The 57,671-nt window shown below is 64.1% G+C and carries 57 protein-coding genes and 1 pseudogene (2 of these 58 cut by a window edge); 30 read left to right on the top strand and 28 right to left on the bottom strand.

From position 1 onward, the window contains the following. The 3 genes in view from AOT87_RS26875 to pdhA are tightly spaced (at most 16 nt apart) and all read right to left on the bottom strand, a layout consistent with a single transcriptional unit that may run on beyond the window. Positions 1-10, bottom strand: the start of a protein-coding gene (locus AOT87_RS26875; protein WP_057968862.1) for a dihydrolipoamide acetyltransferase family protein. It extends 1,235 nt beyond the left edge of the window; the window shows 10 of its 1,245 coding nt (coding positions 1-10); the start codon lies at positions 8-10; the stop codon falls past the left edge of the window. A 16-nt stretch (positions 11-26) separates the two neighbouring features. After that, positions 27-989, bottom strand: coding sequence for an alpha-ketoacid dehydrogenase subunit beta (locus AOT87_RS26880; protein ID WP_196326598.1), 963 nt, complete (start codon positions 987-989; stop codon positions 27-29). Positions 990-1,000: 11 nt separating this feature from the next. After that, the gene (pdhA, locus tag AOT87_RS26885; protein ID WP_057968864.1) at positions 1,001-2,080 is read right to left on the bottom strand and encodes a pyruvate dehydrogenase (acetyl-transferring) E1 component subunit alpha; all 1,080 of its coding nucleotides are present in this window, start codon (positions 2,078-2,080) and stop codon (positions 1,001-1,003) included. A gap of 163 nt (positions 2,081-2,243) precedes the next feature. Between pdhA and AOT87_RS26890 the strand changes: the two genes are divergently transcribed. Then, positions 2,244-2,717, top strand: coding sequence for an Lrp/AsnC family transcriptional regulator (locus tag AOT87_RS26890; protein WP_030097660.1), 474 nt, complete (start codon positions 2,244-2,246; stop codon positions 2,715-2,717). Between the two features lie 4 nt (positions 2,718-2,721). Here AOT87_RS26890 and AOT87_RS26895 read toward each other — a convergent pair whose 3' ends face one another. Next, on the bottom strand, positions 2,722-4,062 hold the full coding sequence (locus AOT87_RS26895; protein WP_057968865.1) for a hypothetical protein: 1,341 nt from the start codon (positions 4,060-4,062) through the stop codon (positions 2,722-2,724). A 120-nt stretch (positions 4,063-4,182) separates the two neighbouring features. On the opposite strand from AOT87_RS26895, the gene AOT87_RS26900 reads away from it, so the two are divergent. Beyond that, positions 4,183-4,848, top strand: a complete 666-nt coding sequence (locus tag AOT87_RS26900; RefSeq protein WP_030097662.1) for an SDR family oxidoreductase — start codon at positions 4,183-4,185, stop codon at positions 4,846-4,848. On the opposite strand, the gene leuS is transcribed toward AOT87_RS26900, so the two are convergent. Continuing rightward, positions 4,845-7,703: a leucine--tRNA ligase gene (gene leuS / locus AOT87_RS26905; protein WP_057968866.1), complete on the bottom strand. Its 2,859-nt coding sequence runs from the start codon at positions 7,701-7,703 to the stop codon at positions 4,845-4,847. The genes AOT87_RS26900 and leuS overlap by 4 nt on opposite strands. 247 nt (positions 7,704-7,950) lie before the next feature. Between leuS and AOT87_RS26910 the strand changes: the two genes are divergently transcribed. The 4 genes from AOT87_RS26910 (at position 7,951) to AOT87_RS26925 (ending at position 11,703) form a co-directional block, all read left to right on the top strand. Continuing rightward, positions 7,951-8,931, top strand: coding sequence for an LpqN/LpqT family lipoprotein (locus tag AOT87_RS26910; RefSeq protein ID WP_057968867.1), 981 nt, complete (start codon positions 7,951-7,953; stop codon positions 8,929-8,931). A 30-nt stretch (positions 8,932-8,961) separates the two neighbouring features. Continuing rightward, positions 8,962-9,327, top strand: coding sequence for a hypothetical protein (locus AOT87_RS26915; protein WP_030097665.1), 366 nt, complete (start codon positions 8,962-8,964; stop codon positions 9,325-9,327). Between the two features lie 126 nt (positions 9,328-9,453). Further along, positions 9,454-10,830, top strand: coding sequence for a hypothetical protein (locus tag AOT87_RS26920; RefSeq protein ID WP_030097666.1), 1,377 nt, complete (start codon positions 9,454-9,456; stop codon positions 10,828-10,830). 36 nt (positions 10,831-10,866) lie between these two features. After that, positions 10,867-11,703: a DUF4393 domain-containing protein gene (locus AOT87_RS26925; RefSeq protein WP_030097667.1), complete on the top strand. Its 837-nt coding sequence runs from the start codon at positions 10,867-10,869 to the stop codon at positions 11,701-11,703. A gap of 2 nt (positions 11,704-11,705) precedes the next feature. Here the strand turns inward: AOT87_RS26925 and AOT87_RS26930 are convergent, their stop codons facing one another. Then, entirely contained in the window at positions 11,706-12,332 is a 627-nt protein-coding gene (locus AOT87_RS26930) for a YqgE/AlgH family protein (RefSeq protein ID WP_057968868.1), read from the bottom strand. A gap of 128 nt (positions 12,333-12,460) precedes the next feature. Between AOT87_RS26930 and AOT87_RS26935 the strand changes: the two genes are divergently transcribed. The 3 genes from AOT87_RS26935 to AOT87_RS26945 are packed head-to-tail and all read left to right on the top strand — an operon-like array spanning position 12,461 to position 15,736. Next, the gene (locus tag AOT87_RS26935; protein WP_030097669.1) at positions 12,461-13,777 is read left to right on the top strand and encodes an MFS transporter; all 1,317 of its coding nucleotides are present in this window, start codon (positions 12,461-12,463) and stop codon (positions 13,775-13,777) included. After that, the gene (locus AOT87_RS26940; RefSeq protein ID WP_030097670.1) at positions 13,761-14,540 is read left to right on the top strand and encodes a TIGR03084 family metal-binding protein; all 780 of its coding nucleotides are present in this window, start codon (positions 13,761-13,763) and stop codon (positions 14,538-14,540) included. Before AOT87_RS26935 ends, AOT87_RS26940 begins: the two co-directional genes overlap by 17 nt. 41 nt (positions 14,541-14,581) lie before the next feature. After that, positions 14,582-15,736, top strand: coding sequence for an acyltransferase (locus AOT87_RS26945; RefSeq protein ID WP_057968887.1), 1,155 nt, complete (start codon positions 14,582-14,584; stop codon positions 15,734-15,736). Here the strand turns inward: AOT87_RS26945 and AOT87_RS26950 are convergent. Next, positions 15,704-16,252, bottom strand: coding sequence for a hypothetical protein (locus AOT87_RS26950; RefSeq protein WP_057963600.1), 549 nt, complete (start codon positions 16,250-16,252; stop codon positions 15,704-15,706). The genes AOT87_RS26945 and AOT87_RS26950 overlap by 33 nt on opposite strands. 168 nt (positions 16,253-16,420) lie before the next feature. Between AOT87_RS26950 and AOT87_RS26955 the strand changes: the two genes are divergently transcribed. Then, complete coding sequence (locus AOT87_RS26955) at positions 16,421-17,167, top strand: TSUP family transporter (RefSeq protein ID WP_057968888.1); 747 nt, start codon at positions 16,421-16,423, stop codon at positions 17,165-17,167. A 6-nt stretch (positions 17,168-17,173) separates the two neighbouring features. Here the strand turns inward: AOT87_RS26955 and AOT87_RS26960 are convergent, their stop codons facing one another. After that, positions 17,174-18,610, bottom strand: a complete 1,437-nt coding sequence (locus AOT87_RS26960; RefSeq protein ID WP_057968889.1) for a CCA tRNA nucleotidyltransferase — start codon at positions 18,608-18,610, stop codon at positions 17,174-17,176. A 62-nt stretch (positions 18,611-18,672) separates the two neighbouring features. Here AOT87_RS26960 and AOT87_RS26965 point away from each other — a divergent pair, with 62 nt between their 5' ends. From AOT87_RS26965 to AOT87_RS27000, 8 genes are all read left to right on the top strand, one after another. Further along, the gene (locus AOT87_RS26965; RefSeq protein WP_075908450.1) at positions 18,673-19,482 is read left to right on the top strand and encodes an NUDIX hydrolase; all 810 of its coding nucleotides are present in this window, start codon (positions 18,673-18,675) and stop codon (positions 19,480-19,482) included. Next, a complete protein-coding gene (locus tag AOT87_RS26970) occupies positions 19,479-21,794 on the top strand; it encodes a DUF6049 family protein (RefSeq protein WP_057968869.1) in 2,316 nt (771 codons plus the stop codon). Before AOT87_RS26965 ends, AOT87_RS26970 begins: the two co-directional genes overlap by 4 nt. Then, positions 21,782-25,210, top strand: a complete 3,429-nt coding sequence (locus tag AOT87_RS26975; RefSeq protein ID WP_081343258.1) for a murein biosynthesis integral membrane protein MurJ — start codon at positions 21,782-21,784, stop codon at positions 25,208-25,210. The genes AOT87_RS26970 and AOT87_RS26975 overlap by 13 nt, the downstream gene beginning before the upstream one ends. A 250-nt stretch (positions 25,211-25,460) precedes the next feature. Further along, complete coding sequence (gene sigM / locus AOT87_RS26980) at positions 25,461-26,045, top strand: RNA polymerase sigma factor SigM (RefSeq protein ID WP_030097678.1); 585 nt, start codon at positions 25,461-25,463, stop codon at positions 26,043-26,045. Between the two features lie 85 nt (positions 26,046-26,130). Then, the gene (locus tag AOT87_RS26985) at positions 26,131-27,030 is read left to right on the top strand and encodes a hypothetical protein (RefSeq protein ID WP_057968870.1); all 900 of its coding nucleotides are present in this window, start codon (positions 26,131-26,133) and stop codon (positions 27,028-27,030) included. Between the two features lie 151 nt (positions 27,031-27,181). Further along, positions 27,182-28,159, top strand: a complete 978-nt coding sequence (trxB, locus tag AOT87_RS26990) for a thioredoxin-disulfide reductase (RefSeq protein ID WP_030097680.1) — start codon at positions 27,182-27,184, stop codon at positions 28,157-28,159. Positions 28,160-28,189: 30 nt separating this feature from the next. After that, positions 28,190-28,519 (top strand): thioredoxin, encoded by a 330-nt coding sequence (gene trxA / locus AOT87_RS26995; RefSeq protein WP_030097681.1) that lies wholly within the window; start codon positions 28,190-28,192, stop codon positions 28,517-28,519. Positions 28,520-28,654: 135 nt separating this feature from the next. Next, positions 28,655-29,842, top strand: a complete 1,188-nt coding sequence (locus AOT87_RS27000) for an N-acetylmuramoyl-L-alanine amidase (RefSeq protein WP_030097682.1) — start codon at positions 28,655-28,657, stop codon at positions 29,840-29,842. Here the strand turns inward: AOT87_RS27000 and AOT87_RS27005 are convergent. From AOT87_RS27005 to AOT87_RS27015, 3 genes are all read right to left on the bottom strand, one after another. Beyond that, positions 29,839-30,060, bottom strand: a complete 222-nt coding sequence (locus AOT87_RS27005) for a ferredoxin (RefSeq protein WP_256364555.1) — start codon at positions 30,058-30,060, stop codon at positions 29,839-29,841. The two genes, AOT87_RS27000 and AOT87_RS27005, sit on opposite strands and share 4 nt — an antisense overlap. Positions 30,061-30,062: 2 nt before the next feature. Continuing rightward, on the bottom strand, positions 30,063-31,544 hold the full coding sequence (locus tag AOT87_RS27010) for a cytochrome P450 (protein WP_324612917.1): 1,482 nt from the start codon (positions 31,542-31,544) through the stop codon (positions 30,063-30,065). A 152-nt stretch (positions 31,545-31,696) separates the two neighbouring features. Next, positions 31,697-32,545 carry a hypothetical protein gene (locus AOT87_RS27015; RefSeq protein WP_030097685.1) on the bottom strand — a complete coding sequence of 283 codons (849 nt, stop codon included), beginning with the start codon at positions 32,543-32,545 and terminating at the stop codon, positions 31,697-31,699. 140 nt (positions 32,546-32,685) lie between these two features. Between AOT87_RS27015 and AOT87_RS27020 the strand changes: the two genes are divergently transcribed. Together AOT87_RS27020 and AOT87_RS27025 are read left to right on the top strand one after the other, a co-directional pair. After that, a complete protein-coding gene (locus tag AOT87_RS27020; RefSeq protein ID WP_057968873.1) occupies positions 32,686-33,327 on the top strand; it encodes a TetR/AcrR family transcriptional regulator in 642 nt (213 codons plus the stop codon). Between the two features lie 38 nt (positions 33,328-33,365). Further along, positions 33,366-34,277 (top strand): MBL fold metallo-hydrolase, encoded by a 912-nt coding sequence (locus AOT87_RS27025; RefSeq protein ID WP_057968874.1) that lies wholly within the window; start codon positions 33,366-33,368, stop codon positions 34,275-34,277. Between the two features lie 9 nt (positions 34,278-34,286). On the opposite strand, the gene AOT87_RS27030 is transcribed toward AOT87_RS27025, so the two are convergent. The 9 genes from AOT87_RS27030 to rpmH all read right to left on the bottom strand — a co-directional run bounded on the left by AOT87_RS27030 (position 34,287) and on the right by rpmH (position 40,534). After that, on the bottom strand, positions 34,287-35,003 hold the full coding sequence (locus tag AOT87_RS27030) for a hypothetical protein (protein WP_057968875.1): 717 nt from the start codon (positions 35,001-35,003) through the stop codon (positions 34,287-34,289). A 254-nt stretch (positions 35,004-35,257) separates the two neighbouring features. After that, complete coding sequence (locus tag AOT87_RS27035; RefSeq protein WP_057968876.1) at positions 35,258-36,241, bottom strand: ParB/RepB/Spo0J family partition protein; 984 nt, start codon at positions 36,239-36,241, stop codon at positions 35,258-35,260. 64 nt (positions 36,242-36,305) lie between these two features. Further along, complete coding sequence (locus tag AOT87_RS27040; protein ID WP_057968877.1) at positions 36,306-37,250, bottom strand: ParA family protein; 945 nt, start codon at positions 37,248-37,250, stop codon at positions 36,306-36,308. 22 nt (positions 37,251-37,272) lie between these two features. Continuing rightward, positions 37,273-37,986, bottom strand: a complete 714-nt coding sequence (rsmG, locus tag AOT87_RS27045) for a 16S rRNA (guanine(527)-N(7))-methyltransferase RsmG (protein ID WP_057968878.1) — start codon at positions 37,984-37,986, stop codon at positions 37,273-37,275. A gap of 49 nt (positions 37,987-38,035) precedes the next feature. Next, positions 38,036-38,581, bottom strand: a complete 546-nt coding sequence (locus AOT87_RS27050; protein WP_057968879.1) for a protein jag — start codon at positions 38,579-38,581, stop codon at positions 38,036-38,038. A 42-nt stretch (positions 38,582-38,623) separates the two neighbouring features. Continuing rightward, positions 38,624-39,709: a membrane protein insertase YidC gene (yidC, locus tag AOT87_RS27055; RefSeq protein ID WP_030097693.1), complete on the bottom strand. Its 1,086-nt coding sequence runs from the start codon at positions 39,707-39,709 to the stop codon at positions 38,624-38,626. Beyond that, positions 39,702-39,986 (bottom strand): membrane protein insertion efficiency factor YidD, encoded by a 285-nt coding sequence (gene yidD, locus AOT87_RS27060; protein ID WP_057980052.1) that lies wholly within the window; start codon positions 39,984-39,986, stop codon positions 39,702-39,704. The genes yidC and yidD overlap by 8 nt, the downstream gene beginning before the upstream one ends. Beyond that, the gene (rnpA, locus tag AOT87_RS27065) at positions 39,983-40,366 is read right to left on the bottom strand and encodes a ribonuclease P protein component (RefSeq protein ID WP_081343020.1); all 384 of its coding nucleotides are present in this window, start codon (positions 40,364-40,366) and stop codon (positions 39,983-39,985) included. The genes yidD and rnpA overlap by 4 nt, the downstream gene beginning before the upstream one ends. A gap of 24 nt (positions 40,367-40,390) precedes the next feature. Further along, complete coding sequence (gene rpmH / locus AOT87_RS28170; protein ID WP_030097696.1) at positions 40,391-40,534, bottom strand: 50S ribosomal protein L34; 144 nt, start codon at positions 40,532-40,534, stop codon at positions 40,391-40,393. Between the two features lie 73 nt (positions 40,535-40,607). Between rpmH and AOT87_RS27070 the strand changes: the two are divergent. The 10 genes and pseudogenes from AOT87_RS27070 to AOT87_RS28925 all read left to right on the top strand — a co-directional run bounded on the left by AOT87_RS27070 (position 40,608) and on the right by AOT87_RS28925 (position 51,579). Then, positions 40,608-41,012 (top strand): annotated as a pseudogene (locus AOT87_RS27070) (hypothetical protein). A 122-nt stretch (positions 41,013-41,134) separates the two neighbouring features. After that, positions 41,135-42,610 (top strand): chromosomal replication initiator protein DnaA, encoded by a 1,476-nt coding sequence (dnaA, locus tag AOT87_RS27075; protein WP_057968880.1) that lies wholly within the window; start codon positions 41,135-41,137, stop codon positions 42,608-42,610. Positions 42,611-43,302: 692 nt separating this feature from the next. Next, a complete protein-coding gene (dnaN, locus tag AOT87_RS27080; protein ID WP_030097699.1) occupies positions 43,303-44,502 on the top strand; it encodes a DNA polymerase III subunit beta in 1,200 nt (399 codons plus the stop codon). A 49-nt stretch (positions 44,503-44,551) separates the two neighbouring features. Then, positions 44,552-45,445, top strand: a complete 894-nt coding sequence (gene gnd, locus AOT87_RS27085; protein ID WP_057968881.1) for a phosphogluconate dehydrogenase (NAD(+)-dependent, decarboxylating) — start codon at positions 44,552-44,554, stop codon at positions 45,443-45,445. Positions 45,446-45,464: 19 nt separating this feature from the next. Next, positions 45,465-46,613, top strand: a complete 1,149-nt coding sequence (gene recF, locus AOT87_RS27090; RefSeq protein WP_057968882.1) for a DNA replication/repair protein RecF — start codon at positions 45,465-45,467, stop codon at positions 46,611-46,613. Then, positions 46,606-47,157: a DUF721 family protein gene (locus AOT87_RS27095; protein WP_030097702.1), complete on the top strand. Its 552-nt coding sequence runs from the start codon at positions 46,606-46,608 to the stop codon at positions 47,155-47,157. The genes recF and AOT87_RS27095 overlap by 8 nt, the downstream gene beginning before the upstream one ends. Positions 47,158-47,370: 213 nt before the next feature. Beyond that, positions 47,371-49,398 (top strand): DNA topoisomerase (ATP-hydrolyzing) subunit B, encoded by a 2,028-nt coding sequence (gene gyrB / locus AOT87_RS27100; RefSeq protein ID WP_030097703.1) that lies wholly within the window; start codon positions 47,371-47,373, stop codon positions 49,396-49,398. Between the two features lie 132 nt (positions 49,399-49,530). After that, positions 49,531-50,742: a hypothetical protein gene (locus AOT87_RS27105; protein WP_057969839.1), complete on the top strand. Its 1,212-nt coding sequence runs from the start codon at positions 49,531-49,533 to the stop codon at positions 50,740-50,742. Next, positions 50,742-50,981 (top strand): hypothetical protein, encoded by a 240-nt coding sequence (locus tag AOT87_RS27110; protein ID WP_057969838.1) that lies wholly within the window; start codon positions 50,742-50,744, stop codon positions 50,979-50,981. Before AOT87_RS27105 ends, AOT87_RS27110 begins: the two co-directional genes overlap by 1 nt. Before the next feature lie 253 nt (positions 50,982-51,234). Beyond that, on the top strand, positions 51,235-51,579 hold the full coding sequence (locus AOT87_RS28925; protein WP_057969837.1) for a hypothetical protein: 345 nt from the start codon (positions 51,235-51,237) through the stop codon (positions 51,577-51,579). A 48-nt stretch (positions 51,580-51,627) separates the two neighbouring features. Here AOT87_RS28925 and AOT87_RS27120 read toward each other — a convergent pair whose 3' ends face one another. The 8 genes from AOT87_RS27120 to AOT87_RS27150 form a co-directional block, all read right to left on the bottom strand. After that, positions 51,628-52,827 (bottom strand): hypothetical protein, encoded by a 1,200-nt coding sequence (locus tag AOT87_RS27120; RefSeq protein ID WP_057969836.1) that lies wholly within the window; start codon positions 52,825-52,827, stop codon positions 51,628-51,630. A gap of 18 nt (positions 52,828-52,845) precedes the next feature. Beyond that, a complete protein-coding gene (locus tag AOT87_RS28175) occupies positions 52,846-53,436 on the bottom strand; it encodes a DUF3558 family protein (RefSeq protein ID WP_057970272.1) in 591 nt (196 codons plus the stop codon). Beyond that, positions 53,433-53,831: a hypothetical protein gene (locus AOT87_RS27125; protein WP_057969835.1), complete on the bottom strand. Its 399-nt coding sequence runs from the start codon at positions 53,829-53,831 to the stop codon at positions 53,433-53,435. The genes AOT87_RS28175 and AOT87_RS27125 overlap by 4 nt, the downstream gene beginning before the upstream one ends. Before the next feature lie 161 nt (positions 53,832-53,992). Beyond that, positions 53,993-54,301, bottom strand: coding sequence for a hypothetical protein (locus AOT87_RS27130; RefSeq protein WP_057969834.1), 309 nt, complete (start codon positions 54,299-54,301; stop codon positions 53,993-53,995). Between the two features lie 77 nt (positions 54,302-54,378). Then, positions 54,379-55,260: a lipoprotein LpqH gene (locus tag AOT87_RS27135; protein WP_131727339.1), complete on the bottom strand. Its 882-nt coding sequence runs from the start codon at positions 55,258-55,260 to the stop codon at positions 54,379-54,381. A gap of 107 nt (positions 55,261-55,367) precedes the next feature. Continuing rightward, positions 55,368-56,144: a DUF3298 domain-containing protein gene (locus tag AOT87_RS27140; protein ID WP_057969832.1), complete on the bottom strand. Its 777-nt coding sequence runs from the start codon at positions 56,142-56,144 to the stop codon at positions 55,368-55,370. A gap of 13 nt (positions 56,145-56,157) precedes the next feature. Continuing rightward, a complete protein-coding gene (locus AOT87_RS27145) occupies positions 56,158-57,549 on the bottom strand; it encodes a hypothetical protein (protein WP_131727338.1) in 1,392 nt (463 codons plus the stop codon). Positions 57,550-57,567: 18 nt separating this feature from the next. After that, positions 57,568-57,671, bottom strand: partial view of a hypothetical protein gene (locus AOT87_RS27150; protein WP_131727337.1) — the 3' end only. The gene runs 1,339 nt beyond the window's last position; the window shows 104 of its 1,443 coding nt (coding positions 1,340-1,443); the start codon falls outside the window, past its right edge; the stop codon is at positions 57,568-57,570.

Consider the following 57,671-nt stretch of genomic DNA (forward strand, 5'->3'; position numbering starts at 1 on the left):
TGACTGCCATGGATTTCGCGCCTCTCCTACGCGGCGATAGCGCGGTCGACGGCGTCCATCACCCGCTCCGCATCGGGCAGGAAGTGGTGCTCCACCTTGTTGGCGGGGTACGGGAGGGCGAAACCACCGACCCGTAGCACCGGCGCCTCCAAGTGGTAGAAGCACCGCTCGGTAATGCGTGCCGCGATCTCGGCGCCCAATCCCATGAACACCGATGCTTCGTGGACCACCACCAGCCGGCCCGTCTTGCGTACCGAGGCCTCCAGCGTCTCGAAGTCGACCGGCGAAAGGGAGCGCAGATCGACGACCTCGATCGACATCCCCTCGGCCGCGGCCATTTCCGCCGCCGCAGTGGCGACGGCGACCATCGGGCCATATGCGGCCACCGTGGCCGCGGTACCAGGCCGGACGATGCGGGCGGACGACAGCGGCAGCAGGTCTCGTGCTTCGGTGTTGACCTCACCCTTCTCCCAGTAGCGCCGCTTGGGCTCGAAGAAGATGACCGGGTCGTCGCACGCCACGGACTGGCGGATCATGTCGTAAGCATCTTGCGGCGATCCACACGCCACCACCCGTAGGCCCGCGGTGTGGGCGAAGTAGGCCTCCGGCGATTCCGAATGGTGCTCCACCGCACCGATTCCACCACCGAACGGGATGCGGATGGTCAGCGGCATGCCCACCGCCCCCTTGGTGCGGTAGTGCAGCTTGGCCACCTGACTCACGATCTGATCGAAAGCCGGATACACGAAGCCGTCGAATTGGATCTCGCACACCGGGCGATATCCACGCATGGCCAAGCCCACCGCCGTGCCGATGATTCCGGATTCGGCCAGCGGCGTGTCGATGACTCGATGGTCACCGAAGTCTTTCTGCAGCCCGTCGGTGACCCGGAAGACGCCGCCGAGCTTGCCCACGTCCTCCCCCATGACGATCACCTTGTCGTCGTCTTCCAGGGATGCACGCAGACCCGCGTTCAGGGCACCGGACATCGTCATTCTGGTCATGATGCGATCCCTTCATCCTCAAAGCCGGCAAGATATTCCAAATAGTCGCGCCGTTCCGCGGCAACAAGCGAATGCGGTTCCGCGTACACGTGGTTGAACATGTCGGCGGCGGTCGGCTCGATGGTGCCGAGACATCCCGCGCGCATTTCGGCAGCCACCGCATCGGCCTTGGCCACAATGCGCTGCTTCTCCGAATCTGTCAGCACCCCACGTCTTTCCAAATACTTTTCCACCCGCGACAGCGGGTCTTTGGCGCGCCACTCCTCAAGCTCGGCGGAATTGCGGTACTTGGTCGGATCATCGGACGTGGTGTGCGGTCCCATCCGGTAGGTGACCGCTTCGACGAGAGTGGGCCCGCTACCCTCCCGCGCGCGCCGCAGCGCCGCACGGGTCACCGCCATCACCGCGAGCACGTCGTTGCCGTCCACCTGGATTCCCGGCACGCCGAATCCGGTGCCGCGCGCGGCCAGCGGCAGATGGCTCTGCACCCGCACCGGCTCACTGATGGCCCATTGGTTGTTCTGGCAGAAGAAGACCACGGGCGCACCGAAACTCGATGCGAAGGCGAAAGCCTCCGACACGTCGCCCTGACTGGTCGCGCCATCGCCGAAGTACGCGATGACCGCGGAGTCCGCACCGTCGAATTTGACACCCATCGCGTATCCGGTGGCGTGCAGCGACTGCGCACCGACGATGATCGCGGGTGCGGTGACATTGTGGTCGCGCGGATTCCAGCCCGACTGCGTTGAGCCGCGCCAGAATTGGAGCATGGCGGTGGGTTCGATACCGCGGCAGTAGGCGACGCCGTGCTCACGAAAACTGGTGAAGGCGAAATCATCGTGTGCCAGCGCACGCGCGGAACCGACCTGAGCGGCCTCCTGACCCAGCAGCGGCGCCCAGAGCGCGAGCTCACCCTGACGCTGCAATGCCGTGGCCTCGGTGTCGATGCGGCGGACCACCACCATGTCCTCATACAGCGCGACAAGCTGCTGGTCGTCGATATCCGCGACCAGCGGCCCATACGCCGGATCCTCGACCCGGTTGCCTTCCGGATCCAGGAGCTGGATGGTTTCCATACCCGCCTCGCTAACCATCTGATGCACTGTCCATGCCTGACCGTCACCGCAGAGGTGTGTCTTGCTTCACAGTGCATCAGATAGTCATACTGCGCAACCGATACGTGTCGCATTGTGCATAGTGCCCAGATTTATGGGTCAATTCTGTGCGATACTGCGCTCTATGACCACTCTGGATGCCACTGATGCGAAGTTGTTACTCGCGCTCACGCAAACACCTCGCGCGTCCGGCGTGGAGCTGGCGCAGCGACTGAATCTGTCCCGCAACACCGTGCAGGCGCGGCTGACCCGCTGGGACCAGCACGAGGCGCTGGCCGGTATCGACCACCAGATCGTGCCGCGCGCGATGGGTTATCCCATGACGGCTTACGTCACCGCACGCATCGACCAACATCAGCTCAAGGGGATTGGCGTGGCGCTAGCCGACGTGCCGGAGGTGGTGCAGGTGCACGGTCTGGCGGGCGCGGACGATCTGATGATCAAGGTGGTGGCCGTCGACAGCGACGATCTATACCGAATCGCCGGGAACATCCTCGACATCCCCGGCATCACTCGTACGTCGATCGCGATTGCCATGCACGAGCTGGTGGCATTCCGGATGACGCCACTGCTGCGGCGCCTCGCCGGACAAGACTGAGCGCTCAGCCCAGCCAGTCCAGAACCGCTGCAGCCGTCCAGGATTGCTGCATGCTGCCCAGCGGCGCACCGGTGAACGGTTCGTAGTACTCGGCGAAGGAGCCGTCGCCCGCCTGCCGTAAACCCTCCTGCCGGAGCAGGAACGCCCGTTCACTCCATCCACGCCGCTCGAACGCCCAACAGAACAGCCAGGTGAGCACCGGCCACACCGGGCCCCGCCAATACTCGCGCGGACGAAAGTCCCGGGATACCGGCGACGTCGACGGCACCAGTGCGTACCGCAGATCCGGGTGGCCGCAGAAACGTGGTCCTTCCAGCAGCCGCAGCAGCGCCAATTCCTGCGCACGCGGCAGCCCTCCGGATAGCAGCGGTGCGAACATGGCCACCGTGTCGGTCGCCACCCACTTGCCGGTCTTGACGTCGAAATCCCTTGCGGAACCGCTACGTTCTTCTGTGGTGTCGATTACCCCGGCACGGAACCGCTCGGCCCAGCCGTGCAGTTCACGCACATCGGCTCGCGGGCGCGCGTGCTCCTCACCAATGGTGGCCAGTACCTCGCAGGCCACCGCGAAGATTGCCGAGACGAACACGTCTTCCATGACGAAGCTCATGACGTCCGGCAGCCGGGCATCGTCGTACCCCACCGACTTCATCTCTTCCAGCAGCCACAGATAGACGTCATACTCGGCATCCTTGGGGCGCTGCGAGGCGTCGGTGATGATTGCGGTGTCCTCCCGCACATACGGCGGTAGCTCTCCGGGAACAACATTGGCGTACGCGCCATCCCAGCGCGGCGAGTTGTCCATTCCCGATTCCCACCCGTGATAGAGGGTGATGCGCCCGTGCTGGTTCTGATCGCGGGACTCGGCGAGCCATCGATGCCACCGCATCAGGTCTGCCCAGCGCCGGTCCAGGAAGGCTTCCGCGATGCCGCGCGCACTCCGGCCACGGCGGCGCGCATGATCCAAGATGCGCTGCACCGCTATGGCATGCACCGGTGGCTGGGTGATGCCCGATGTCTGGTAATTCGACGGCGCGTTCACCGCCAGTTCCGAGGTGCGCCAGCGCGCGGGCCCGGGAAAGTAGCCGTCGACCCCGTTCGCGAAGACGATGTGCGGGATCATCCCGTTGGCCCATTGCGCGGAAAGCAGGGTGTCCAATTCGGTGACGGCGCGTTCGACGCTCAGCGGCGCCAGGCCGACCGCCACGAAAGCCGCGTCCCAGCTCCACATATGTGGGTACAACTTGGGGGCGGCACTGGTCATCGTCCCCCTGTCATTTCCCCTCAGCAGGTATGCCGCACGTGCGGCCAACTGCGTGGGGGTGAACATCGGGTGGGACGGCATTCGTCCATTGTGCGGCGTACCCGGCCATTCCCTCTCGCCGAAAGTCGACTTTTGGTGTGAAAGTGCGACTGGACGCCGCCAAAAGTCGACATTCGCCGGGAGGCGGCTAGCCTGGCGCGCATGCCCCTCGCTCTCATCACCGGCGCAAGCGGCGGTCTCGGTGCTGCCATCGCGCGTGCCCTGGCCCCCACCCATGCACTCCTGCTGGGAGGCCGCCCGTCCACGCGGCTGGACGCACTGGCCGGTGAACTGCAGGCCACAGCATGGCCGGTGGACCTGGGCGATGAGAGCGCGTTGCTGGCGGCCACCGCCGGCATCGACGAACTCGATGTACTGGTGCACAACGCCGGGGTGTCCTATCCGGCGACGATCGCCGATTCGCAGTTGGCGGACTGGCGTAAGACCTTTGATGTCAACGTCTTAGCGCCGGTGGCACTGACCAAGGCCCTGCTTCCCGCTCTACGCGCGGCACAGGGCGACGTGGTGTTCGTGAACTCCGGAGCGGGAATCAACGCGCACCCCGGCATCGGCTCGTACTCGGCGAGCAAGTTCGCATTGCGCGGCGTGGCCGATGTGCTGCGGGCGGAGGAGCCGCTGCTGCGGGTGACCTCGGTGCATCCCGGCCGGATCAGCACCCCGATGCAGCAGGAACTCACCGAACATGAAGGGCGCGTCTACAACCCGGATGAGTACATGCGTCCCGAGTCTGTCGCACAGTTGATCGTCGATGCCGTGCGGCTGCCGCGCGACGCGCGTGTGCACCAAATTGTGGTGCGGCAGAACTAGACGACCAGATTCACCATGCGCCCGGGCACCACGATGACCTTCTTCGGGGCAACGCCCGCCAGGAACTCCAGCACCTTCTCCTCGGCAAGGGCCGCCGCCTCGATATCGGCCGCCGGTGCGTCGGCAGCCACCGTGATCCGGCCGCGCACCTTGCCGTTGACCTGAATCGGGTATTCGACGGTGTCGGCCACCAGCCATCGCTCATCGAATCCCGGGAAGGGGCCGTGCGCCAAGGTCTCATCGCGTCCGAGCTGGCTCCACAGCTCCTCGGCCAGGTGCGGCGCCAGCGGAGCCAGCAACAGCACCAGCGGTTCCACCGCCGCACGCGGGGCACCCTCCGGGTACTCCTTGGTGAGGTGGTTGGTGTACTCGATCAACTTGGCTGCTGCGGTGTTATTGCGCAGAGCCGCGTAGTCTTCGGTGACTCCGGCGATCGTCTTATGCAACGCCCGTAGGGTGTCCTCGCTCGTCAGGTCGCCTTCGGTGACCCGGATCTTGCCGGTCTCCTCGTCGACCACCACGCGCCACACCCGCTGCAGGAACCGGTGCGCACCAACGACATCCTTTGTTGCCCACGGCCGCGACAACTCCAGTGGACCCATCGACATCTCGTACACCCGCAGGGTGTCCGCACCGTAGTTGTCACAGATGTCGTCCGGCGAGATCGAGTTCTTGAGGCTCTTACCGATCTTGCCGAACTCCTGCTTCACCTCGACTTTCCCGTCGGGACCGGGCCAGAAGAACGTTCCGTTCTCCTCGACCACCTCGGCGGCGGGCACGTACATTCCGCGCGCATCCGTGTAGGCGTACGCCTGGATGTAGCCCTGGTTGAGCAGCCGCCGGTACGGCTCGCGGGAGCTGACATGTCCGAGGTCGTAAAGGACCTTGTGCCAGAACCTCGAGTAGAGCAGGTGCAGTACGGCGTGCTCCATGCCGCCGACATACAAGTCAACGCCCCCGGGATCGTCCGGGCCGTGCTCGGCCGGGCGCGGCCCCAGCCAGTAGGCCTCGTTCTCCTTGTCGCAGAACGCCTCCGCATTATCCGGGTCCGCGTAGCGCAGCTCGTACCACGAGCTGCCCGCCCACTGCGGCATCACGTTGGTGTCGCGCGTGTACTGCTTGAGTCCGTCGCCCAGATCCAGCTCAACGTTGACCCAGTCGGTGGCCTTCGACAGCGGCGGCGACGGCACGCTCGATGCGTCGTCGGGATCGAAGGACACCGGTGCGTAGTCCTCGACCTCCGGCAGCTCGACGGGCAGCGCACCCTCACCCAGCGCGCGTGGTCGCCCGTCCTCGCCGTAGACGATTGGGAACGGCTCGCCCCAATAGCGCTGGCGTGCGAAAAGCCAATCGCGAAGCTTGTATTCGATGCGCGGTTCGCCGCGGCCGTCCTGCACCAGCCGGCGCGTCACCTCCGCCTTGGCAGCGGCGACATCCAGCCCATTCAGGTAATCGGAGTTCACCAGCGGACCGTCGCCCGTGTACGCGGACTCGGTGATATCGCCGCCGGAAATGACTTGCTGCACAGGCAAACCGAACGCATGCGCGAAGTCCCAGTCACGCTGGTCGTGGCCGGGCACCGCCATGATGGCCCCGGTGCCGTAACCGAACAGCACGTAGTCGGCAATGAAGACCGGCACCGGCTTACCGCTCACCGGGTTGGTGGCGTAAGCGCCGGTGAATACGCCGGTCTTTTCTTTGTTCTCTTGACGTTCCAGGTCGCTCTTGGCGGCGATGGAGCGGCGATACTGCTCGATCGCCGCGCGCGGCGAATCCTGCCCGCCGGTCCAGCGCGCGTCCGTTCCCTCCGGCCAGGTGTCACCCGTCAGGCTGTCCACCAATGGATGCTCGGGTGCCAACACCATGTAGGTGGCGCCGAAGAGCGTGTCGGGCCGGGTGGTGAACACCTCGATATCGCCCACACCGGCGACGGCGAACAACACCGATGCACCCTGCGATCGACCGATCCAGTTGCGCTGCATGGTCTTGACCTTGTCGGGCCAGTCCAGGAATTCAAGATCGTCGATCAGCCTGTCGGAGTACGCGGTGATCCGCATCATCCACTGCCGCAACCGCTTACGGAAGACCGGGAAGTTACCGCGCTCGCTGCGACCGTCCGAGGTAACCTCCTCGTTGGCCAGTACGGTACCCAGTCCCGGGCACCAGTTGACCACCGAATCCGATTGGTATACCAGGCGATACGAGTCGACCAGATCGGCGCGCGCGCCGTCGCTCAGCTCGCCCCATACCGTGCCGTCGGCCGGCGTACGCGCACCGGAATCGAACTCGGCCACCAGCTCGTCGATCCGGCGAGCACGCTGGGCCTCGACGTCGTACCAGGCGTTGTAGATCTGCAGAAAAATCCACTGTGTCCACTTGTAGAAGTCGACGTCGGTGGTCGAGAAACTGCGGCGCGAGTCGTGGCCCAATCCGAGTCGGCCAAGCTGACGCTTGTAGTTGACGATGTTGGCCTCGGTACGGACCCGCGGGTGGGTACCGGTCTGCACCGCGTACTGCTCGGCCGGCAGACCGAACGCGTCGAACCCGAGCGCGTGCAGCACGTTGGCGCCACGCATCCGGTGGAAGCGGGCATATACGTCCGTCGCAATATAGCCCAGCGGATGTCCGACGTGCAGCCCATCACCCGAGGGATACGGGAACATGTCCTGCACAAACATCTTGTCAGCGGGAATCGGCGTGCCATCGGCCGGTGCGAGTGAGCCCACCGGATTGGGTACGTGGAACGTGCCGCGGTCGGCCCAGCTCTGTTGCCAACGACGCTCGATCTGCCCGGCGAGCTGCGCGGTGTAGCGATGCTCGGGGGTATCGGTGGCGTCTTGCTGGGCTTCAGTCACGCATCAAGGGTAAATGCGGCAGCTCAGCGAACAGAAATCGCCGGTTTGGCGACGAGAGTTAATCACTCTGGTCACAATCCGGCCACTTCCGGGGGTGTCCGGGGTGCTTTCTCAGCTGCGCTTATTAACTTCGGGACCGCTACAACCGAGAGCCCACTGTCGACATAGCGGTCGGCGTGCCCGCGCTCACGGTTGTCGTCCACAACTCACACACCACGCATTGGACAGAGCCGGAAGGACAGAGAAGGTGACGACCACACGGTATTCAGTCAGGTTCGCGGCGGCCACGGCCTCCGTCGCGGCACTGCTCGCCGGGACCACCGCCATCGCACTGGCGGACCCACAGCCGGCGCCTCCAGCACCGGTGGCCACTCCGAACGCAGCCACCTCGGCACCCATCGCACCGGCGGCGGCCCCCAACGCCCCCGCCACCCCGAACGCCGCCGTTCCGGCGACCGCACCGACCGCGTCGACGAACCCCCTCCAGCCCGCCCCGCCGATCAACGGGGTCGCGCCCGCCGCCGACGGCACGCTCACGGAGTTCTTCGCTTCCAAGAACGTCAAGCTGGAGCCGCTGACCAAGAACAGCCATGGGGCACCGCGCGTCAGCATCCCGATTCCGGCGAACTGGGCGAACGTGCCAGATCCCAATGTTCCCAACGCGTACCAGGTGATCGTGAGCAAGGCCAACGGCACCGGGCTGTACCAGTCCAACGCGCAGGTCACGATGAGCAAGCTCGTCGGCGAGTTCGATACCAATGAGGCCGTTTCGCACGGCCCCGTCGAGGTCAAAGCACTGCAGGGCTGGCAGCCGACCGACGCCTCGCTGGTCACCTATCAGGGCTTCCCCTCTTCGATCGTGGAAGGCACCTTCCGGCAAGACGGTGAAACCCTCAACACCTCGCGGCGCTCCGTGATCATCACGCAGGGCAAGGACCGGTACCTGGTTCAGCTGGCCGTCACCACGACAGTCGGAAACGCCATCTCCGAGGCTCCTGCCACCGACCTCATCGTCAACGGCCTGCGCTTCGGCGAAGGCGCCCCGGTCACCGCCCCGGTAGCCGACCCCAACGCGCTCGCCGATCCGGATGCGCTGCCCGCGGCACCCGTAACCCCTGCTCCGGGCACCGACCCCAACGCTCCGGCTGCGCCGGCGCCGGGAGTCCCGGGGCTGCCACCGCTGCCCACCCTGCCTCCGCTGGTGCCGCCGGCACCGCCCGCGGCATAAGCGCACTCCCATCCCGCTTAAACTGAGCGGGTGCTGATCGCCGCCATCGTGACCATTGCCCTCGCCGGGCTGCTGGGCGCGCTGTCGGCGGCGGCGTTTCTGCGGGCACCGCACGGCAGCCCTCAGCGCATGCTCGCGCCCGCGCAGGCCGCGGCCGCGCTGATTCTCGCGGCGGGCGCGCTCGCAGCCTTATTTGGTTCCACCGCAATCGGTTTGGTGGGACTGATGGTGTGCGGCGCTGCCGCCATCGTGACGGTGGGTGCGGCCGCCTGGCAGGTGGCGCGCTACACCACCGCCGCACAACAGATGTCGTCCTCGGGCGGCGGATGCGGCAGTTCCTGCGGCGGATGCCCCAGCGCGGGGCGGGCCGACTCCTCGGTGTGCGCTCGGCCCTGACGTGTCCAATCTTTAGACACCGCGGCGCTACCTCGTCTGAATGTGATCCGTATTCGCCCATGTCGACCCATTTTTTGGTGTTATGTTCCCGGGCACTCGTAGACAGGCGTGGTCAGAAAGGGAGCCGTGAAAGACACCAAGCAGATGGTGAAGTTCATCCTCGTTGGTGTTCTCACGCTCGCCTCCGCTATCGCCGCGTACATCTATCGCGACGATCAGCTGATCGTGGACCTGCTCACGGTGCCGTTGTTCACCGGCATCATCGGCTACATCACCAACTGGACCGGCGTGCTGATGCTGTTCGCACCCTTGCGTTTCTACGGCTGGCGCATCCCCGGGCTGCGCACTCTGTACGCGTTCCTGCCCCGGCGAGTACAGGTGATCCCCGCCATCACCTCCGACGGGCGATTCGGGTGGCAGGGCATCGTGCCATCACGCGCGGAGAAGATGGCCAGCATCGCCGTCGACAAGAGCCTTGCCAAGCTCGGTAGCATCTCGGACTTCTACGAGCAGCTCGAACCGGACCTCATAGCCAATCACCTTGCACTGATTGCCAAATCAGAGATTCGCAGCGTCATCACCAAGATCATGGAGCGGGAGGACCCGCAGCTGTGGCACAACCTGCCGCCGGCCCTGCGGGAGATGATGTTCAAGCGCATCGAGAATCAGCTGCCGCAGATCGTCAAGAACATGACCGATCAAATCGGCGAGAACATCGGGCAACTCGTCGACGCCAAGCTGATGATCATCCGGTATCTCACGGCTCATCCCAAGCTGCTCAACGACATATTCCGGACCATGGGGCACAAGGAACTGCAGTTCATGCAGAACTTCGGCTTCTACTTCGGCTATCCCATGGGCTTCGTACTCGTGGCGATCCTGCACTCGGTTCCGCACCACTGGTGGACTCCATGGATCGTGCTGCCACTCGGCGGCATCATCATCGGGTACATCGTCAATTACCTCGGCATCACCATGATTTTCGAACCCGTCCATCCCAACAAGTGGGTGCCGTGGCGCCAGGGCCTGTTCATCAAGCGCAAGTCGGAGATCTCCGAGGAGTACGCGCGCACCATCTCCGAGAACGTCATCACCCTGGAAAACATCGGCAACGAGATGCTCAACGGGCCGCGGTCGGACCGCACCAGACAAATGCTGGCCGACGGCATCCGGCCGGCACTGGAGCAAGCACTCGGGCCCGCACGGCGCGCCATCCGGGTAGCCGTCGGCCGGCGCCAATACGACCAGATCACCGAATCGGTCACCATCGAGGCAACCGGCTTTGCGCCCCTTGCGTTTTCCGACCCCGAGTTCAACAAGCAACGCCAAGGCAAGATCGGCGCCTTCGTCTCGACCCAGATGCACAAGCTCTCACTCGACGATTTCAACGAGTTGCTGCGCTCGGCGGTCAAACAGGACGAGTGGTTGCTGTTCGTGCACGGTGCGGTCCTTGGCGCGGCCGGCGGCCTGGCACACCTGCTGATCTTCCCGCCAGCGGGGTGACACGTGACCCGAATCGACCTGACAAGATGATGCCCGATGACCGATAACACGCCCGTTCCCGCGCACAACAATCGTGAGCTCCGGCCCGATCGCGTGGTCCAAGGGGTCGCGATGCTGGCCGCGAAAACCTGGTGGCGCGGGGTGAAGTGGTCGGCCGATATCGCCACCACCACCGGCACCAAGATCATCGACGATGTGCGGGCGGGCCGCTCGGCCACCGACATAGCCCTGTCGGCCACCGAGCATGTGCTGGGCGCCGTGCGCGACGCGCTGCAGCTGCCGGCCAACGATTCCGCAGGGATCACTCTCGCCAAACCGCAACGGCCCGCCCCGTCGCGGGTCACCATCGACATCACCGAGTCCGGCTCCGCCGACTGCGATGAACTGCGCCGGCGCGGTGCCGAATTGCTGCGGCGTTCAGCCGATGTCACCGACGTAGAGGACACCCATCCGGCCTACGCGCGGATTATCAATCAGCTGGCACCCGATGAGGCGCGCATCCTGCGGTTCCTGGCCGCGCACGGCGCGCAACCGGTGGTGGACGTCCGTACCAGCCGCCCGTTCGATGTCGGCTCGGAGATGATCGCCGAGGGCCTCTCGATGGTGGCCGAACGCTCCGGCTGCCGCTACACCGACCGCAACAACGCCTACACCAACAATCTGGTACGGCTCGGCCTGGTCCGGGCATCTCCGGAATCAGTTGCTGCCGAGCGTTATCAGGTGTTGGAGGTACAACCGGACGTCGTGGCGGCCTGCCGCCGGGCGGGCCGCGCGCATAAGACCGTTCGCCGCAGCATCCACCTGACGCCGTTCGGTGAGGACTTCTGCCGGGCGGTCATCCCCTCCGATCCGTCCGTGGGCGACGACCTGTAGGCCTAGTTTCGGCTCACGTCGATGGGGTGCGTCGCCAACAGCGACAACGGCAACGGCTGACGACGCAGCACCCTTGCCCACAAGTCACCACTGACATCGGTGAGCACATCGGACGGCAGCGCGGACAACACGATCCAGTCGTCGCGCTCGACCTCACCCTCGAGCTGGCCGATCGTCCACCCCGAATAGCCCGCGAAGACCCGGATGCCCTCCACCAGCGGGGCGATGTCCTCGGGCTCGGCATCCAGATCAACCATGGCCATGCGGCCCGCCACGTGACGCAGACCCTTCACACCGTCGATGCTGACACCGGCCCGCAGGGTCGCCAGGCACAGGGCCGCATCGCGTTTGACCGGCCCGCCGATGAACATCGTCTTCGGCTTGCCGGCGAGCTTGGCCCACTGCGGCAGCACGTTGTACACGGCGGTTTCGCTCGGACGATTGAGGACCACACCCAAGGTGCCGCCGTCGTTGTGCTCCACGATGAAGATCACGCTGCGCCGAAACGTCGGCTCAAACAGATTGGTGTTGGCGACCAGCAAGGTGCCCGCCCGCAGACGGTGTGCGGGCGGCGCCATATAACCCTCGCCATATGCCTCGCCCTCATCGGGCTCGTCCCCATGCGCCACCTGAACATCATGACACCGTTTGCCGTTTCATGACTTGTGCTCGGCCAACCGCTACACATTTGTAGTGTGGGCGTAAGCGCTCCGCCTATTTTCCCGTAGCCCGATCCAGACATACGAAAGCGACTCACATGACTGCGCGCCACTCGCCGCTGAGCCTGTGGCACGCAATCCACGATCTCCCCGACTTCGGGCGGTTGGTCTGGGTGCGGCTGCTCACCCAGTTCAGCGATGGTCTCTTCCAGGCCGGGCTGGCCGGGGCATTGCTGTTCAACCCCGAACGCGAGGCCGAGCCGTGGGCCATCGCCGGTGCGTTCGCGGTGCTGTTCCTGCCCTACTCGGCAATCGGTCCCTTCGCCGGTGCGCTACTGGACCGCTGGGACCGGCGCACGGTGCTGATCTGTGCCAACCTGATCCGCGTACTGCTGGTGGCCCTCGTCGGTATCGAGCTGGCCTTCAGCGCCGACGACGTGGTGCTGTTGCTGGGCGCGCTGATCGTCAACGGGGTCACCAGGTTCGTGACATCGGGTCTCTCGGCGGCACTCCCCCACGTGGTGCCCCGCGACCAGGTCGCGACCATGAACTCGGTGGCCACCGCGGTGGGCGCCACCGCCACCTTCGTCGGCGCCAACTTCATGCTGATGCTGCGGGCAGTCTTCGGGGCGGGGGACTTGGGTTCTGCCACAGTCATTTTCCTGGTCATCGTGCCGACCCTCGCCGCGGCGTGGGTGGCCACCGGCTTTCCGGGCGATCGACTGGGTCCCGACGACAGTGTGCGCGCCGTGCACGGCTCGGCCTTCTATGCGGTGGCCACCGGGTGGCTGCATGGTGCGCGCACCATCGTCGGCACGCCCTCGGTGTTCGACGCGCTCATCGGTCTGGCCGCCCACCGCATGGTTTTCGGCATCAACACGTTGTTGGTTCTGGTGCTGGTGCGCAACAACGCCTCGCTGTTCGCGGGGATCGGGGCCGCGGCCTTGTTCCTGGCGTGCACCGGCATCGGCTCGTTCCTGGGAACGGTCTCCACCCCTGCCTTGCTCCGGCGCTTCGGCCGTGGCCGCACCCTCGGGATGGCACTCGGCAGCGCCGTCGTGCTGCAGCTGATCGCCTCGAGTCTTTACGTACCGATCGTGCTCGTTGCCGCGTTCGGACTCGGAATGGCCGGGCAGGTGATCAAGCTGTGCGCCGACGTCGGCATGCAGACCGATGTCGATGACGCGCTGCGAGGACACGTCTTCGCCGTGCAGGACTCGCTGTTCTGGGTCACCTTCACCGGAGCGATGAGCGTGGCCGCCGCCTTCATCACGCAGTCGCACTGGCTGGCCTTCTCCGGGGCAGTGGTCTACTTGATCGGCCTGATCGTGCACATGACCCGAACTCTTTGGCCCAGCCCGGCCGAATCCAGCCAATCCGACCCGGAAGGACACGCCCGTGACCTCGACCGCTGACGCTGTCATCGATGACCTGCGCGACGAGAGCGATGGACTCGACACACTGGTAGCTCCGCTGTCCGCAGAGGGCTGGGCCCGCGACACCCCGGCCGCCGGCTGGACCATCGCCCATCAGATCGCCCATCTGCATTGGACCGACGCGCAGTCCCTGCTGGCGGTCACCGATCCCGAAGGCTTCGCCAACGAGCTGCCCAAGGCAATGGCCGATCCCTTCGGATTCGTGGACAAGGCCGCCGAGGAGACCGCCCAGACTCCTCCAGCCGAGTTGCTCGCCCACTGGCGCGATACCCGTAACCAACTGCATGCGGCGCTGCGCGCGGTGCCCGATGGTGTGAAGATCCCCTGGTACGGGCCTCCGATGAGCTCCGCCTCGATGGGCACCGCCCGCCTGATGGAGACGTGGGCCCACGCCCTTGATGTCGCGGACGCGCTCGGCGTGGTCCCGGCGCCCACCGCGCGCCTGAAATCGATTGCGCACCTGGGTGTTCGGACCCGTGACTACGCGTATTCCGTGCACTCGCTGGCTGCCCCGGCTGAGCCGTTCCGCGTCGAGCTGACCGGACCCGACGGCGATACGTGGACGTGGGGCCCCGACGATGCCGCACAGCGCGTCACCGGATCGGCACTGCACTTCTGCTACCTGGTGACCCAACGGCGTCCGCGCGCCGAGCTGGATCTGCAGGCCACCGGCGCGGACGCGGAGAAGTGGCTCTCCATCGCCCAGGCCTTCGCCGGCCCGCCCGGCACCGGCCGGGGGTGAACGCCGGGGCCACCATCCGCCCGCTGTATCCCTCGGAAGCGATGTTCGCCGGGAATCGCAGCACCGTGGCGTACTCGGCGTTCGGCAGCGGCGCTCTCAAAATCGATGCTCTGACAACGGCTTTCCGCGCACTATTGGCAAGCTACCCGGTGCTTTCCGCGCAGATTGTTTCTGCTGGGCACGGGTACGCGCTGCAATACGCCGACCATCCGCCCGCCCTGCAGATCGGTACATCCACCGCCCTTCCCCGGGCAGGGTTCACCATCGCCGACCCCGACGCGGTCTGTGCGATCGACGTGGCACAGACCGGCACTGACTTTCGGTTGACGCTGCTGACCCATCACAGCATCGCCGACGCGGGGGCCGCGCTGCGCTATCTGGAAGTGCTGTGCACGTATTACACCCGCGTGGTCGAGACGGGGTCGGCCGGGACCATCCGCGCGCATCCACTCGCCCTCTCCCTAGAGCAGTTCCTTGCCGCGCGCGGCTACGTCATACCCGGGGCCGGCGAGCCCCCGGCGCCGCGAGCAGAAACGGCGGTCGACGCCACGGTCGTGGTTCGGCACGGGCGCACCCGGCTCGGGCGCGAGCAGACCACCCAGTTGTTCGATGCGGCGCACGCGGCAGGCATCACCGTGCACGGAGTCGTGTGTGCCGCGATTCTGGCGGCCGCTCATGCGCTTTCGCGGTCGCAAGGCGCGGTCACATTTGGCCTGACGTCATCGGTGGACCTGCGCACACGAACAGCGGCACCCATCACCGCGGCGCAAGGGACAGTAATCCCGGGTGCCGACACCGCGATTCTGGCTGTCGTACCCGATGACGACCCACTGCGCCTGGCTCGTGCCGTACTGGATTCTCTCGCTAGCGGCCTCGCGGATCACACTGTGCACCAGGTATTTCTGTGCCAACCGCAGCGACAGCACCCGTGCATCGAGAATCCACTCATGGTCACGAACTGGGGGCCGATACCGGCGCTGCGACTGCCGGAGGGACTGCGCGTACACGACTTCCGCGCCACCGTCCGCGGTCGGCATATCGGGTTACGCGCCACGACACTTCCACCGAGCTTCTTCATCACCACCTGTGACGGAAGGCTCAGTATCGATCATCCCGCCTGGGTTGCCGACGAGTCCGACCCCACCATCGGGTGGACGGAGGCGCTAGGGCGCGCCTTCGACCGCATTCTGCGCTGACGGGTGCGGCGGTCCGAGCGGCCGGGCGGCATCGGCAATCCCGTCGCCGTCCGCGTCGGTGAGTTCGACATCCCAGCGGCCGTCACCCGTGGTGTCCGCATACACGGAGGTACCTGAATCGGTTGTCCGGAAAGCTCTTTCAGCATCTCCGTCGTTATCCGCGTCGACCAGCTGCTCAGGCTTCCCGTCCCCATCGATATCTGCTGTGCCACCGGCGTGTTCAATCCCGTCAAGACCGAACCAGCTGATGGATCCGCTTCGTTCCACGTGAAACGCCCACGTGCCCAAGCCATCATCGGTGAAGTACGTCTCCGGCCTGCCATCGTTATCCACGTCAAGGACGCTGTGGTCCGCCGAACCATCACCGTCCGCGTCCCACATCACGTCGTCGAACAATCCGTCACCGTCGAAATCCAGGCGCACCGCGTCCATGACTCCATCGCCGTCCAGATCGGCGTTGGGTGGTACGTCCCAGGCGGTGACGCTCCCGTCCCCGGTACCAAAGCAGTAATCCATACCCGATATGAGGCCGCGGCGACTCCGGGCGTTCCGCCTTCTTGGGGCATGTGGATAACCACGGAGACAGAAACTGCGCTGATACCGGTTCACATAACGTAGGAGTGGATTCGGGGGCAATCGGTTCCGTCCGTAATCTCTGACCCCGTGGATGCCCCAACACTCACGCTGCTTCTCAGTGCAGCAGCCGCCGCAGGCTGGGTCGATGCGGTGGTGGGTGGTGGCGGGCTCGTCCTCATCCCCGTGCTGATGCTCGTCTTTCCCGGGATGACTCCCGCGACCGCCCTGGGAACCAACAAACTCGCCGCGCTGGCCGGCACGTCCTCGGCCGCCGTCCGGCTCTTTCCGCGCACCCCGTTGAACTGGCGTGCGCTCCTGGGCGCATTTGTGCTCGCCGCGGCCTGTTCCAGCGCCGGCGCCTACACCGCCTCGCGGCTACCGGTATCGGTCTTCAAACCCGTGGTGCTCGTGCTGCTGGTGGCCGTCGGAGTGTTCGTCGCGACCCGTCCTCAGTTCGGCACCGCGAAGGAAGGCGCCGCGCGCACCAAGGCCACCACTGTCACCGCGCTCGCGGTCGCGGCCATCCTGATCGCGTTCTACGACGGCATCATGGGTCCGGGCACCGGAACGTTCATGATCATCACCCTGACCGCCATCGCGGGAATGACCTTCCTGGAAAGCTCGGCCACCGCCAAGGTGCTCAATTCCGGAACCAATGTCGGCGCTCTCATCGTCTTCGCGTCGCAGGGTCACGTGCTCTGGCTACTGGGCCTGTCGCTCGGTGTCGCGAACATCGCGGGAGCTCAGCTCGGCGCGCACATGGCGCTGGGTCGCGGCGCAGGATTTGTCCGCGTGGTGCTGCTGGTGGTCGTCGTGGTGATGGTGGGCAAGCTCGGCTACGACATGATCGGCTGAGCGCGCTCAGGTACGGCTCGCCCACCATTCGCGCAGCGCCTCAACCGCCTCGTCGTGATCGAGCGGTCCACGCTCCAGCCGCAGCTCCTTCAGAAACCGCCACGCCTGGCCGATGATCGGCCCGGCCGGAACGCCCAACAGCTCCATGATCTCGTTGCCGTCGAGGTCGGGCCGCACCCGCGCCAGATCCTCCTTGGCTGTCAGTTCGGCGATGCGCTCCTCAAGACCGTCATAGTTGGCCTGCAGCCGCGCCGCTCGCCGCTTGTTCCGCGTGGTGCAGTCCGCGCGCACCAGCTTGTGCAGCCGCGGCAACATCGGGCCGGCATCGGTCACATACCGGCGCACCGCCGAATCGGTCCATTTGCCATCCCCATAGCCGTGGAACCGCAAATGCAGATAGACCAGCTGCGACACATCGTCGACCATCTGCTTGGAGTACTTGAGGGCACGCATGCGCTTGCGCACCATCTTGGCCCCGACGACCTCGTGGTGGTGAAAGCTGACCCCGCCGCCGTCCTCGTGCCGGCGGGTGGCCGGCTTGCCGATGTCGTGCAGCAGCGCCGCCCACCGCAGCACCAGATCGGGGCCATCGTCTTCGAGATCGATCGCCTGCTCCAAGACCGTCAGCGAGTGCCGGTAGACGTCCTTGTGCTGGTGATGCTCGTCGATGGTCAGCTGCATCTCACCGACCTCGGGCAGCACCACCGCGCCGAGGCCGCTTTCCACCAACAGATCGATTCCGGCGACCGGATTGGCGCCCACGATCAGCTTGTCCAGCTCTGCCTGCACCCGTTCAGCAGTGATCCGTCCCAGCTGGCCGGCCATCTCATCCAGCGCCTTCAGCACCCGGGGCGCCACTGTGAAACCCAGCTGGGAAACAAAGCGAGCCGCGCGCAGCATGCGCAACGGATCGTCACCGAAGGAGATCTCCGGAGCCGACGGGGTGTCCAGCACCCCGGCGCGTAAGGCCTCCAGTCCGTTCAGCGGATCGCAGAACTCTCCCGGCCCGTCCGGCCCGATTTTCACCGCCATCGCGTTGACCGTGAAGTCCCTGCGCACCAGATCACCCTCGAGGCTGTCGCCGAACACCACCTCGGGGTTGCGCGACTGCTGGTCATAGCTGTCGCTGCGGTACGTGGTGATTTCCACCCGCTGCCCCTTGCGCACCACGCCGAGGGTGCCGAAGGCGATACCCGCATCCCAGATGGCCTCGGCCCAGCCGGCCACCAATTCCTGCACCTGCTCGGGGCGGGCATCGGTGGTGAAGTCCAGATCGGTGCCCAACTTGCCCAACAAGGCGTCACGGACGGTACCGCCCACCAGATACAGGTCAAAGCCTGCCGAATCGAAGACTGCACCCAGCTCCGACAGCATCTTCTTGTGCCGGTTCAGGGTCACTGCGGCGGTGGCCAGCAGCTCGGCGGACGGTATCGATTCGGGCACGTCGGGCAGCCTACCGGCGCGTATCACGGGGGCTCTCAGTAGCGGGAACTACTATCACATGGGTGTCTGACTCCTCCGGCGGTTCCCGCACGGGTGGGTCGTCGGATGAACCCGGCTCGAACCCCGCCTCAGCGCGCGGCAGGGGGTCGCGACGCGGTCGGCGCAACCGATCGCAGGGCCGGGCGCAAGGCGCTGGCACTCCGGCGGCCTCCCCTGCCGCGGGCGCTCCTCACGCAACCAACGGAACCGGTGCTGCGGGTGCAAAGGGCCGCGGGCGCGGGCGCCCGAAGGGTGGCGCCGCAGGAACCTCGTTACGTACCGTCCGTGAGACCTCCGCCGGTGGCCTGGTCATCGCAGGCATCGACGGCCCCAAGGACGGCCAGGTGGCCGCCCTCATCGGGCGGACGGACCGGCGTGGCCGAATGCTGTGGTCACTGCCCAAGGGCCATATCGAACAGGGCGAGACGGCGGAACAGACCGCCATCCGGGAGGTCGCCGAGGAGACCGGTATCCGCGGAAGCGTGCTGGCCGCACTCGGCAGCATCGACTACTGGTTCGTCACCGAGGGGCGACGCGTACACAAGACCGTCCACCACTATCTGATGCGCTCGCTGGGCGGAGAGCTCTCCGATGACGACGTCGAAGTCACCGAGGTCGCCTGGGTCCCCCTCGAGGAGCTGCCCACCCGGCTGGCGTACGCCGATGAGCGGCGGCTGGCCCAAGTGGCCGGCGACCTCATCGACAAACTGCACACCGACGGGCCCGAATCGCTGCCCCCCTTGCCTCCGTCCACCCCGAGACGCCGCCCGCAGACGCACTCCAGCACCCATAGGACACCGGGCCGACGAACCGGGCGTGGACCACAGCAATGACTCGAATCACGCTTCGCAACGCGACGCGTGTGGCGGCGGTACTTGCCGTCCTCGCACTTGTCCTGCTGGGTGCTCCCTGGGCCGCGCCCAGCGCCCACGCCTATCGGGACGGGCAGTTCCTCAAGGTTGTCCTTGACGAGGTCGCCCCGCAGACCGTCACCACCGTCGATTCAACCGTGACGGTGCGGGGAACGGTGGTCAACGTCGGCGATCGCCCGGTGACCGACGTGGTCGTTCGGCTGGAGCGCGCCGAGGCCGTCGCGACCAGCGCCGAGTTACGCGCCAATCTTCACGGCCGCCACGATCAGTACCAGCCGATCGGTGATTTCGTCACTCTCGCAGGCACTCTCGAGCAGGGCCAGCAGCGTCCCTTCACGCTCGCCTTCCCGCTGCGCGGCGGCACCGGACCAACCTGGAACATCTCCACGCCCGGGGTGTATCCCGCCCTGGTGAACGTCAACGGCACCCCCGACTACGGGGCGGCTGCCCGGCTCGATGACGCGCGCTTCCTGCTGCCGGTTCTCGGAGTTCCGCCCCCCGCCGGTGCCGCCGCCGAACCCGAGGTCGCACCCGACACCTCTCGCCCCGTGGGTCTGACGCTGTTGTGGCCGTTGGCCGACCGCCCGCGGCTGGCACCCGGTCAGCCCGGTGGGCCGGCGCCGGTGCGGCTGCTCGACGATCAGCTCGAACGCTCCCTGTCACCCGGAGGCCGGTTGGACGCGCTGCTGGGAGCCCTGGAGTTCGCAACCGAGGCGGTCGTCGATCCCAAGGCAGACTTGGCCCGCACGGTCTGCCTGGCCGTCGACCCCGATCTGCTGGTAACCGTCAACGAGATGACACTCGGTTACCAGGTCCTCGACAATTCGGCTGATCCCGCCGGTCCGGTGCACCCCGGCACCGGGCAGGGACTCGCGGCCGCCTGGCTCGACAGGCTGCGGGCGTTGGCCAAGCGCACCTGCGTCACACCGCTGCCCTACGCACAGGCCGGACTGGATGCTGTTGCTCAGATGGCCGATGAGGGTCTGGCCCATCAGGCCACCACCGGCACCGCAGATGTGCTCGACCAGATTCTAGGAATCAACAGCCTGCGCGGTGCCACCCTCCTCGGCGACGGTCATCTCTCGAAGGCGGGCATAGGTCTGCTCACCGGGCAGGGCCCCACCGTCGCGGTGTCGGCCCTACCCGCGGATCAGGAGACTCCGCCCGACTTCAACCCGCGCCGGGTGTCCGACACCGTCGTGGCGGCACCCTTCGACCCATCGGTGGGCGCCGCGCTGAGCGCCGCCGGACGCACCCCCACCACGCCCGATTACGTGCCCCGGTCACTTCGCTTTACCCTGCAACATGATTCGCGCGTAGCGCGGATGCAGGACGCGCTCGGAGCGATGGCCTGGCAGGCGCTGACACCCCAGCAGACTCCCCGCCAGACGATTCTGCTGCCGGACGCCACCTGGGACCTGTCCGACGGCGAGGCCCGCGCCATCCTTTCCACCACGTCCACGCTTCTGCACGCCGGACTCGCGATACCGCGCCCGCTGCCGACCGTCATCGGCGAGGCGCGCGCCAGTGCCCAGCCCAACCCGGTGGACACCGCGTTCGGCGTGGATTCGCCGGGCGCCGTGGACGATGGGGTGTCGCTCGGGCTGGGCGACGAGGTCCGGCGGCTGTGGGGCCTCACCGCAGCGCTGACCGTGGACGCCCGCACCGGCCTCACCGGTGTTCAGTACACCGATCCGTTACGCCAGGACGCCCTGCGCGCGGTGAGCCAAAGCGTTCCACCCGATGCTCGCGATGACACGGCGCAGGAACGGCTCTCGGCCATCCGCCGCACGGTCGGTGACCTGTTCAACGCCGTCAGCGTCGTCAATCCGGGCGGCTCCTACACATTGGCCACCGAACACAGCCCGCTACCGCTGGTGCTGCGCAATGAGCTTCCGGTGCCCATCCGGGTCGCTCTGCGCGTCGAAACGCCGGCCGGTATGAGTGCCACAGATGTTGGCGTGCAAGAGATTCCGCCCGGCTTCCTGCCGGTGAAGGTGCCCGTGGAGGTCAACGTCTCCCAGCGCATGGCTGTCGATGTAACGCTGCACACCCCTGATGGTCTGCCCCTGGGTGACCCGGTACGCCTATCGGTGCACTCCAACGCGTATGGGAAACCGCTGTTCTTCATCACCATCGGCGCGGCCACGGTGCTCTTCGCGCTGACGGGCCGGCGCCTGTGGCATCGCTTCCGCGGCCAACCCGACCGCGCCGATCTCGACCGCGAGGATGAGGTTTCCGCCGGCGGGAGGGGCAGCCAGTGGCAGCCGTGAGAAAGCCGCTGGACCCGCTACCCGATCCGGAATCCGACGACACGATCGAAGAGCTCTCGGATGCGGCCGTCGTAGCGCATTCCGGCTCGATGGCGGTGGCCACCCTGGTCAGCCGGATCACCGGATTCATCAAGCTGTTGTTGATCACCGCTGCGCTCGGCGCCGCGTCCGCCAGTGCATTCTCGACCGCCAACCAGCTGCCCAACATCATTGCCGCGCTGGTGCTCGAGGCCACCTTCACCGCCATATTCATCCCCGTGCTCACGCGCGCCGAGCGGGAAGATGCCGACGGCGGTCAGGCATTCATGCGCAAGCTGCTGACCATCGCCACATCGGTGTTGGTGGTGGCGACGGTGCTGTCCGTGCTGGCTGCGCCATTGCTGGCCGCGCTGATGCTCGGCGATGACCCCAAGGTGAGCACGCCGCTGACCACCGCGCTGGCGTACCTACTGCTCCCGCAGATCCTGTTCTACGGACTGTCCTCGGTATTCATGGCAATCCTGAACACCCGCAATGTGTTCGGACCACCCGCGTGGGCTCCGGTGTGGAACAACGTCGTCGCGATCGCCGCGCTGATTCTTTTCTGGCTGATGCCCGGGGAACTCACCCTCGATCCGACCCGGATGAGCGATCCCAAACTCCTGGTGCTGGGCATAGGCACCACGCTCGGCGTGGTCACCCAGGCCACGGTGCTGATTCCCGCCATTCGTCGTCAGGGGATTCCCCTGCGCCCCCTGTGGGGAGTCGATGACCGGCTCAAGCAGTTCGCCGGTATGGCCGCGGCCATGTTCGCGTACGTCGCCATCAGCCAGCTGGGGTTCGTCATCACCAACCGGATCGCCGCCGGCGCAGCCGATTCCGGTCCCATCATCTACAACCAGACCTGGATGATCCTGCAGCTGCCCTACGGGGTGGTCGGCGTGACCATCCTGACCGCGATCATGCCGCGGCTCAGCCGCAACGCCGCTGCCGAGGACACCTCCGCGGTGGTGGGCGACATATCTCTGGCCACGCGGCTGACGATGGTCGTCCTGATCCCGGTCGTTGCGGTGATGACCGTCGCCGGTCCGGCGATGGGTCCGGCGCTGTCCGCATACGGGCACTTCACCCTCGGTGACGCCCACTACCTCGGGCTCTCAATCTCGCTTTCTTCCTTCACTCTCATCGCGTATGCCCTTGTACTGCTTCAGCTTCGGGTGTTCTATGCGCGCCATGAGGCGTGGACACCCACGCTGATAGTCATCGTGATCACCACGGTGAAGATTGTCTGCTCGGTGATCGCCCCGCACCTCACCGACGATCCCAGCCTGGTCGCCGGTTATCTCGGTGCCGCCAACGGACTCGGGTTCGTGGCGGGCGCCGTGTGTGGGTATCTGCTGTTGCGCCGAAGCATCGGGCGCGCGGCCGGGCCGCTGATCGGCCCGGGCGTGGTCCGTACGGTGCTGATCGCCCTCGCCGCCTCGGGTACCGCGGCGGCCGTCGGCCTGGGGATCGACCGAGGGTTCGACCTTGATCTGCTCACCCGGGCAGGCGGCGGCCTCGGTTCGATTCTGCGGCTGGTCATCCTCGGCACCGTGATGCTCACCGTCACCTTCGCGGCCATGGTGGCGGTCAAGCTTCCCGAGGCACTGAGCATCGTCGCGCTGCTGCAGCGCCGCCTGGGCAGCCGGCTCGGCATCGGCATCCAAGATCACGCTTCGGTCATGGGCAACTCCCCACCGCCATCCCTGCCGTACCCTGATTCGGGTGATCGAGTCGGCGGCGGCGACGCTGTCGGCCTGACAACCGCAAACAAATCAGTGCACGGGGGCGGCGCTGATACGAGAAAGGGCAGGGCAGTGACAGACACCCCGGGGTCATCGACCCGGTCTGTTTCCACCGAGTCCCCCTCCGGGGGCGCAGTCCCCACCTCCGTGATGCCGGGTGCCAGCATCGCGGACGGCCGTTACCGTCTGCTCACCTCGCACGGGGGCCCGGACGGGCTCCAGTTCTGGCAGGCCACCGATACCGAGCTGAATCGCCCGGTAGCGCTCACCATCATCGACGGCGCCACCTTCACCTCCGATCAGGTGCAGGACATCCTGTCGAATACCTTGCGGCTCAGTAAGATTGGGTCCTCAGGCCTCGCGCGTGTGCTGGACGCCGTACGCGAAGGAACCGGCGGCATCATCGTCGCGCAGTGGGTCCGCGGCGGTTCGCTGCGCGAAGTTGCCGACACCGAACCCTCCGCCGTGGGCGCCAGCCGGGCGGTCCGATCCCTGGCCGAGGCCGCCGATGCTGCTTTCGAGGCCGGGTCGGCGCTGAGCATCGACCACCCCGATCGCGTGCGCATCAGCATCGACGGAGACGCCGTGCTCGCGTTCCCCGCCACACTCTCCTCGGCCAGCGCCGACGAGGACGTCCATGGCCTCGGCGCCACCCTGTACGCACTCACCACCCGCCGCTGGCCGCTGGCCGAAACCGGTCAGCCAAGTGGGCTGCCCGGCGCCAACCGCGCGCCCGACGGTCGCCCCGTTGAGCCACGAGTCATCGTCCCGACCATCCCCGCCGAGATCTCGGATGTGGCCTCCCGCGCGCTCAGCGATGATCCCGGTTCTGCCGCGGACCTGCTCGACGGCCTGGAATCGGCCATCGCGAGCGTCGATCACACCACCATGTTGGAGCCGGCCGCCGCAGCACCCACGCAGTCGTTCAGCATCGGTCGCCCCCAGGGTTTCCAGGATTCCGGGGACCCTGCGGACGATGACGACTACGACGAGGACGAGGACCCCGAAGAAGCGGCCCGGCACCGGAAGATCTTCCTGATCGGGCTCGGCGTGGTCGGTGTCCTGGTCATCTCGCTGTGCATCGCGCTGGGCGTCTGGGTCACGCGGATCTTCGGCGATGTCGGCCCGTTGGACAAGATCAACATCGGTATCGGATTACCCACCCAGTCCGCCAACGGTGACGCCGCCAAGCCCGGTAGCCCGGCCAAGATCGTGCAGGCGACCGTGTTCCCTCCAGGCCCGGACGCCGACCAACCCGGCAAGGCGAATCTGGCGGTGGACGGCAACGCTTCCACGTCATGGTCGACCGACACCTACACCGACGCCGATCCCTTTCCGGTGCTCTTCAAGCCAGGGGTTGGCCTACTACTCGATCTGCAGTCCCCCAGCGCTCTGAGCAGCGTCACGATTGAATCTCACAGTGTCGGAACACAAGTACAGATCCGTTCTGCCGACTCGGCAACACCCGGCTCCTTCAACGACACCAAGGAGATCTCCGCTACCACGACGTTGCAGCCCGGCAAAACAACGATTCCCATCACCAGCAGTTCGCAGGTCTCTCATGTGCTGGTGTGGATCAACAAGCTGGGTTCCACCAACGGTGATCACCATGCGGAGATCGGCGAAATCACCGTCACGACTGCTTCCTAGCTGCGGGATCGCCTGGCAGTCGAGCGGTTACCGAACGGCTTTCAGTATCGCTCCACAATTTTCACCCCTATATTTTTCGCGGTAGTTGAAACCCGATGGCAACCTCAGAATTACTCATTGAGCTGCGGTTCATGTCGTTCAGTTACGCATATCGCCGTTACACGTTGTTGAAAGTTGTATAACAGTTTGCTGTGGGGTGATCCTGTGGTCGACGCCACCCCCCGTTTTTGATTACTGTGCGCGTGTGGGCATGGTTCAGGGGGTTCTCACGACTCCTCAACACTCGGACGCCGAGCTGTTGGCTGCCCACGTCGCCGGCGACCCTTCCGCTTTCGAGCAGCTATTCCGCCGTCATCACCGTCGCCTCTACCGGCTCGCTCGGGCCACCAGCCGCACGCCCGAAGACGCCGCCGATGCATTGCAGGAAGCGATGCTGTCGGCGCATCGTGGTGCCGCCAATTTCCGCAATGACGCCGCGGTCACCAGCTGGCTGTACCGCATTGTCGTGAACGCCTGTCTCGATCGTCTGCGCCGTACCAAGACACACAACCCGATCGAACTCGAAGAGGACGTCTACACCCTCGAGGACCCCTCGACCAACGTCGACACCTCGATCGTCATCCAGAAGGCCCTGCTCAGGCTGCCTGCCGAGCAGCGCGCCGCGGTCATCGCCGTCGACATGCACGGATACTCGGTGGCCGACGCCGCTGAGCTGCTCGGTGTGCCCGAGGGCACGGTGAAGAGCCGCTGCGCCCGAGCCCGCGCACGCCTGGCCGTCGCCCTGCACTATCTCGACAAGGCCGGCTCCGTCGAACCGGAAACCATCGACTACTAACCGTGTGCCGCCGTGTCACGATCCGCCTACGAATTGGGCAACAGGCGTGGCCAGCGGTAGCTGGGTACGGGAACAATGAATTCACATGGTCAACAATCCGCCGGACACCGCCGATGGCGAAGGTAACCTCGACAAGGTGAACCTCGCCGAGGTACCGCTGTCACTTGAGGTCCTGGCCGACCTGCACGCCGGCGTCTACGACGCAGGCGACGCCGACGTACTTCGGCAACGGGCAGACCAGGATCCGGACGCGCGCACGACACTGGCCGCCCTCGACCATGTACGTGCCGACCTGGTGGCGTGGATGGAAAGCCCCGCCCCCGATGTGCCCGCGTCCGTCGTCGACGGCATCGTTGCCGCATTGCACGCCGAGTCAGCGAAATCGACGTTGCCCGTGGTAGCTGCGGATGCCGTCCGGCCCGCAGACCCGCGCCTTAACCTGGTGACCGGCCCCGTCCCCCTGGACCATCGCCGGCGCCCCGCGGCAAAGCGCCGCTGGCTCGCATTCTCGGGCGCGGGGTTGGCCGCGGCCGCCTGTATCGCGGTGGCCATCACCGTGGTCGCGCAGAACAACCAGCGCACCTCTGAGACCACCGCCACCGTCGCGGGCCCGTCGTTGTCGCAGTACATCGCGCCCAAAACCGCTGCGCCCATGGCGCCGGAATTGCCGCCGCAGAGTGCCCTGGGCCAGACCGCCTTCCCGATTTCTGGCAACGAGATCACCGCACTCGTCGGCCGCACCCCCACATTCGGCACCCTCGAGGACCCCGCACTGCGCGCGTCCTGCCTCGCCGGCCTCGGCTTCCCGGCCTCAACGCCCGTGCTCGGAGCGCAGACCCTGGACGTCGACGGCCCCGCGGTGTTGATGGTGCTGCCCGCCGAACGCCCGGGTGAACTGTTGGCGGTGGCCGTCCGGCCCGGTTGCAGCCAGTCCGATCCTCAGCGGGTGGCACAGACCCGAATCGGCGCGTCACCCGGCCGCTAGAAGGCCGGACCGCGCCCGTATCTCCCACCGCCCGCCCGCGGTATCTCCCACCGCCCGCCCGGTGCGGAACATCCCGCTCTAGGCTGTTGTTTCAGCACTCGCATGGCCTTTGTCTCCAACAGGCACTCAGATCGGATCAGAAGGGAACCGCATGTCGGAGGTTGTATCGACCGAGTCCGAATCGGACATCCATGAGCTCATCATCATCGGCTCAGGACCCGCTGGATACACCGCGGCGGTCTACGCAGCCCGCGCCCAGCTGAAGCCGATCGTTTTCGAGGGTACCCAGTTCGGCGGGGCACTCATGACCACCACCGAGGTCGAGAACTACCCGGGTTTCCGCGAGGGCATCATGGGTCCCGACCTGATGGACCAGATGCGTGAGCAGGCCATTCGCTTCGGTGCCGACCTGCGCACCGAGGATGTCGATGAGGTCTCCCTGCGGGGCCCTGTGAAGACTGTCACGGTCGGTGGCGAGGTCTTCCGTTCCCGCGCGGTGATCTTGGCCATGGGCGCCGCTCCGCGGTATCTGGGGGTACCGGGCGAGGACACCTTGCTGGGCCGGGGCGTGAGCTCCTGTGCCACCTGCGACGGTTTCTTCTTCAAGGATCAGGACATCGCCGTCATCGGCGGCGGCGATTCCGCGATGGAAGAAGCGACTTTCCTCACACGGTTTGCCCGCAGCGTGACACTCATCCATCGCCGCGACGAGTTCCGCGCATCCAAGATCATGCTCGAGCGCGCGTACGCGGACCCCAAGATCAACGTCCTGACCAACACCAAGATCCTCGGGGTCGAGGGCACCGACTCGGTGATCGGGCTCAAGCTCGAGAACACCGTGACCGGGGAAGCCTCGCAGCTGCCCGTCACCGGGATGTTCGTCGCCGTCGGGCACGATCCCCGTAGCGAACTCGTCAAGGATGTCGTCGACGTCGATTCAGACGGGTACGTACTGGTGCGCGACAGAAGCACCTACACCTCACTGGAAGGCGTGTTCGCCGCGGGCGACCTCGTTGACCGAACCTATCGGCAAGCCGTCACCGCCGCCGGAAGTGGTTGTGCCGCAGCCATCGACGCCGAGCGCTGGCTCGCCGAGACGGCGCATTCCCAGACCCTCGTCGAGGCCTAGCCTCACCGCCACCCATCACAAGGAGAACCCATGAGCGACCACGCGACCGTTACCGTCACCGACGACTCCTTCCAGCAGGATGTCGTCTCCAGCAATAAGCCCGTGCTGGTGGATTTCTGGGCGACCTGGTGCGGACCCTGCAAGATGGTGGCCCCCGTGCTGGAGGAGATCGCCAAGGACCATGGCGAAACGCTCACCATCGCCAAGCTCGATGTGGATGCCAACCCGGAGACCGCACGCGCCTTCCAGGTGACGTCGATCCCCACCCTGATTCTCTTCCAGAACGGTGAGGCAACCAAGCGGATCGTCGGCGCCAAGAGCAAGTCGGCGTTGCTGCGTGAGCTGGACGGGGTCGTCTGACCGGTTCGACACCGGTCGGTTGACTCGGCCGGGAGTTTCTCTCATCGCCTAGGCATCTGAGACAATAGTGCCGTCCCGACGACGGGCAGCCCGTGTCCGGTCGGTGACAGTGCGGTTTCTTGCGAAAGGCGGAGTATGACGACAGGCGCGTCGAACATTCGCCGCGGCGATCGAGGCCCCGCCGTCAGCGAGGTACGCGAGGTGCTCACCGCACTCGGGTTCCTGGAGGATCCCGATGAGGTGCTTGCGACCGGTCGGCATGTCATGCCCGACCACTTCGACCCGACCTTGGACGACGCCGTGCGCGCGTTCCAGCAGCGCCGCGGCCTGTTGGTCGATGGTGTCGTCGGACCCGCGACCTATCGCACCCTGAAGGAAGCTTCCTATCGGCTCGGGGCTCGCACCCTTTTTCACCAGTTCTCCGCACCCATGTACGGCGACGATGTAGCGACTCTGCAGAAGCGCCTGCAAGATCTTGGGTTCTACACGGGCCTGGTCGACGGGAACTTCGGGCTGCAGACCTACAACTCGCTCATGTCATACCAGCGGGAGTACGGGCTGACCGCGGACGGTATTTGTGGTCCCGAGACCCTGCGCTCGTTCCAGTTGTTGGGTCGACACGTCACCGGTGGATCCGCGCACGCGATTCGTGAGACCGAACACGTCCGCAACGCCGGCCCACAGCTGTCAGGCAAGCGCATCGTGATCGATCCCGGTCTCGGCGGCGCCGACCGCGGAGTCATCGTTCCGGGTCGCGAGGGCCCGACCAGCGAGGCAGACATCCTGTGGGACTTGGCCAGTCGCCTCGAGGGCCGGATGACAGCGATCGGTATGGACACGTACATCTCGCGCGCCATCCAGAACAACCCCACCGATATCGACCGCGCCACCTACGCCAACAATGTGGGTGCCGATCTGATGATCAGCCTGCGTTTCGACTCGCAACCGACGGTGGCCGCCAGCGGCGTCGCGTCCTATCACTTCGGCAACCTGCATGGCTCGGTGTCCACCATCGGACACATGCTGGCCGACTTTATTCAGCGAGAAGTGGCTGCTCGCACGGGATTACGCGACTGCAGAGCACACGGCCGGACGTGGGACCTGCTGCGCCTCACCCGGATGCCCACCGTGCAGGTGGACATCGGGTACATCACCTCACCGAACGATGTCTCCATTCTGAGCGCCGCCCACTATCGCGATGTGGTGGCCGAGTCGATTCTGGCCGCGGTCAAGCGTGTGTACCTGCTCGGTAAGAACGACCGACCTACTGGCACATTCACTTTCGATGAGCTGCTGGCCCACGAGCTGTCCGCCGGAAGTTAGTCCGAGCGCACCAGCTCGATCGCGCTTGCCGGACAGAGGTGCGCTGCCTCATCGGCCTTCGCCACCTGGTCCTCGTTCAACACCCCAGCAGCCCTCGGTACGGCAGTGCCATCCGCATCCGCACTGAACAACTCCGGGTGCTGCGCAACGCAGTATCCGGACCCCATGCACAGATCCTGATCGACGATCACACTGAACCCTGCGTGGGCCCCGACCACGATCACGCCCTCGTTAGGGTAACGGGCAGCCCACCATCGAGCGTCACCGAAAAGTTGAAGTGGTGCTTGGGCTTCCAGGTCTGCGGGAGCGTCAGCCGATACCTCTGGAAAATGATCGTCAACAAGAACTGCGCGTTCATGTAGGCCATGCCGGTGCCGAGGCAGTGGTGTCTGCCCGACCCGAACGGCATGAATGCCAGTCTCGGACGCTCCCTGACAAGTGCCTGATCCATGAATCGATTCGGGTCGTAATTGTCTGGGTTCACCCACCAGCGTGGATCACGGTGCATCGAGTACAACGACGGGCCGACGATGGTGTAACGCGGGATGAGGTACCCACCTATCACGTCGTCTTCCATCGCGAATCTAGGATTGAGCGGGTGGCCCTGCAACCTCTGCCCCTCGTCGAAACACGCTTTCGCCCAAGACAACTTGGGTAGATCATCCGGCGTCGGCACTGCACCTTGCAGTGCGTCAACCTCTGCGTACAGCCGGTTGAGGTGATCCGGATGTGCCAATAGTAGCGCGAGTGTCCACGACAGCGACGCCACCACCGTCTCGTATCCACCCGCCATCAGGATCATCAGTTCCATGCTGAGATCCCGCTCCGACAACGGACTTCCGTCATCGTAGGTCGCCTCCAACAACAGGCTCAACAGATCCGGGGTCTCGACGGGGTGCCTGCGGCGGTCCTTGATCAGCCTTCTCGTCAATCGCCACAGTCTCCACATGGACCTGGGCGCGCTCTCGCGCCCAGGTAGCGGCAGCAGGTTCGGTAAGGGGCTCATCAACGTCACCGACGCCATCAGCGACATGAAAGTCCTTAAGTCCACGTCGGTTTCGTGGATCTCCTGCGCGGTGATCGACGAGGAGAACATCGCGCGCAGGAACGCGGGCAAAGTCACCTGTGCGATCGCGTGTTGCAAGTCCACCTCCTGCCCGGTGTCTGCCCACCGTGCCCAGCTGTCGACTCGGCCCACGAATTCGTCGGCGATCACCTCTGCCACCCGCGCCAGATGGCGGCGTCCAAACATCGGCATGAGCATCCGGCGCCGCTGCCGGAACTTGTCTCCCTCCAGCATCGGAATCGCAGCACCGATCATGCCCATTGCCGCCTGGCCCGGTCCGATCATGCTGTACCGACCGACAGGGTCGTCCATCACCTGGCTGGCGTAATCCGGATGGTTCACCACAATAATGCTGCCGCCCAACGGAAATGGAACGCTATAGATGTCGCCGAACTCCTTAGCGCAACGCCGGAAGAACTCGAAGGGTTCACGCCGCATCTCCGGGACACTCCCGACGAACGGTCGGCCAACTGGACCCGGTGGAGTGAGCGCCGCTCTCCCCACTCCCCGCACGGCGCTAGCCGCCAGAGGAATGCCTGCGCGGGTGATCCGCCATGGATCATGCCTACCGAAGGCAGATCCTCCGTGTCGTCTACCAATCTCGTTGACTTCGTGCACCGTCGGATTGAGCGGCAATGGCCCCCAATCTCCCGTCAGCTCACGTGGCAGCGACACATCTATTGCGCGGGATTGGGTCCCTGCGGAAGCCTCGAATGGACAGGCATCGGTCGTGTTCTCGGCAGTGGGTAGCTGCGGCATGCTCCTTGGTCTCCTTTTCCGAGGGGTGACTACGCCACGGGCACGGGCTGTTTGGAGGGCGCGCCACGCACCGGTCCCAACACCGTGGCTCCGACCGCATCGCGGTAACGCTGACACGTAGGTGAGTACGCCGCGATCACAACAGCCAGGAGGTTGAGGGCCGTGCACAGGCTGGCGATCGCCCACGACGGTCCGGGCCCGAGTCCCAGATGAATCGCGAAGTAGTTCGGCAGCGTGCAGATGATGGTGTAGGCGAGATATGCCCCAGGTGCGACGAATGGGATTATTGCCCAACGGTATCCGCGCATATGCGGCCGGATCACTACCAGTACCCAGGCGATCATCACCAGGAATCCGCCGTTCTGCACGAGGCTGGGCAACGGCACTCCGTACACCAGTGCGTTGTTGCTGTAGTACCTCATCAGGCCAAAATGACTGTTGACCATCTCACCGATGCATTCGCCAATCCCGAAGATCACCGCGAACGAGATGAGTGTCCAAGCGGCCCAACCCTTTTTGATCATCTCGTAGACGAGAAGCGCCGTCGGCGCCGTACCCACCCAGACCAGCGGAACGAAGATCGGAAGGGGCCGGTCGGCGATCGTGACGTAGGGCAGGGCGTTGGTCATATAGGTGGTGGCACCAATGACGTCGAGCCATGGCTCGACGAAGTAGGGCAGGACTGTCACCCCGCTGAGCATGATCAGCCAGTACATCAGCGCGTCTTCGTGCCTCCGTAGGGTCATCCATCCCACCCAGATCAGCGAAATCGCCAGGCAAGCAACAAGTATCGCGACGACGGTCCATGCCCACCACGGCTCACCGTGAATGACTGGTGGTGGACCCCACTGCGCACCCGTACTCCATCGTCTCGTCACAAGTGTCCTTTCGCCATCGGCAAGCGGTTCATTCGGACACTAATGTCTGATTTGAGAATAAGTCAATCATTTTGAGACAAATCATTCCGTAAGACGACACACCTTATCGATAGCCTGCGGCGTCGACTATTCTCAGCCGCATGGAGGACCCCGCGGAACCGCCGATCCGCATGGCAGACCGGCAGCGCGCTCGACGCAGCGAGCTCGTTAAAGAAGAGGTGGTGGAGGCTGCCCTGGCGGAATTCTCCGAGCGCGGGTACCACCAGACATCGATCGCGCATATCGCGGAACGGCTCGGCACCGGCCACTCGATGTTCTATCGATACTTCACCAACAAACGCGACATCCTCGAGCACGTGGTACAGCACGCCACCCAGCGCACCGTCGAAACACTCAGTCACACACTGCCCGGCCGCATTACGTCGCTCGACGAATTCCACGATTTTGCAGTGAATCTCGGACTTGCCTACATCGGGATGGTGGTGGCAGATCCCCGACTGTCGCGCTTGATGCTGCAACAGGGTGCCGCTGTGGATGCGGAGATGACCGCGCAGTTCTGCCAGGTGTTCGACGCCGGGGCTTCGGTTCTGGCTGGCCTATTACGTGACGGGATCGAATCTGGTTATGTCCGGCCGGGTATCGACGTCGAGGCCGTCGCTGATTCGGTGGCCGGCATCCCCCTGGGAATACTTGCCCGCTACGGGCACGACCCCGATCAGGACATTCTCGCATCACGCGTACGCGCAACCGCCGACCTCGTCTGCCGGGGGATCGCCCCCTAGCGGGAATACGCCGCTCCCGGTGAGCGTTTCCCGCCGCTGTGAACACATTCACCGTCGGTGATGCGACAGTCACACAGCTCACCGAACTTGCGGTGTGGCCGATCCCGCCACACGATTGGTATCCAGCCATCAGCGAGCAACAGCTCGCGTTCGCCCGAGCCACCTATGCACCGTCGGCCATCTCGGCAGATGGTGCCGATCTGATCTTCTCCATCCACAACTACCTCATCGAGCTGGGCGACACCGTCGTGGTGGTCGACACCTGCTCGGGCAATCACAAGAACCGGCCCTTGTTCCCAGACCTCCACATGCTCGATACCGACTACCTGACTCACCTCAAGCACGCGGGATTTGATCCCGAGGACGTCGACATCGTCATCAATACCCATCTCCATCTGGACCATTGCGGGTGGAACACCCGGCTGATCAACGACACCTGGCAGCCCACCTTTTCAAACGCCACGTACCTGTTCCACGCCACTGAGCTCAAATACATTCAGGCACAATGGGAGTCGTCTCCGGCAGGTGAGTGGGCCGAGGGGGGCGGCTGGGTCTATCAGGACAGTGTCCTTCCGGTCCTCGAACATTCTCCGCACCGCTTCGTCGCCCCGGGTCATCAAATCCACGCGCACGGTTCCACGCGCATCACCACCCTGGACACAGCCGGGCACACACCGGGGCACCTTGCCATCGAAATCAGTGCTCCGGGCACCGGTGTGATCATCTCCGGCGACGCGCTGCATCACCCCATGCAGGCCCAGTTTCCAGATCTGCCCTTTTTCGCGGACGCCGATCCTGTCGTGGGTACCGCTGCTCGTCGCGCACTGCTCGGACGCTGTGCCGACGAAAACTTGCGCTTGGTGACCGCCCACTTCCCCGCACATCTACCGATGGGTGTCCGCCGCAGCGGCACCACGTTCGAATGGACGAACCCTCCGGCCGGGCAATGAGCCCTGCCGCTAGAATGCGGCGCCCACCACCGGGCCGGCTCCCGCTGGTTGCGGAATCCGCACCGACTCCAGGAGTCGCTCCAACGCGGCCTCCACGTCGGCCTTCCAGCCGAGCCCGCTGTCAAGCTCCAACCGCAGTCGCGGGAAATGCTGGTGTGGTGCGACCACCGTGAAACCCACATCCTTCAGGAAGTCGACATCGATCATGCACTGCTCGATGGTGCACTCCCCCAGTACATCTGCCGCTTCCGAATGCCTAGCCAACGATCCTTCGCAAAGATCCAGCGCCTCGCTGGTCCGGCCGAAGGCCTCCAGCGCGCGCACACCGCGGCGCACTAACTCGGCGACCACATTGGCGATGATGCTGTGCGGCAATCCGTCTGACTCGTGACCCGGCTCCACACCCAAGGACGTCAGCAGGACTGCATCCGCGCTGACCGGGGCGGTTGGGAACAATTGCGCGCGAGGCACCACCCCGGGCGGGGCATACAACGCGTATCCCACCGTGGCGGGCCGGGACTGCGGGCCGGCTATTGCGACCTGACCGCATGACCCCCACTCGAGCATGACCATCGACAGCCATGCTTCCTTCTCGAACTCTGGGTCCGACAGGTGTTGGCTGTCTCCGACGGTAGCGGGGTCCACTTCCCAGAAGACACACCGCCGGGCGTGCTTGGGCAGCTGCTCGAAACCATCGAGCCGCAAAGGAACGATCCGAGCCGACACTGGTCTTGTACGCCTCCACGTCAGGTCCACATGGTGCACGGAACGCCTCGAGCGTCCGGCAACCCTTCAAGGATATGCGAAATTTCTGGTTTGGCACCCGGCGACCTTGCCGCGATACCTGGAATGCGCGGCCGGAGCCGTCGTTGTGCCGATGATTCCCCTGTGGAGCCGAAACTTCTTACTTGCCAAGCGTTTTCGCGCGGAGGCCGCGCTTCGCGGGTTTTCGCGTCACAGTGACGTTTCTCCCCCGTGGGCTAGGGCGTGGCTTCGCCGGACATCATGTCGACAATTCGCTGCAAATCTTCCACCGAGCCGAACTCGACGACGATCTTGCCCTTGCGCTTGCCCAGGCTCACCGTCACGCGGGTGTCGAAGGTACCCGACAAGCGCTCGGCGACATCCTGCAAGCCCGGCATCTGGATCGGCTTGCGCCGCGGCGCCGGCTTGGGAGCATCGCTGCGGTTCGCCAGCGTCACCGCTTCCTCTGCGGCCCGCACCGACATTCCCTCGGCCACGATCCGGGCGGCAAGCTCCTCCTGGGCCTCGGCTCCACCCTCAAGAGCGAGCAGCGCCCGCGCGTGGCCAGCCGATAGGACTCCCGCCGCGACCCTGCGCTGTACCGCGATCGGTAGGCGCAGCAGTCGGATCATGTTGGAGATCACCGGGCGCGATCGACCGATCCGGGACGCCAACTCTTCATGCGTCACTTCAAACTCATCGAGAAGCTGTTGGTACGCGGCCGCCTCTTCCAAAGGGTTCAGCTGTGCCCGGTGGATATTCTCCAGCAGCGCGTCTCGAAGCAGATTGTCGTCGGCCGTCTCCCGGACAATCGCCGGGATGGTGTCTAAACCGGCCTCCTGGGTAGCACGCCACCGCCGCTCCCCCATGACGAGTTGGTAGTCACCGCCCTCGACCGCACGCACCACGATCGGCTGCATCACACCGAACTCGCGGATGGAGTGGACCAACTCCGCGAGCGCCTCCTCGTCGAAGACCTGGCGCGGCTGCTTGGGGTTGGGCTTGATGGCCGTCACCGCGATCTCGCGGTACACCGCGCCGATATCGGTGGCCGGTGCAGACGGAGCCGCTGGGCCGCCGCCGATGATCACATCGGCGGCCGCGTCACCCAGGCGCGGGCCTGCGGGGGTGGGTGCACCATCCACCGGTGCCGTCGGGATCAGGGATGCCAGGCCTCGGCCGAGTCCGCCCTTACGCCGTGATGGTGGCGACTGACTCATCGGTTCCTTCTCCCTTTTTGCATCCGCTGTACGCACATGATCATCTTCTCGTAGTGCACGGCGCTCATTGTGGATCACTCGCCGACGGGCTCGGCCGCTGCGCGAGTTCGCGCGCGGCATCCAAGTAACTCAGGGCTCCCCGTGAACCCGGGTCGTATTCGAGGACGCTGGTTCCGTATCCCGGAGCCTCTGAGACCTTGACGCTACGCGGGATGACCGACCCCAACACCTTCGGACCGAAGTGGCTACGCACTTCGTCCGCCACCTGGTCGGCGAGCTTGGTCCTACCGTCGTACATGGTCAGCAGAATCGTCGACACATGCAGCGCGGGATTCAGGTGGGCCTGGACGAGTTCGATGTTGCGCAGCAGCTGACCGACGCCCTCCAGCGCGTAGTACTCACACTGGATCGGGATCAGCACCTCGTTCGCCGCCACGAGTGCGTTGACCGTCAGCAGGCCGAGCGAGGGCGGGCAGTCGATGAATACGAAGTCAAACGCGTCGGCGGGTAGCCCGGCGATCGCGCCACGCAGCCGGCCCTCACGAGCCACCATCGACACCAATTCGATCTCGGCACCGGCCAGGTCGATCGTCGCCGGAACGCAGAAGAGGTGCCCGCTCTGTGGACTGGATTGGATCGCGTCCTTGATGGGAATCTCACCGAGTAGGACTTCGTACGACGACGGGGTGCCCGCACGATGATCGGCACCCAGCGCGGTGCTCGCATTGCCCTGTGGATCGAGGTCAATCACCAGAACATTGAGACCCTGCATCGCCATCGCGGCGGCGAGGTTCACCGCTGTTGTGGTCTTGCCGACGCCACCCTTCTGGTTGGCGATCGTCAGCATCCGGCGATGCGCCGGCTTCGGAAGACGAACCGATCCTTGCTTGATCTGGGTGGCACGCTGAGCGGCTGCACCGATCGGAGTCTCCGACTCCTCAAAGTTCGCGGGCGAGCGGTGGCCGTCACCCGTTGCGCCGGTTTCACGTGAAACATCGTCGCTAGTCACTGTCGTCTCCTTGATCGGATGCTCATCGGCTCCGCTTCCGCGTACCGTCGCGGGAGCTTCCCCGTCGACGGCCTCCGTCGCATTCTTTCCGCCGCGCGACCACCACCGTGGTGGGCGGATCGAGGTACCGCGTGCCACACTGCACCACCCTCACATCGTCAGCGCCGAGCAGGCTCAGCGCACTACCGTACTGCTGCACTTCTTCATCGGCGCGATCGCCTTTGATCGCCAACATGCGTCCGCCGATCCGCGTCAACGGAAGGGACCACCGACCGATCTTGTCCAGTGCCGCGACCGCCCGAGACGTGACCGCGTCCGCCCCGCCAACCTCCGCGATAACACTTGGTTCCTCCGCCCGGCCGCGCACCACCGATACATTGGTGAGGCCCAGCCGCTCGATCATTTCACGGAGGAAGTCGGTGCGGCGCAGCATCGGCTCGACCAGAACGATATCGACGTCGGGGCGTGCGATACCCAACGGGACACCCGGCAGACCCGCGCCGCTTCCGACATCGATCACTCGCTCACCAGAGTCGAGTAACTCCCCCAGCGCGGCGCTATTGAGGATGTGGCGCTCCCACAATCGATCGGCCTCGCGTGGGCCAATCAGACCGCGCTCCACACCAATCGTCGCGAGTGCGTCAACGTAGTCGACCGCTAGAGGCAGCCGCTCGCCGAAGACCTCGGCTGCGGCCTCCGGCACCGGGAGGGTCTCGCCGTGTTTCACGTGAAACATTCCTCCCGGAGCGCGGCCACTGAATTACATGGATGGGATTTGGTGGCGACTAGTCGTGCAGGACGACGACACGACGCGAGGGCTCCACGCCCTCGCTCTCGCTGTGCACACCGTCGATTGCCGCAACGGCGTCGTGCACGATCTTGCGCTCGAAAGGAGTCATGGGCGCGAGCTCCTCGCGCTCACCGGACTCCAGCACCTGCTTGGCGATCTTGGTGCCCAGCGCCGCCAGCTCGTCGCGACGACGGCCGCGCCAGTTCGCGATATCCAGCATCAGGCGGCTGCGCTCACCGGACTTCTGCTGCACCGCCAGCCGGGTCAATTCCTGCAACGCGTCGAGCACCTCGCCCTTGCGGCCAACGAGCTTGGACAGGTCGCCCCCGCCGTCGATGCTCACGATCGCGCGGTCTCCCTCGACATCGAGGTCGATATCGCCATCGAAGTCCAGGACGTCGAGGAGCTCCTCGAGATAGTCGCCGGCGATCTCGCCTTCGGCAACCAGACGTTCCTCGAGATCCACCGTGCGCGTCTCACCCTCGGGTGCGGCGTCGACCTCGGCTGTGGTCTCTTCGGCTTGAGTGTCCAGATCGGTCATCGTTCTTCTCCCTCTGTCACGCCCGTGCAGAATCGCGGGCGGTTAGCGCTTGCGGCGACGATCGGGCCGAGCACCCGGCTTCGGGGTGCGGCTCGTCGTACCTGATCCATTGGTGGAGTCCGGGGAAGCCTGTCCCCCGGTGTCCTCGTCCGTGCCACCCGATTCCACAATCTCGGTGCTATCGGATTCGTCTGCTTGTTTCGCCGGCTGGTTCTTCCCGCCGCGCGTCGGCTTGGCACCTGGCTTCGGGGCATTCGCGGCCCGTCGCTCCAGATCCGCCTGCTTCTTCTCTTCTTCTTCCTTGGCGATGTGGTTGAAGACGTAGTGCTGCTGACCGAACGTCCAAATGTTGTTGGACACCCAATACAGGATGATGGCGATCGGCAGGAACGGACCACCCACGACCACACCGAGGGGGAACACGTACAGCGCCAACCGGTTCATGATCTGGGTCTGCGGGTTGGCCTGGGCCTCAGGACTCTGCCGCGCGATAGAGGCCCGGCTGTTGAAGTAGGTCGCGATACCCGCGATGACCATCAACGGTATCGAGACTCCCGCGACAGCCCACCTGTTGAACTCGGTGAACGCGTCCAGACCCGTCGTCTGAATCATCGTGGCGCCCAGCGGGGCGCCGAACAGGTTCGCGTCCAGGAAATTGGCCACGTCGCCGGCACTGAAAATGTAGTTACCCGTGGCACGGTTCGCCTCTACCGACATATGCACCTGACCGAAGCCACCGGTAGTTCTATTGAACGAACGCAGTACGTGGAACAGACCCAGGAACACCGGAATCTGGGCCAGCATCGGCAGGCAGCCAAGGATCGGATTGAAACCGTGCTCGCGCTGTAGCTTCTGCATCTCCAGTGCCATGCGCTGACGATCGTTCTTGTACTTCTTCTGCAGAGCCTTGATCTGTGGTTGCAGCTCCTGCATCTGCCGGGTGGTCCGAATCTGACGGACGAACGGCTTGTACAGAATCGCGCGGAGAGTGAACACGAGGAACATCACCGACAGCGCCCATGCGAAGAAGTTCTTGGGGCCCAGCAGGTACGCGAACAGCTTGTACCAAACCCACATGATCGCCGAGACGGGGTAATAGATGAACCCGAGACTGAACCAATCAAACATCCGCTGTACTCCTCCGCACGCTCACGTGCTCTACGTCTTCGTGCTTGGTATGGCGTTCAGGAATCGGATCCCATCCACCGTGGTGCCAGGGCCCGCACTTCAGTAAGCGGATCGTGGCCAACCAACCACCGCGGACCAGTCCGTGCACGGTCAACGCCTCGACCGCGTACTGGCTGCAGGTCGGCATAAACCGACAACTGGGCAGACGCATCGGCGAGACCCAGGTTTGATACAGGCGAATCAAGAAGATCACCGCGCGTGCGGGACGGCTTTTCATGGCTGCCGCTCTGGTGCGGGTTCCAACCGGTGTATCGACCGGTGGACTCCGTCTCGCAATTGCTGACGCAGACTCGCCGAGAGTGCCGTGCTGCTACTGGGCAGCGCTCTGATCACCATGCGATCCACGGGTTCAAGTGTGGGGAGCACCTCGGCGGCAACATGCCGGAGCCGACGAGACACCCGATGGCGCACTACCGCGCCGCCTACCGATTTCCCGACGATCAAACCGACCTTGGGACCCTCGACGTCGCCCGATGTGGAACCCACACAGCCACGTTGCAGATGAATCACCAAGTCCGCGTGGGCAGTTCGCACTCCACGCTTGACGGTCTGCCGGAATTCGGATGATTTGGTCATCCGGTGTCGAGTCGGTAACACCGACTACCTACCTGCGCCCGAAACTCAGGCGGTCAGTTCCTTGCGGCCCTTACGACGCCGAACCGCAATGATTGCGCGACCGGCACGGGTGCGCATGCGCAACCGGAAACCGTGGGTACGCGCGCGACGCCGATTGTTTGGCTGGAAGGTCCGCTTGCCCTTTGCCACCGCTACTACTCCTTTATGTCCGTCACGTGCTCAACTGACATCACTCACGCCGCCCGTTCACGACGCATGCAATGTGCTGAGACGCATCAGTCCGTTGGTACTGCTCACTCGCCACCGGCGCGGTGCCTACGGAATCTTGGGTTTCACCCCTGATGACGTGCGGGTCGCGGCCGTGCCGCCAACGTTCGGGCGACTGTTTGAGGGTACTGACCTGCTCGTCGCCGGTCAAACTGATCCCAACCGTCACACGCGTATCCCCTCTGCACAGCAGTCTGTCACCTTTACGAAAGTTGTCACCACAGTCACGGGATAGGTTGGCGGGGCGGCACAAAAACTGTTAGCTTCTGCGAATGCCGTTTCCACCGGGCGAATGCATCGGAACCACCCACGCGGGCCGATGCCGATCGCGGTCGGACACCGACTAGCCGGTCCCCCGGAACAGGTGATCCGACGTGATCTCCTGGTATGCGCACACTGACCACCGCAGGGGTGGTCTGCTTTGTTGTCCACAGGTGTGGATAACCGTGTGGAAACCCACGACCGATCATTGAAAAGGGGCTACTGTCGACGTGTCCCCTACTGCCAGAGAGATGCTCGCCGTTGACTGATGAACTGAATTCCCAGTTCACGGCGGTATGGAATACCGTCGTCGCAGAGCTCAATGGTGACGACAACCAATATTTGTCGAGTTTTCCGCCACTCACCCCCCAGCAGCGCGCCTGGCTCACATTGGTCAAGCCACTCACCATGGCCGAAGGTTTCGCACTGCTTTCGGTGCCGTCCAGCTTCGTACAAAACGAGATCGAGCGGCATCTGCGAGGACCCATCGTGGAGGCCCTTTCGCGTCGCCTCGGCGAGAACGTCGAACTGGGTGTGCGCATCGCGGCACCGGCTCCTGGCGAAGATTTGGAAGTCGCCGGCCCCACTCCCGAGCTCGAGGTCGATGAGGTCGACGAGACCACCGAGGCGCTTGCTAGCGCACACGAATCGTGGCCGTCGTACTTCATCAACCGTCCGGGCGGGGCCGACAAGGCCGAGACTCCTGACACGAGCCTCAATGCTCGCTATACCTTCGAATCTTTCGTCATCGGCGCATCCAACCGGTTCTCGCACGCGGCCGCCGTCGCAGTTTCCGAAGCTCCGGCCCGCGCGTACAACCCGTTGTTCATCTGGGGTGAATCCGGGTTGGGTAAGACGCATCTACTGCACGCCGCCGGGAACTACGCCCAGCGCCTGTTTCCCGGTATGCGCGTCAAGTACGTCTCCACCGAAGAGTTCACCAACGACTTCATCAATTCTTTGCGCGATGACCGTCGGGTCGCGTTCAAACGCAGCTACCGCGACATCGATGTGCTCCTGGTCGACGACATCCAGTTCATCGAGGGCAAGGAAGGTATCCAGGAGGAGTTCTTCCACACCTTCAACACCCTGCACAACGCCAACAAGCAGATCGTGATCTCCTCCGACCGGCCGCCGAAAGGCCTGGCCACTCTTGAGGACCGGCTGCGCACCCGCTTTGAGTGGGGCCTCATCACCGATGTTCAGCCTCCCGAACTGGAAACGCGGATCGCAATCCTGCGCAAGAAGGCACAGATGGACCGGCTGGATGTCCCCGATGACGTCTTGGAGCTGATCGCAAGCCGGATCGAACGCAATATCCGGGAACTTGAAGGTGCGCTCATCCGGGTGACAGCGTTCGCCTCGCTGAACAAGTCCCCCATCGAGCTGTCGCTGGCCGAGATTGTGCTGCGCGACCTCATCCCCGACTCAAACTCCATTCAGATCAGCGCCGCCACGATCATGGCGGTCACCGCGGAGTACTTCGACACCACCGTGGAAGAGCTTCGTGGCCCCGGCAAGACACGGGCGCTGGCGCAGGCACGGCAGATCGCCATGTACCTGTGCCGCGAACTCACGGACCTCTCGCTGCCCAAGATCGGCCAAACGTTTGGACGCGACCACACCACCGTCATGTATGCCGACAAGAAGGTTCGTGGCGAAATGGCGCAGCGGCGTGAGGTTTTCGATCACGTCAAGGAACTCACCGCCCGAATCCGCCAGCGTTCCCGGCACTGACCTAAGTCCTCCCCCACCCGGCCCCCGCGGCCGGGTTTTTTTGTCTCACCGCACCGCGCCGGGCTCTCAACACGTGCCCATTTCAAGACTTTTCAAGATTTTTCTCGATGATTTTTTGTCACCTCGTGTGGCTCACACGTCACATCCATACCAATCGAAGTTGTGCACAGGACTGTGGACTGCTGTGGGGGAAACCTACGATCGGTTGGGGGTTGCTGAACTAATGACATGTCCTCCACATCCGCGGGCCGCAACCCTCCCCGGAATCCACAAACTCCTGACAACCCCTACGGGCCTCTGTCGTGCGACAACACTTGTCTGTCCACAGATTCCACAGCACCTACTAATACTGCTTAGATCTCTATCTAATCTTTCTCTTGAAAAGCAGCTGTGTGGATGGACGCGTCAACAAGGACCGTCCAGCCGGTAACCCAGCGATGGACTTCAGGGATCGTCGGAGAGACCGATCCGCTTTCCCGATGCGTCGAAAGCATCTACGGTTGTGCTTCGGAAGTCGCATGGCCTGACGACTTCCCACGCCGAGTGACAGGACTTGTGCGCGGTACCCCGGTGACGTGCCGGGGGTCGTCCGATGCGCTGTCAACGCTGTCACCCGGGCGTGCCACGATGGCTATCACGGATTTTTGTGTGCAGACAGTCCGACCTGGACAACGAGGAAGCGAAGGGTATTCATGGATCTTGCGAGCCCCACTGCCGCAGACACCAGCCTGAAGTTCAGGGTCGCGCGCGACGACTTCGCCGATTCGGTGGCGTGGGTTGCGCGGAGTCTGCCCTCGCGGCCGACGGTTCCGGTCTTGGCAGGTGTGCTGCTGACCGCGCATGACACGGGTTTGACCCTCTCCGGCTTCGACTACGAGGTTTCCGCGCAGGTGCAGGTGCCGGCAGAGGTTGCCGCCTCCGGTAGTGCGCTGGTGTCGGGCCGACTTCTTTCGGATATCACCCGCTCGCTGCCCAATAAGCCCGTCGATGTGGCGTTGGAAGGCACTCGCCTGTTGATCAGCTGTGGAAGCGCGAAGTTCTCGCTGCCGAGCATGCCGGTCGAGGATTACCCGGCATTGCCCTCGCTGCCGGAGGAGACCGGTGCCCTGGGTTCGGAGGTGTTTTCCGAGGCGATCGGCCAGGTCGCGGTCGCTGCGGGTAAGGACGATACGCTCCCGATGCTGACCGGTATCCGGGTTGAAATCAACGGTGACACAGTGGTTTTGGCGGCAACAGACCGCTTCCGTCTGGCTGTTCGCGAGCTGAAGTGGACATCCGGATCAGGCGAGATCAGCGCCGCGGTGTTGGTTCCGGCCAAGACGCTGTCCGAGGCGGCAAAGTCTGCGTCCAGTGGATCAGACGTGCAGCTCGCGCTGGGTGCGGGTTCGGCGATCGGATCCGAAGGTCTGTTGGGCATCGTCAGCAACGGCAAGCGCAGTACGACTCGCCTGCTGGACGCCGAGTTCCCGAAGTTCCGGCAGTTGCTGCCGACCGAGCACACCGCACTGGCCACCGTCGGTATCGCCGAGTTGGTGGAAGCCATCAAACGTGTTGCGCTGGTTGCCGACCGTGGAGCGCAGATCCGGCTGGAATTCGAGCCGGGACTGCTGCGGTTGTCGGCAGGTGCCGATGATGTGGGCCGTGCCGAGGAAGAACTCGAAGTAGATTTCGTCGGTGAACCGCTGACCATCGCCTTCAATCCGACGTACCTGACCGATGGTCTGGGGTCGCTGCACTCGAATCGGGTGACTTTCGGCTTCACGACTCCCAGCCGTCCGGCCGTACTGCGTCCGGCGGAAGACGATCAAAGCTCGCCAGAAGGCCCCGGGCCGTTTACGGCAGCGCAAACTGACTATGTCTATCTATTGATGCCGGTGCGCCTGCCCGGCTAGGGCTCGCACCCCAATCGGTATAGGTACTGGTCATCGGAGGTTATAGGTCATGCAGCTGGGTTTGGTTGGACTGGGCAAGATGGGTTTCAACATGCGCGACCGGCTGCGCGCCGGTGGGCATGAGGTCATCGGATACGACCCACGCCCGGAGGTCACCGATGTGCCCTCGCTTAAAGGGCTGGCCGATGCCTTAGAGGCGCCTCGTGTGGTGTGGGTGATGGTGCCGTCGGGTCCGATTACCCAACAGACAATTGCTGAGCTCGCCGAGGAATTGTCCGAGGGCGACCTCGTGATCGACGGTGGTAACTCGAGGTTCACCGAAGACCAGCCGAATGCGGATCTGTTGGCGGCCAAGGGGATTGGATACATCGATGCGGGTGTATCCGGCGGGGTGTGGGGCAAGGAGAACGGCTACGGGCTGATGGTCGGGGGCAGCGACGCCGATGTGGCGCGGGTGTTGCCGATCTTCGACACGCTGCGTCCCGAGGGTGATCGTGCGGATGGCTTTGTACATGCCGGCCCGGTCGGCGCGGGTCACTACGCCAAGATGATTCACAACGGTATCGAGTACGGTCTCATGCATGCCTATGCCGAGGGGTACGAGCTACTGGCGGCCGAGCCGCTGATTACCGATGTGCAGGCCGTACTGCAGGCCTGGACCAAGGGCACCGTGGTGCGGTCATGGCTGTTGGATCTGCTCGCCAAGGCTTTGAAGGAAGATCCCGGCTTCGACGCGATTTCCGGATACACCGAAGACTCCGGAGAGGGACGTTGGACGGTCGAGGAGGCCATCAATCATCGGGTGCCCGCGCCGGTCATCGCCGCGTCGTTGTTCGCGAGATTTGCTTCGCGGCAGGAAGATTCACCTGCAATGAAGGCGGTCTCGGCGTTGCGTAACCAGTTCGGCGGCCACGCGGTCAAGCGCGTCGGTCTCTCCGGATAAGGGACGCGCGCGGACCGACGTGTACGTACGACAGCTGGGACTGCGAGACTTCCGGTCGTGGGAAAGAGTTGACCTGGAGCTCGAACCCGGGCGCACCGTGTTCGTCGGCCCCAACGGCTACGGCAAGACCAATCTTGTTGAGGCCCTTTGGTATTCGTCAACCCTGGGTTCGCACCGAGTCGCCACCGACGCTCCCCTGGTACGCAACGGTGCCGAAAGGGCGGTGGTGTCGACCATCGTCGTCAATGACGGCCGGGAACTGGCGATCGATCTGGAGATCGCGGCCGGGCGGGCGAACAAGGCACGGATAAACCGCTCCCCAGTGCGCAGCCCACGGGAGATCGTTGGAATTCTGCATGCCGTGCTGTTTGCACCCGAGGACCTGTCCTTGGTGCGCGGCGACCCGTCTGATCGACGCCGGTTTCTCGACGATCTGCTGATTCAGCGCCGTCCCCGGATGGCTGGTGTGCGTGCGGACTACGACAAGGTGCTCCGGCAGCGCACCGCGCTGCTCAAGACCGCAGGTGCGGCGTTGAGACAGCGGAATGATCAGAGTGTGCTGGATACCCTCGATGTGTGGAACGGGCACCTGGTTGCATACGGCGCCGAATTACTTTCTGCGCGTATCGAATTGGTGGGTGAGTTGCGGCCACTGGTGGAAAAGTCGTACCAGCTGCTGGCGCCCGCATCGCGGCTGGCCGATATCGCGTACCGCAGTAGCGTCGAGGGTGTCGACGGAGAACTTTCGGTGGAACGCCTTGCGGAGGCACTGCACGCCGGGCTGGCCGCCAAGAGGTCGGCAGAGATTGAACGCGGAGTCTGCCTGGTGGGTCCACACCGAGACGACCTGGAGCTGCGGCTCGGTGATGGGCCTGCGAAAGGCTTCGCCAGTCACGGGGAATCGTGGTCTTTCGCCTTGGCCCTGCGGCTTGCCGCCTTTGACCTGCTCCGTTCCGACGGCACCGACCCCCTGCTGATGCTCGACGATGTGTTCGCAGAACTCGATGGCGCCAGGCGGAGGTCGCTGGCCACTGTCGCGGCCGACGCGGAGCAGGTACTCGTGACGGCGGCGGTCCCCGACGACGTTCCCGAGGAATTGTCGGCGCGCACGGTTACCGTCGACGTACAGGAAGATCCTTCGGGACGAAAGTCGGTGGCGCATGAGTGAGGAAGAGGCCTGGCCGCCGGAGCATCTGGCCGGGGTTGCAGGGATGGATTTGGTGCGGCGGGTGCTCGAAGAGGCACGTGGCGCAGCCAAACAGCAAGGTAAAGACATCGGCAGAGGCGGCAGATCACCGCAGCAGCGTCGACGGGTCGCAGGAGGGCGCCGGACCTGGTCAGGTCCGGGCCCGGATGCGCGCGATCCGCAGCTGCTGGGAAGGGCGGCAGGAGATCTGGCCAATCGCCGGGGCTGGTCCCCGCGAGTCTCCGAAGGCGCGGTGTTCGGTCGGTGGGAGGCCGTCGTCGGCGAGCAGATTGCCGCACATGCGACCCCGACCGCCCTGAACGAGGGAGTACTGACAGTCTCGGCGGAGTCCACAGCCTGGGCGACGCAGCTGCGGCTGGTGCAGGCGCAGCTGCTAGCGAAGATCGCCGCGGCGGTGGGAGACGGGGTGGTGACGAGTCTGAAGATCTCCGGGCCGACCGCGCCCTCCTGGCGTAAGGGTCCCCGACATATCGCCGGACGCGGCCCGCGCGATACCTATGGTTGAGGGCTCATCGCCGCGTCGTGCCGTAGAACCGGCGTCTAGAGCGTCCTGACACGGCCTGATCCGAGATATGCGACGGACGGCGTAAATAGAGGGGATGAAACATGCCCTGAAGCTAGGTGCCGCCGGTACAGACCAGTAGGATGTTGGTAACACGGTTCGCTGGGTCTGTGGCCCGCGAGAGTCGTTACTTCCAGACAGGAGACAAAGTCGATCGTGGCTGCGCCGAAGAAGAGTGCCAAGAGCGAATACAGTGCCGACTCGATCACCATCCTAGAGGGGCTCGAAGCGGTCCGGAAACGCCCCGGCATGTACATCGGGTCCACCGGTGAACGCGGTCTGCACCATCTGATCTGGGAAGTTGTCGACAACTCCGTTGATGAGGCGATGGCCGGCTACGCCACCACCGTCGAGGTGACGATGCTTGAGGACGGCGGCATCCAGGTCAAGGACGATGGTCGCGGTATCCCGGTGGCCATGCATGCCTCCGGCATACCCACCGTTGACGTCGTCATGACCCAGCTGCACGCCGGCGGCAAGTTCGACTCGGATTCCTACGCGGTGTCGGGCGGTCTGCACGGTGTGGGTATCTCGGTGGTGAACGCGCTCTCGACCAAGGTCGAGCTGGAGATTCTGCGCGATGGCCACGAGTGGCAGCAGGTCTACACGGCCTCAGTGCCGGGCACATTGCAGCAGGGCGCGGCCACCAAGAAGACGGGCACCACGGTCCGATTCTGGGCGGATCCGGAGATCTTCGAGACCACTACCTACGACTTTGAGACGGTCGCCAGGCGCCTCCAGGAGCAGGCCTTCCTCAACAAGGGTCTGACCATCAAGCTCACCGACGAGCGTGTGAGTAACGCCGACGTGACCGACGAGGTGGTCAGCGACACCGCCGAGGCGCCTAAGAGCGCCGAGGAGCAGGCCGCGGAATCGGCTGCGCCGCATAAGGTTAAGAACCGCGTCTTCCACTACCCCGATGGCCTGGTCGACTTCGTCAAGCACATCAACCGCACCAAATCGGCCATCCACACCACCATCGTCGACTTCTCCGGAAAAGGTGAAGGCCACGAGGTCGAGATCGCGATGCAGTGGAATGCGGGCTACTCCGAGTCGGTGCACACCTTCGCCAACACCATCAACACCCACGAGGGTGGCACGCACGAAGAGGGATTCCGCGCTGCGCTCACGACGGTGGTCAACAAGTACGCCAAGGAGAAGAAACTTCTCAAGGAGAAGGACACCAACCTCACCGGTGATGACATCCGTGAGGGATTGGCAGCGGTCATCTCGGTAAAGGTCGGTGAGCCTCAGTTCGAGGGTCAGACCAAGACCAAGCTGGGTAACACCGAGGTCAAGTCCTTTGTGCAGAAGGTGTGCAACGAGCAGCTGCAGCACTGGTTCGACTCGAATCCTGCCGACGCAAAAACCGTTGTGAATAAGGCGGTTTCGTCGGCACAGGCGCGGATCGCGGCGCGCAAGGCGCGTGAGCTGGTCCGCCGCAAGAGCGCCACCGACATCGGTGGGCTGCCCGGCAAGCTGGCCGACTGCCGCTCCACCGATCCGTCGAAGTCGGAACTGTATGTGGTGGAGGGTGACTCGGCCGGTGGTTCGGCCAAGAGCGGCCGCGACTCGATGTTCCAGGCCATCCTGCCGCTGCGCGGCAAGATCATCAACGTTGAAAAGGCCCGTATCGACCGAGTTTTGAAGAACACCGAAGTCCAGGCGATCATCACCGCGTTGGGCACGGGTATCCACGACGAGTTCGATATTGCCAAGCTGCGGTATCACAAGATCGTGTTGATGGCCGACGCCGACGTTGACGGCCAACACATTTCGACGTTGCTGCTGACGTTGTTGTTCCGTTTCATGCGCCCGCTGGTGGAGCACGGCCACATCTTCCTGGCGCAGCCGCCGCTGTACAAGCTCAAGTGGCAGCGCAGCCAGCCGGAGTTCGCGTACTCCGACCGTGAGCGTGACGGGTTGATGGAGGCCGGGCTCAAGGCCGGCAAGAAGATCAACAAGGACGACGGCATCCAGCGCTACAAGGGTCTTGGTGAGATGGATGCCAAGGAACTGTGGGAGACCACCATGGACCCGTCCGTGCGTGTGCTGCGTCAGGTGACACTCGACGATGCGGCCGCGGCCGACGAGCTGTTCTCGATTCTGATGGGCGAGGACGTCGAGGCGCGCCGCAGCTTCATCACCCGAAACGCCAGGGACGTGCGCTTCCTCGACGTGTAGTGGTGCTCGCCCAACCGGCGAGGTAGTTGCGGATTCAATTTGATCTTGAATCTTTTGGCTCCGATGGAACCGATCCCGATGTTCTGCCGTCGTACGTACGAGTACGAAAAGCAGCCGGGAGGGATTGTCTAGATGGGTGAGAAGTTCAGTGTCGACATCGCAAAGCTCGCGGGTTTTGGTGGCGGCGTCGAGGATCTAGCCGGGTACCTGGGCAAGGTTCAGGGTTTAGTCGACGCAGAGGCTGGCCCAAAGGACGGCTGGGAAGGCCTCATGTCCCAGCTGAAGGGGCCGTTCGAGGCAACGAAAACCAAGACATCGCAGCGGTACGACAAGCGACAGGTCGCGATGTACATGACCGGCAATGAATTGATCTCGCTGGCTAACACCTACAAAGAACAAGAAAACAAATCCGGGGCCAGGATCCGGGCCGCCGCATCGCCGCTGCCTGGACATGATTCGAGGCGTGATGGCGATGCGACGACGACGGCTCCACACCTCGCGACAGGCGACACTCCCGACCTGACGGCGCCCGAGCACGAGGTGGCCGATGTGGTGTCGATTGTGCGGGAGAAGGCGGCATGGGTTGCTGATGCCGACGAGGCAATCCAGAAGGTCTCAGGATGGAGCCCGATCAACGACACGTTCGAAAAGCTCGTTGGCAACTGGGCCGAGTTGACCCGCATAGGCAACGTGTATGAGAAGGCCGGCAAGGGCATGGAGGGTGCGGGCAAATCACTTGAATCGATGACCAACCAGTCCAAGTCGCATTGGGATGGTAAAGCGGCCCAGGCCTTTGATGAATACGCGAAGAAGCTAAGCAAGGCACTCGAGGCCGAGGCCCCTCTGACGAAGGTCATCAAGGACTGCCTGGACGTGCTGGTGGAGCAGATCAAGAAGTTGATCAAAACCATCGTTGACATGGTGGTCGAAAAGCTGAAGCAGGAAGTCCAGATCGACAACTGGAAGGACGCCCTGAAGGTTCTAGCGAAGAAGATTCCGATCGCCGGAACCGCTTGGCAGGTGGAGCGTTTGGCCGCCATCCTCTACGAGGTTTTTCAGGAAGCCCAAAAGCTAGTCGACCAGGTCCAGAAGGCGGTTGACCTGGTGAAGTCTGTTATCGAGTTCTTCGAGGACCCGGCCGAGTATCTGAAAGCCAAGGGACAGGACGCGTTGAACAAGGCGGTGGATAACGCGCTGGGCAAGGCTGGTGTCGAGAGTGATGCTGCGAAGCAACTGGTCAAGGATCTGCCCGCGGCGGTGTTGGCAGCGCCGAGTTACCAGGCCGCACCCGGCGACGGCTATTCCGGCGGCACGGGGGGGTCGCCATGGGAGGATGGCAAGTGATGGAGATTCCACTCGACCCGGCGCTACAGGAACTGGTGCGTAAAGTCACCGATGGTGTTGCGGAGATGGAGGCTGTTCGACTGGCCGGTGAACGGTACATCGATACGCCGATTGAGCCGAGTTTTACCGAGCGCAGACAGGCTGCTCCCGAACCGCAAAAGCCTCCTACTCCAACAGATTTGGAGGAGGACGACTTCTATGCCTTCAAAGATCCGTTCGGTACGAACAAGCGGAAGTGATATGAGCAAAAGAGCATTGTTGGTTTCGGTCGCCGTAGTCGGGCTTCTCAGCGCCGGGTGCGGATCACAGAAGACCGAGGTCACTCGCACGCCTTCTTCGACGCCGTCTAGTTCAGCGGCTGCCACGACCACACAGTCATCCGAGACCAAAGACTCGGGATACCAGCCGTTTACCCCTACCACGGAGCCTTGCAGCCTCGTCGCGCCGGAACGTTTGGCCCCACAGGGTGTTACACCGATTAAGGCGCGTGCGATGGATGAAGACGGTACCGGTATCCAGCAATGCGACTACGAGGATGCGGGTGGGCAGGACGTGCTTAATGTGAAGCTCTTCAAGAATTCGACGGGCGCCGCTAATTTCCGGGCAATTCACCTCAGAATTCTGAAGTCCGAGGGCGCTGATATCTACGTCATGAAGGATGAACCGAGCGAGTGCGGTGTCGGGCTCTTAGGGCCAGAGGACAACATAGCCCAGTTTGAATTCGAGCCGGGCGAGGCAGCCGTCACTGCTGCCGCCTTGCCCGCCGGCCAGACATGGTGTGACTTCTCAGCGCCCGTGATCGCCGAGGCCAACAAGAAGTTGGGTTGGGCCAAGTAGCGCTAACGACTTTGGGTGACAAAGCAAGTCACTCAAATTCGTTCCAGCTCACTCGTATTTGACGTCCCAGCCGAGCTTTTTGTAGCGCTGCTTCTCACGTTCCTGCGCTTGCTTGTCGGCCTTCTCCTGCTCGCTCCAGTCGCCGATGACAGCTGGTGATGCCTTGGGTAGATCGCCCATGAACTCGTAGGTGTTGTCAAGGTTGATCAGGATAGCCGGGGTTTCGTGGTCGTCGTCCTCGTCGTGACCGCCCTTACCGTGGGCGCCCGCGCCTCCCATCATGCCCATGGGACCCATCGCGCCGCCGCGCACTCCGGCAGCGCCAACGGCGGCCGGGTTGGTGCCGGCCCCGCTGGTGGCTCCGCCGGGAAGTCCGCCGCCGGCGCGCAATGCGCTGGCGCCGCCAGCAGTTCCCGAGGCGAGGCCTGTCCCGCCGGCAGAACCTGAGGAGCCGTAACCGGCGGCGGTTGTCGCTCCTAGCGGGAGGCCGGAACCACCTGTGCCCGTACCGGTTCCAGATCCAAACGGTGAGCTTCCGCCAGCACCAGAACCCGAGCCAGCGCCTTGCCCACCGCCTGAGCCGCTGCCGGAACCTGAACCGGCGCCCTGCCCTTGTCCGCCCTGCCCCTCGCCGTTGGCGAGCTGGGGCTTGGTGTCCTTATTGGCCAGGCCGTCGGTGCCGCCGCCCGGGGACTGCAGATTGCTACCAGACCCACCACCCGAGTTGCCGCCGCCGCCACCGCCGCCCCCGCCGGATCCCTGAGGCATCGAGCCCATCGGAGAACCTTGCTTGGCCTCATCAACCTCGGGCCTATCGACACTGAGCGGTTCGGTATAGAGGCGCTGCGCCTCGGCCCGAACGGCTTCTAGAAGCTTTTGCTTGGCGTCCTTATCGGTGTTGTCGGGCGGTACGGGGTACATCTGTGGCACACGGCCCGCGTTAGATAGGCAGGCGCTGTCTTGCGACAGGGCATTTTGCAGCTTCCCGGCCTTGGTGGGAATTCCATCAGGAGCCTGTAGCTCCTTGTACTTGTCGTCGAACGATTGTTTAGCTGCTTCTGGCCCGTCGCCGGTCCAGACTCGTTGCATGGTTTCAGATGCCTTCGAATAGTGCTCTGCCGCGTCAGACACCTTGCTGTAGATATCGCTCCACGATTGAGCTAAACCCCAGGCGTTATCGGGTACCAGCTGACTGAGCTTTGCCACGATTTCGGCATGCGACATGCCGTCCCATCCGTCACCGGACATACGTACGCCCCTTTCGCGTCATTTCGGAAGCTTTCCCGCAGTGTCCGTTGCGATCTCGATGGCCTTCACGCAAGGATCGGGGATTGCCCTCTTAGCTTTAGGACTATCGACCGCAACCAGGGAGGCAACGACTGATCGTTCGGATGGAAGCTGTGCTGAGCAGAAACTGTTATCGGTTTGACCTAGGCGATGCGTCGAACCCTGTAGCCCAGCGATAGTGACCGGCTGGGCGTCGGGGTAGTTGTTGGTATCTAGATATTCGGAGATCGAACGGTTGATCACCAACTGTTGTAGGCGCCACCCGTCGCCCTTCCAGCTGCAGCCGCGTTGAAGTTGATCACTGACGTCCTGGACGGTGGAAGGATCGAGCCCCCATTTGGTCAACTCCGCCGCACTATAGGCAAGGCAGGGGTCGAAGGTAGTCCCATCGCTGTTGTGGTTGGGAGGCGGGTGGGGACCAGGAAGGGTGTTGGTCACTGTCGTCGATGAAGCCGCGGCGCTCGAAGATGTTCCGCTGGCCGTGACCGCATCTCCGGACACGGGGCCGCCACAGCCCGCGACCGTCAGGGAGACAGCCGACAGCAATGCGAGTCGGTGAGCGCGTGTCATTTGTACTCGATCGTCATCTTGTGATCGAAGATGCGGCCGGCGTTATAGGCCTCCATGTTGTTGTACAGAAGTTCCATCGCCAGCACGTGGTCAATCTTGTCTTGGCAGTCTTTCTGGAGATCAGCCAGGCGGGTCCTCATCTCGGGGGACTGTTTTCGATAGTGGTTCATGGCGTCTTCGCCGGTCGGGAGCGCTCCGAAGCCCTCGACGTTGCCAAGCTTCTCAGTGATCGCTAGTGCCTCGGTGATCAAATCCAAAGCAGGGAGTAGTTCCTTGGCCACGGTTTGGCCAGCCTTCTCCTCCATGTGCAGCACCTTGCCCGCATCGTTGGCCGCACTCCGCTGCGCGTTTGGGTCCATCCCGCCCAGATCGAAGTCGTATTTCTTATCCGTCATGCTCCGCCTCCAGAAACCTGCTCTCAAATGGATACGACGCCCCTACCCCAGGTTCGGTTCCATCTTTCCTGAACTTTCTTCGGCGGAGTCCGGGAGGGGTGTACCTCGCCGGGTACCTGGGAAGAAAACGCCAGACCAGGAGCCTATTGCTAGGCGAAGCTTTAGCCCTGACGTGAGGGGTCGCCACCGAGCCCGGAGGCGGTCCGGTCGTCGGTCGCGATGAATGCAGTGCTGGTCAGCCGAAGCTTGTCGCGATAGTCATCGCAACGGGCCCCGTCACCGGTTATCAGTCCGGCCAGCCGCTCGACGGCGGGTCCGATGTCGGCCATCTGGTCGGCATAGTGAGAGCCAAAGGTCTCGGCGCGCAGCTCGCAGGACCTCACCTTGTCCCCCTGGGCTCGCAGACCCTCGGCGGCACGTCCCCATACGCCCGCCAAACTCTCGACACCGTCAGAGTCGATGTACGTCATAAGAACGACCCTTCTTAGTTTCAACTACCTATTCGGACGCAGGTCCGCGTGAATCGGTTCCATGAGTTTTGGATGGATTACAGCCCCGGGCAGGTGGCGGTGAGCTCGACGGGGTGGGGCTCGTCGTACGACTTGTTCTGGTAGATCCGATACAGGTTGGCCTTGACGTGAAGGATGTTGCCTTCTTTGGCCACCGAGGCATCGGCGGGAACGCGGGTGGTGTAGTTGAACAGGGCGCCGCCCACGTAGCCGTGAAGTACGGCATCATCTTTCACCTCGAAGGTGAGGGTGTTACCGAGTTTGCCTAAGCCCGGCTTGACCGCAATCTTCAACGAGCCGTTCGGTTCTCGGATGCAAGAGGCGGCATCGGTGCCGTCGACCAGGACTCGGCCGTCCACTGTGGCGTTCACGCGCGGTCCCTTGGGGTCGGGCGTGGGAGGCAGGGGTGGTGCCGACGGCTGCTGTGGATGGGGGTAGGCGGGGCATGTTGCCGTGACGGTAAACGGAATCGGCTTAGGCTCACCCGGGTCGAGATTTAGGAACACCACACCGGAAACGTTGTAGGTCGAGCCCTGCACCACCACGGTGGGAGGTGATGGCAGATGGGACCACGTTTTCCACAGGTACATGCCACCGTCCGGCGCACCGATGCTGATCTCGTTCACGGTGGATGTCCCGGTGTCCAGCCGCAAGCTCAGTGAACTCGCTTGTGGTGCAGTGCTAAAGCCGATTGTGGTCTCTTCGGTAAAGCCGAGACAGACCGGGTCGCTGAACGTCAGCGGATGTCCGTCGAGGGTGGCTTCGATGGTGGCCGGGCCGCGAGGGAAATTGGGAGGCAGGGGTGCCGTAGTGGTCGAGACCGGCACCACCGCCGATGTCGCGGTGGGCGTATCGGCCGGCGGCTTCGGATCGCACGCGGTAGCGGGCAGCCCGACGAGCAATGCCAGGAGGATTCCCAAGGTCCTTTTCGTGGCCGGGCTAGCGCTCAGTCCCGAGATCCGTAACATCAGGGCCCCCTCAATTGATCTGGCTATCAGAGTTTTTCGCTTGCGTGGCCGCCGACGGATCATGCGGCGCAGGCACCCCCGCGCCGGATGGACTGCAGTGCGGATAGCGGAATACGGGGCTGCCACGCTGCGGAGTGAACCGGCCCCATACGTTCGGCGGGCATGACGAGCACGAGGTCGTCGCCGTCGAGGTACCAGGCCTTGTAGTCGCCGCTGTAGCCGCCGTGATCGGGCCGGGGTTCGAACTCGCCGATACTGAATTGGGGGGTCTTGTCCAGGGCGGCCGCCTGCTCCACGTAAGGGCGCACGAGCGGCGGGAGCGCGGTCAGCGGATCGACACCCGGGCAGAACAGGTCCGCGAGCTCGAGTTGCCTTTTGTTCGTCTGGTCGAAAGTGAAGGTGACCACCGCATCGTTGGGGTGCGGCGTTCCGGTGACGAACCAATCTTCTGTGAAGACGACGGACACGGTGTGCGGAGACTTGTAGGTCTTGTAGCCCAGGCTCGCTTCGCTGTTTTGCGTGAGGTTGTCATTCGGGTGGCCGAATTTGTTGAAGAAGCCGGTGAGGAATTGGCGAAGCACCGGCCCGGCGACTGGGTCTTCCAGCAGGTTAATGGGATAGGTGGCTTGAACTTTCGCCGTGGTGTTCTTTGCGTTCGTGCCCGTAAGCGCGCAGCTTTCCTTGGAGCCGTCCCACGTGCCACCCACGTCCGTGCACAGGTCTGTCGGCGGCGCAGCGGTTGCGGGGCTTTGCACTGGGCTGGCGGTGGAGCAGGCTGCCAGCGCCAGAAGAAGTGCTGCGAGCGGGCGTAGTTTCCGGACGGTCATCGTCGCCATGGTGTTCCTTCCGTCATCCGCCGAGCGCCGACAGTGCTCTCTGATAGACATCACGCTTCTTATCCCGGTTGCCGTCGTAGTAGTTGACGATATCGGTCACCGCATCGATTCCACCGCTATCGGCAGCGGCATTGATCCCGTGTGCGGTCCAGTACCACTCCGCGGCCGCGAATCCGTACTCGGGCTGTTGGAGCAGTTCGGGCGTTTGGGTGAAATCCATTGGCGGATTTGGGCTGTAGCTCTGGTTGTACCACTCGGTGAATCGCTGGTAGTTGCTTCTGCCGGTGACCTGGATCGGGCCCCGCCCCATAAACCGGGCACCGTCGCCCGGTTCTGTGTTTCCGAGTTCTTGTCCCTTCGAAGTTTGCGGGCCGTAGTGCGCGTTGAACCAGTCGGCGTCGGGCCCGCCCGGATAGGCGCCCTCGTACCACATGGTCAGCTCACCGGATTCGATTGCACAGGTGGCAAGGAACGCGGCCTGCCGCTGCGGGGTATCTATCCCGGCGTGCTCCATCATGGCGTTGAGTTGGTCGAGAATTCGTTGTTGCTGTTCCGGGGGCAGGCTTGCGAAGGCGCCCTGATTGAAGATGGCCTGCAGCTGGTCCATCGTCACCTTGTGGAAAGAGCTGTCCTGCGGACCGTTTTCGCCGATGTTGAGTGCTTGGCGCAGGATGGTGTAGTTGTCGGTGACGAATTGGTCCATGCTGGTGTTGGCGTCGTTGAAGGCGGCGATGGCGGTGGCGAATGCTCCGATGACGCTGGTGCGTAGGTCGTCTTTGACTTGTCGGGCAGGCCAATTGACGCCGGGGCTGCCGTGCCAGGCGTACAGGTGTTTGTCTGAGCCTTCGACTCCGGTGTTGTTGGCGCTGATGGCGGCGGCGCCGGTGGTGAGCCGGTTGGCGAAATCTGTGGGGTTGTTCTGGATTGTGCCTTCGATCATCAGGGTGATCGCGGCGGTGTATTCGTCTTGTTTTTTGTTCAGGCCGAAGTACAGGTTGTCGTCGACGCCTTTGACGGCTTCTTGGGCGTCCTTGAGTTTTTGAAGGTTGGCTTGTAGTTGTTCGGTGTTGGTTTTGTATTTCTCCCACGCCGCATCGGCGGCATGGCCTTTGACGTACTGCGAGAGGCGTTCGGTCTCCCCGATCAGCCCGACTTGTTCGGTGCCGCCGGTGACCGCGTCTTGCAGGTGGTCTCCGGATTCGCGGATCACCTTCAAGTTGATGTCGGCTTCTTTGTAGTAGGCGGCCTCAAAATCGGCGGCACTGCGGTCCATCGGCAGCCCCGACAAGTCGACGTCGGCCTGACTCAACTCGCCCTGGTGAGTCTTCAAAATCTCCCAGTACCCGCAAAAATCGCGGATCTTGGCACCGTCATCGAGCACCTGCCGACCCGTGTCATAAACCACCACCACAAACCCCCGAACCTAGAACGGAACCGTGCTGTACCCGGGCGGGGCCGCGGTTCTGTTGCGGAGGAATCTCTCGAGGGTCGCGCGGTCACACGGGTACGGCAGCGTTCCGCCGTTCC

Origin of the sequence: Mycobacteroides sp. H003 (genome assembly GCF_001440135.1) — a bacterium.
GTDB lineage: Bacteria > Actinomycetota > Actinomycetes > Mycobacteriales > Mycobacteriaceae > Mycobacterium > Mycobacterium gwanakae.

What these genes read in the sequence shown, in the direction of transcription:
- AOT87_RS26880 (WP_196326598.1), bottom strand. Translation starts at nt 989, where the DNA reads ATGTCCGGTGCCCTGAACGCGGGTCTGCGTGCATCCCTGGAAGACGAC.
- pdhA (WP_057968864.1), bottom strand. Translation starts at nt 2,080, where the DNA reads ATGGAAACCATCCAGCTCCTGGATCCGGAAGGCAACCGGGTCGAGGAT.
- AOT87_RS26890 (WP_030097660.1), top strand. Translation starts at nt 2,244, where the DNA reads ATGACCACTCTGGATGCCACTGATGCGAAGTTGTTACTCGCGCTCACG.
- AOT87_RS26895 (WP_057968865.1), bottom strand. Translation starts at nt 4,062, where the DNA reads ATGCCGTCCCACCCGATGTTCACCCCCACGCAGTTGGCCGCACGTGCG.
- AOT87_RS26900 (WP_030097662.1), top strand. Translation starts at nt 4,183, where the DNA reads ATGCCCCTCGCTCTCATCACCGGCGCAAGCGGCGGTCTCGGTGCTGCC.
- AOT87_RS26925 (WP_030097667.1), top strand. Translation starts at nt 10,867, where the DNA reads ATGACCGATAACACGCCCGTTCCCGCGCACAACAATCGTGAGCTCCGG.
- AOT87_RS26935 (WP_030097669.1), top strand. Translation starts at nt 12,461, where the DNA reads ATGACTGCGCGCCACTCGCCGCTGAGCCTGTGGCACGCAATCCACGAT.
- AOT87_RS26945 (WP_057968887.1), top strand. Translation starts at nt 14,582, where the DNA reads ATGTTCGCCGGGAATCGCAGCACCGTGGCGTACTCGGCGTTCGGCAGC.
- AOT87_RS26950 (WP_057963600.1), bottom strand. Translation starts at nt 16,252, where the DNA reads ATGGATTACTGCTTTGGTACCGGGGACGGGAGCGTCACCGCCTGGGAC.
- AOT87_RS26970 (WP_057968869.1), top strand. Translation starts at nt 19,479, where the DNA reads ATGACTCGAATCACGCTTCGCAACGCGACGCGTGTGGCGGCGGTACTT.
- sigM (WP_030097678.1), top strand. Translation starts at nt 25,461, where the DNA reads ATGGTTCAGGGGGTTCTCACGACTCCTCAACACTCGGACGCCGAGCTG.
- AOT87_RS26985 (WP_057968870.1), top strand. Translation starts at nt 26,131, where the DNA reads ATGGTCAACAATCCGCCGGACACCGCCGATGGCGAAGGTAACCTCGAC.
- trxB (WP_030097680.1), top strand. Translation starts at nt 27,182, where the DNA reads ATGTCGGAGGTTGTATCGACCGAGTCCGAATCGGACATCCATGAGCTC.
- trxA (WP_030097681.1), top strand. Translation starts at nt 28,190, where the DNA reads ATGAGCGACCACGCGACCGTTACCGTCACCGACGACTCCTTCCAGCAG.
- AOT87_RS27000 (WP_030097682.1), top strand. Translation starts at nt 28,655, where the DNA reads ATGACGACAGGCGCGTCGAACATTCGCCGCGGCGATCGAGGCCCCGCC.
- AOT87_RS27020 (WP_057968873.1), top strand. Translation starts at nt 32,686, where the DNA reads ATGGAGGACCCCGCGGAACCGCCGATCCGCATGGCAGACCGGCAGCGC.
- AOT87_RS27035 (WP_057968876.1), bottom strand. Translation starts at nt 36,241, where the DNA reads ATGAGTCAGTCGCCACCATCACGGCGTAAGGGCGGACTCGGCCGAGGC.
- rsmG (WP_057968878.1), bottom strand. Translation starts at nt 37,986, where the DNA reads ATGTTTCACGTGAAACACGGCGAGACCCTCCCGGTGCCGGAGGCCGCA.
- AOT87_RS27050 (WP_057968879.1), bottom strand. Translation starts at nt 38,581, where the DNA reads ATGACCGATCTGGACACTCAAGCCGAAGAGACCACAGCCGAGGTCGAC.
- yidC (WP_030097693.1), bottom strand. Translation starts at nt 39,709, where the DNA reads ATGTTTGATTGGTTCAGTCTCGGGTTCATCTATTACCCCGTCTCGGCG.
- yidD (WP_057980052.1), bottom strand. Translation starts at nt 39,986, where the DNA reads ATGAAAAGCCGTCCCGCACGCGCGGTGATCTTCTTGATTCGCCTGTAT.
- dnaN (WP_030097699.1), top strand. Translation starts at nt 43,303, where the DNA reads ATGGATCTTGCGAGCCCCACTGCCGCAGACACCAGCCTGAAGTTCAGG.
- gnd (WP_057968881.1), top strand. Translation starts at nt 44,552, where the DNA reads ATGCAGCTGGGTTTGGTTGGACTGGGCAAGATGGGTTTCAACATGCGC.
- AOT87_RS27095 (WP_030097702.1), top strand. Translation starts at nt 46,606, where the DNA reads ATGAGTGAGGAAGAGGCCTGGCCGCCGGAGCATCTGGCCGGGGTTGCA.
- AOT87_RS27105 (WP_057969839.1), top strand. Translation starts at nt 49,531, where the DNA reads ATGGGTGAGAAGTTCAGTGTCGACATCGCAAAGCTCGCGGGTTTTGGT.
- AOT87_RS27110 (WP_057969838.1), top strand. Translation starts at nt 50,742, where the DNA reads ATGGAGATTCCACTCGACCCGGCGCTACAGGAACTGGTGCGTAAAGTC.
- AOT87_RS28925 (WP_057969837.1), top strand. Translation starts at nt 51,235, where the DNA reads ATGGATGAAGACGGTACCGGTATCCAGCAATGCGACTACGAGGATGCG.
- AOT87_RS27120 (WP_057969836.1), bottom strand. Translation starts at nt 52,827, where the DNA reads ATGTCCGGTGACGGATGGGACGGCATGTCGCATGCCGAAATCGTGGCA.
- AOT87_RS28175 (WP_057970272.1), bottom strand. Translation starts at nt 53,436, where the DNA reads ATGACACGCGCTCACCGACTCGCATTGCTGTCGGCTGTCTCCCTGACG.
- AOT87_RS27125 (WP_057969835.1), bottom strand. Translation starts at nt 53,831, where the DNA reads ATGACGGATAAGAAATACGACTTCGATCTGGGCGGGATGGACCCAAAC.
- AOT87_RS27130 (WP_057969834.1), bottom strand. Translation starts at nt 54,301, where the DNA reads ATGACGTACATCGACTCTGACGGTGTCGAGAGTTTGGCGGGCGTATGG.
- AOT87_RS27140 (WP_057969832.1), bottom strand. Translation starts at nt 56,144, where the DNA reads ATGGCGACGATGACCGTCCGGAAACTACGCCCGCTCGCAGCACTTCTT.